We start from the raw sequence: 57,671 nt of genomic DNA, 5'->3' as shown, positions 1-57,671 counted from the left end.
ACTCATGGAGTTGACTATTGGCTTTTTTGCCTTTAGCCTGGTAGCCAGTTGCATTTATGTACTCAATGACTTAAAAGATATTGAAGCAGACCGTATGCACCCTAAAAAATGCAAACGCCCGCTAGCCTCCGGTGCCGTATCCAAGCCCACGGCCTATATCCTCCTGGCGGTTTGCTTCATTACAGGAGCCGGCTTAGCTGCTTACCTACATCCGAAGTTTTTATTTATCACCGGAGTATATTTTTGTTTGAATTTAAGTTACAGCCTGGGTCTCAAACATGTATCCATTCTAGATGTTATCATCGTAGCCATAGGATTTGTATTACGGGTAAAAGCCGGTGGGGCAATTGCTTCGGTACATATTTCGATTTGGCTAACCATTATGGTATTTCTTTTAGCCCTGTTTATGGCTGTAGCCAAAAGAAGAGACGATGTAAAATTAAAGATGGATACTGGAAAAGACGTACGAAAAGCCTCTGCCAACTACAATATGGATTTTCTCAATGTGGTATTGGCACTCATCTCTGCCATTACCATCGTAGCGTATTTAATGTACACGGTTTCTCCCCATTCCATCGAACACTACGGGACACATCGTTTGTACCACACATGTTTGTTTGTGATTGGTGGTATTTTCAGGTATTTACAGATTACCTATGTAGAGAATAATTCCGGCTCTCCTACTCATATTCTTTACAAAGACCGCTTTTTACAACTCACCATAGTAGGATGGGTATTGAGCTTTTACTTCATTATCTATTTTAATGAGTTTGAATATTTTATCGCGTCTCTATTCTAAGGCGCCTGTTTTGCATAGTACAGGACGGTAATTTCCACCTGCTACTGTACTATGCAAAGGTTTTTTTCAAAAACTGATTATTTAAAATCAACTACCCTGCTAGGTGATTGAATAAACATTGTAATTGTTAAATACACCTTCGACTAAGTCCAAAACCCGATTGTGTTACGATAACAGACTCCGGCTGTTCCTGCCATCAAAGTTGTTGACTTGTGCCTGTTTCGGTTCCTTTTGAGGCAGCTTCACATTTAAACATACATCAGGACTATAAGCACTCAAGCCACAAAAAACACACAACCATCTAAATTACAGCTAGTTATATCATTCAAGATCAAGCACAACTTTATTGCACTGATTTTAGTATAAAAACAACTCCATTTTTATCTTCATATGAAGTTTGTAAAAAAGCACAATCATTAACTTTTATTGAGTATATCGATCACTTTATAACAAACATTTCATCCTATCTTTATGCCTCAATAACGCACACAAAGTCATATTTTACTGATTATCAATAATTAAATAAAATACAAAAAGATATTACCAACTCAAACTACCATTATCTTACGCATTAACAACCTATGTACTATTTAAGACTAATTTAAATTAAAGTATAATTCCCTTTATGACACTCCTCAACAACAAACATAGAATATTACTTGTAGACGATGACGAATCCATTTGCTATGTATTACAATCTTTTTTAGGCAAGCATTTCCAAGTAGACGTTGCTCACGATGGCCTACATGCGATGCATATCCTTTCAGAGAAAAAACTACCGGATTTAATCATTTCGGATATTGTAATGCCCAATATGAACGGTGTGGGCTTCATTGAAATGCTCAGTAAAAGCGGTATTTATCGGGACATCCCCGTAATCATACTCTCCGGCTATGAGGGAGAGATACCTGACACTTGGCAAAATGCAAATGTAGCCAAGCATTTCAAAAAACCCTTTGATCCGCAGGATGTCTTAAAAGCATCTAAAGAGGTCTTAAACAATGCCTGTACGACAAAGTAACCAAACCCAAAAATCATCACACAATTCATCTAGCATTAAACTCATTTGATAATATGGAAGCTCTGTTACACCCTATTAACGATACCTTTACTTATGAGAACAGGGAGCCACAGCAGTCTATCCTTTGCATAGGCCCTGGTCTGGAAATGATCAGCACAAGCTGGGCAAGTCTGGGATATTCCACTTTCCGAGTCAGTACCCTTGCCATGGCTCAATCGGAAATCCAAGAAAGGCTACAAACCGGAAAAACCCTGCCTTGCGCCATTATAGGTAATGCTGCTTTGAGCCAAACAGAGCTGGAAGATTTTGCGGATTTCCTGGGAACTCAAGAAGTTTTGAGCTCCATCCCTTTTATCTTATTTACGCATGAGGAAAGCCTAATCACCAAAAACAAAGCTGCTGCAATTGACGGTGTGGATGATATTTACTTTCCGAACATGAAACTGAAAGACATGCAAGAGCGCATTCAGTTTTTACAGTCTTTTAAACAAAAAAGGGAATATTTTAAACAGAAATACACCCGGAAGCTTCCAAAAGTAGAATTAACTACTCAGCAAAAAACCGGTAGATTTTTCAAAAGGGCCTTGGATATTTTAGTTGCGTCTGCTGGCTTGATTGCATTAAGCCCACTTTTCATAATAATAGCTTTACTCATCAAATTGGAGTCCAAAGGACCGGTTTTTTATATTTCCAAAAGAGCCGGTAGCGGTTACAAGGTATTTGATTTTTATAAATTCAGAACGATGCGTCAGGATGCGGATAAACTTGTGCAACAAATGAAGCACCTGAACCAATACAGTGAGGAAAGCCAAGAGGAAGACGGGCCGATGTTTTTCAAAATCAGTAACGACCCCCGAGTAACTCGTGTAGGAGCTTTTTTGAGAGACAGCAGTCTGGATGAAATCCCTCAACTATTAAACATTCTAAAAGGAGATATGTCCTTAGTAGGCAACCGCCCCCTACCCTTGTACGAAGCCAAAGAGCTAACCAAAGATGAATGGGCCAAACGCTTTGCCGCCCCAGCCGGATTGACAGGCTTATGGCAGGTAACCAAGCGCGGAAAAAAGGAAATGTCGGCCTTGGAACGCGTTCAACTGGACATTCAATATGCCAAGTACAATTCGTTTGTAGGAGATATGAAAATCATTGCAAAAACCTTCCCTGCATTGGTACAAAAAGAAAGCGTATAGATAAAAAATTCACTACACTTTGATAAACAAACGATCCTGACACAAACTTTATAATACCCCCTCCCAGGCATGCATCACACTGCCCGGAGGGAAATCTTTTGTTCAAAAAAACACTAACAAACACTCTATTTTCTACACCAAAGCTTACCGGTTTGATCAAGCAATGTTTAAGTATTTAAGCATAGTATAATCAAACCGGCATAGGCTCTGGTCCCATTTATAATCAACCCTTGAATATGTTTATAATAGAAAATATTCTCTTGATTTACTTTGGCCTGGCAGTACTTTACGTTTTTATAATTTCCTTCACAGGAAGGGTAAAACCGGTGGCGCCTTTACAAGTAAAAGAGACACCGTATCATAAAATTGCCGTATTGGTTCCGGCTTACAAAGAGGACGCAATCATCGCTCCCGTAGTAGAAAAGCTTCTTCAATTACGCTATCCGAAAGAGTTTTTTGACATTGTAGTCATTGCCGATAGTTTAAAGAAATCCACCCTCTCCCGCTTACACCAATTGCCTTGCCGGGTCATTGAGGTGCATTTTGAAAAAAGCACCAAAACCAAATCCTTGGTAAAGGCGTTGCAAGTGCTCAACAATGAATATGAAGTAGCCTTGATCAGTGATGCGGACAATATCATGGCACCCGATTACTTGCAAAAAATCAACCGGGCTTTTAACAATGGATACACAGCTGTACAAGGACAACGGGTGGCCAAAAATATGGATACGCCTTTTGCCGTGTTGGATGCATTAAGCGAAGTCATCAACAACCATGTATTCCGTAAAGGATTCAATGCCATGGGCTTTTCTTCTTCCTTGATCGGCTCGGGAATGGCATTCAAAGCAGATGTCCTATTGGACTGCTTAAAGCAAATCAATGCGGTTGGTGGATTTGACCGGGTACTTCAGTTGTATTTGATTGAAAGAAAGCAATGGATTTACTATTTGGAAGATGCCATTGTCTTTGATGAAAAAGTTGATAATTCCGAAGCCTTTAGCAAGCAACGCAGAAGGTGGATTGCCAGTCAATTTATCTATCTGAAAAGGTATTTTGCCAAAGGTATCAAGCAGTTGTTGAAAGGGAATATCGATTATTTCAATGCCGGTGTGTTATACAACATTTTTTTACCGAGAACCTTGACTTTAGGCTTTCTGTTTTTATTTGCCGTGACGGCCTTAAGTTTCCCTCAACTATTTTCCCTCCCTCAGGCTTGGATCGGCTTGTTTGCAGCCAATGTACTTGCTTTATTGATTGCCGTCCCGTTAAGTTTTTACAACCAACGGTTTTTTAAAGCGATTCTCAGTTTACCCAAAGTGTTTTGGATCATGTTCACCCTGCTTTTCAAGTTAAAAGGAGCGGACAAACAATTTATTCATACTGTAAAAACTAAAGTAGAAGTTGACAATACCCTCTATTCTTCTCATGGAAAGTAATCGCTCACTTCTCCAAAAACATTTTCGATTCAGATTTAAAACACAATCAAACAGGATATTTTCATAATGCCAGCAACTCATCCCATCCCACTAGTTTCTATTATTACGGTTAACTATAACCAACCGGAAGTCACTTGTGAGTTTTTAGCCTCTTTGGATAAGTCCCGCTTCCGGAATTTTGAAGTCATCGTGGTAGACAACGGCTCCCGTTTAGATCCTACTGCTATGATTCACCAGCGCTTTCCGGAAGTTACCGTGATCCGAAGTGATGACAACCTGGGATTTGCCGGTGGAAATAACTTAGGGTTGGAAAAGGCCCGGGGAGAATATATTTTTATGGTCAATAATGATACGGAAATTACGGAATCACTTTTGGACCGGTTGCTGGAGGCTTTTCAGTCAGAGAAAAAGGTAGGCATGGTCTCCCCGAAAATCAAATATTTCCACCATCCTGACACCATTCAATACGCAGGCTTCACCTCTATGAATGCCTGCACCGGACAAGCTTTCCCTATAGGAAAAATGGAGAAAGACCATGGTCAATACAACCAAAAACGCCCTACATACAGTGCGCATGGAGCAGCAATGATGCTTTCCAGAAAAGTCATTGACGAAGTAGGGAAAATGCCGGAAGTGTATTTTTTATACTATGAAGAGTGGGATTGGTCTACTCAAATACGCAAAGCAGGATACAAGATTCTTTTTGAAGGAAATGCGGAAATATTCCACAAAGAATCCCTGTCAGTGGGGAAAATGAGTACGTTAAAAACCTATTACCACATCCGCAACCGTATATTGTACATGCGAAGGAACGTTCAAGCTTGGCAACTTGCGGTTTTTACCTTCTTTTTGTTATTTGCAATTGCTCCAAAAGCACTCGTACAATACATATGTAAGTTTCAACCGGATCATGTAAGTGCTTTTTTACGAGGGATTTACTGGAACATACGCACTCCACTTACACCCAGCCATGAGTAATATTGTACATTTACTTACTAAGTAATAAGGAAATTATACTATTCAAAGATTTTACCCGATTAAAGCAACCATCCAAACTACCCGGTAGAGTAGACTTGAAAAAATTTATTTTTTATTAAAAGAGGGGGAATCAAAAGGATTAAGCGAAAGCCAAATGTTAGAAATAATTGAGTTTCAAGTATTTTTTTCTATCAAAGCCCCAATTTACAAAAGAAAATCATACGTAAAACTAAAAAGACCTATTTTCATTAGGCAATTATGACTAGCATGCGGTATAACTTTTGAGTTTGCTATAGGCACTTATACCTATAGTCGCTTAAATTTTCATGAGCTTTTTACAACTATGAAATCCACTTACAATTATCTCTACTTCACTATTTTTTTTCTGTTTTCTTCCTTTCTCAGTGCTGTAGCACAAATGAATATCCAGCGCACAGCTACCACCAATATTCCTTACCTGGAACATTTGCCGGAAGACTATCAAACCCCGGCAGCGCAAGGTAAAAAATATCCTATCTTGTTCTTTTTGCATGGGACCGGAGAGCGAGGGGATGGTACAGACGCCATGGTAGATAAAGTGGCAGCGAACGGAACACCCAAACATATCCAAAACGGTCATACTATGACCTTCACCGTCAATGGGGAAACTCACTCTTTTATAGTAATCAGCCCTCAGCTACTTTACGGGCATGGCAATTGGCCCTCCGGTTATATTGATGAAGTGGTACAATTTACACTGTCAAAATACAGAGTGGATGAATCGCGTATCTACCTCACCGGCTTGAGTCTGGGCGGAGCCGGTGTATGGCGCTATGGCGCAGAACATGCCGATGTATTTGCCGCCATTGTCCCGGTTTGTGGAGCTCAATCACCCATTACCTCTTATGCCCGGAATATTGCCAACAACGAACTTCCGGTTTGGACCTTTCACGGTGAAGCCGACAATACCATCCCGGCCTCACACAGTATCAACTGGGTGAATTTAATCAATTCGCAAAACCCCGCTCCCGATCCGAATGCAAAGATCACCCTATACCCGGGTGTCGGGCATAATTCTTGGGTCCGGGCGCAAGATCCTTTTCATACTTACCACTCACCCAACATGTATGAATGGATGTTGACCTATACCAAAGGCGGCAGTGACCCTCCTGCAAATCAACCTCCTGTTGCCCAAGCGGGCACAGACCAAACCATCACTTTACCTACCAATTCGATTTCTTTGAACGGTTCGGCGTCTTCCGATCCGGATGGTTCTCTTACGGCTTTTGCCTGGACAAAACTTTCGGGACCCGCTTCCATCACTTTTGAAAATCAAAATACGGCAACCCCCACATTAAAAAACCTGGAACAGGGAGTATACCTTATACAACTTATCATCACGGACAACCAGGGCGCAACAGCTTCGGATGAAGTGCAAATCATTGTCAATGGCGCCAGCAATCAGGCTCCCATTGCCAAGGCGGGAGATGATTTCGAAATAGAACTCCCCAAAGCCGCCATTAAACTGGATGGCTCGGCTTCTTTCGACCCGGACGGAAGCCTTCAGAGTTACCAATGGCAATATATTTCCGGTCCGGAAGAGCCTGTCATAGATACTCCCGGTCAGGCTTCTACATTTGTCTCCGGGTTCAAAGAAGGAATTTATGTGTTTCGTCTAACGGTACAAGATGATCAAGGGAAGACCGCTGAAGATGAGATCCGGATGACGGTGAAACCCGAACCTGCCAACCCGGATGATTGTAACTGTACTTATACCATACCGGAAGGTACGCATAACATAGATGGAGATGCCTTGAACCTTCAACCGGGTGCAGTGATTTGTTTAAAGGGTGGAGTCAATTACGGATATCTCCGGTTTTTAAACTTAAAAGGTACCGAAGCCAATCCCATACTCATCAAAAACTGCAATGGCCAAGCATTGGTAACGAATAACAAGACGTCAGCTTACAATCTTAAATTTTTGTATTGCAAGCATTTTCGTCTGACAGGTACGGGCAATTCGTCAGTGGAGTACGGAATTAAACTTGCCGGATCCAAGTCGCAAGGGATTACACTGGATTTGTTCACTACCAACTTTGAAGTGGATCATATTGAAATTCATGACATAGGCTTTGCCGGAATTATGGCGAAAACAGACCCTAACTGTAACCGCAATTCGGGTAGGGACGACTTTACCATGTATGATATCAATATCCATCATAATTATATTCACGACACGGAAGGGGAAGGGATGTATATTGGTAATTCTTTTTATGCCAACGGTATGCCTTCGGCTTGTGGCCGGCTTTACCCCCACTCGATTATCGGGGCGAAAATCCATCATAATATCGTAAAAAACACAGGATGGGATGGAATTCAAGTGGGATCGGTCATTGAAGGAGGGGAAATTTATAACAATGTGGTGGAAAATTACGGGTACAAAAACAACGCTACCCATGGCAATGGAATCCAGTTGGGAGAAGGTACCGGAGGACTTTGTTACAATAATTTGATCAAAAACGGACTGAATTCGGGAATTCATGTCTTAGGCTATGGAAACAATGTGGTTTTCAACAATATCATTCTGGACTCGAAAACCTTTGGTATTTTTTGTGACTCCCGTCAACCGGCTACTCCAGGTGACGGATTTAAATTTTTCAATAATACCATCATCAATACCGGAAGCGATGGTATGCGGATTTATGCAGTGGATGATAACCTTACTAACCTGGTTAAAAACAATATCATCATTAATCCGGGTACTTATGACGAATATGAAAATGACCCGTCTTGGAAAAAAGGAGTGGATGCCTATGTCAGAAGGCTGAAACTTGATCAGCCGAACTTGATTGTGTCCGATAATTATTTCAGCCGCACTCCCGGTGAGCTAAAATTTGTCAATGTAGCAGACGAAAACTTCCATCTTCTACCGGAATCGCCCGCTGTAAACAAAGGGGTAGACGTATCTGACTATGGAGTTCTCTTTGATAAAGATGAGGTTAGCCGGCCTGTGAATGGCAAATATGATATCGGAGCTTATGAATATATAGCCTCAAATGCCAATCAACTGCCACGCGCAAAAGCCGGGAAGGACCAAAGCTTAAAACTTCCGGCCAACGAGACCCAACTGGATGGTTCGGCCTCTTACGATCCGGATGGTAGTATTCAAACGTATCTATGGGAAACGGTTTCGGGACCCGGAGGTGAAATTTTGCAAAATACTAACCAAGCTCGGGCAACTGTCAGTAACCTGGTGGAAGGGGTCTATGTTTTTAAGCTCACCGTTACGGATGATCAAGGAGATCAGGCTTCAGACGAAGTAACAGTCACCGTACATAAAAACCTGGCCCCCATTGCCAGAGCCGGGGCGGACAAGTCCATCTCCCTGCCGACAAACTCGGTCTCGCTGGACGGCTCGGCTTCTTCCGATCCCGATGGCTCCATTACCGCTTTTGCCTGGAGCAAAATTGCAGGACCCGCTTCCTTTACCATCCAAAACGGAAATACATCAAAACCTACCATCACCAGTTTGACCGAAGGAATCTATACCTTTCAATTAACGGTTACAGATGACGATGGAGTCACAGCGACTGATCAAGTTAAAATTACAGTCAACCCCGAACCTGTAAACCAAGCGCCTATTGCCAGAGCCGGGGCGGACAAGTCCATCTCCCTGCCGACAAACTCAGTCTCGCTGGACGGTTCTGCTTCTTCCGATCCCGATGGTTCCATTACCGCTTTTGCCTGGAACAAAATTGCAGGACCCGCTTCCTTTACCATCCAAAACGGAAATACATCAAAACCTACCATCACCAGTTTGGTCGAAGGAATCTATACTTTTCAATTGACCGTCACCGACAACAAAGGAGCAAAAGCAACGGATCAAGTCAAGGTGACGGTTAATGCAGCGCCCAACCAAGCGCCTATCGCCAAAGCCGGAAATGACAAGTCCATCACCCTGCCGACAAACTCGGTCTCGCTGGACGGTTCTGCTTCTTCCGATCCCGATGGTTCCATTACCGCTTTTGCCTGGAACAAAATTGCAGGACCTGCTTCCTTTACCATCCAAAACGGAAATACATCAAAACCTACCATCGCCAGTTTGACCGAAGGAATCTATACCTTTCAGTTGACAGTCACTGATAACAAAGGGGCAAAAGCAACCGATCAAGTCAAGGTGACGGTTAATGCAGCGCCCAACCAAGCGCCTGTCGCCAAAGCCGGGGCGGACAAGTCCATCACCCTGCCGACAAACTCGGTTTCGCTGGATGGCTCGGCTTCTTCCGATCCCGATGGCTCCATTACCGCTTTTGCCTGGAGCAAAATTGCAGGACCCGCTTCCTTTACCATCCAAAACGGAAATACATCAAAACCTACCATCACCAGTTTGACCGAAGGAGTCTATACTTTTCAATTGACAGTCACCGATAACAAAGGAGCAAAAGCGACTGATCAAATTAAAATAACAGTCAACCCCGAACCTGTAAACCAAGCGCCTATCGCCAAAGCCGGAAATGACAAGTCCATCACCCTGCCGACAAACTCGGTCTCGCTGGACGGCTCGGCTTCTTCCGATCCCGATGGCTCCATTGCTGCTTTCGCCTGGAACAAAATTACAGGACCCGCTTCCTTTACCATCCAAAACGGAAATACATCAAAACCTACCATCACCAGTTTGACCGAAGGAATCTATACTTTTCAGTTGACAGTCACCGATAACAAAGGGGCAAAAGCAACCGATCAAGTCAAGGTGACGGTTAATGCAGCGCCCAACCAAGCGCCTATCGCCAAAGCCGGAAATGACAAGTCCATCACCCTGCCGACAAACTCAGTCTCGCTGGACGGCTCGGCTTCTTCCGATCCCGATGGCTCCATTACTGCTTTCGCCTGGAGCAAAATTACAGGACCCGCTTCCTTTACCATCCAAAACGGAAATACATCAAAACCTACCATCACCAGTTTGACCGAAGGAATCTATACCTTTCAATTAACGGTTACAGATAACAAAGGGGCAAAAGCAACCGATCAAGTCAAGGTGACGGTTAATGCAGCGCCCAACCAAGCGCCTATCGCCAAAGCCGGAAATGACAAGTCCATCACCCTGCCGACAAACTCGGTTTCGCTGGATGGCTCGGCTTCTTCCGATCCCGATGGCTCCATTACCGCTTTCGCCTGGAACAAAATTACAGGACCTGCTTCCTTTACCATCCAAAACGGAAATACATCAAAACCTACCATCATTAATTTGGTCGAAGGAGTCTATACTTTTCAATTGACCGTCACCGATAACAAAGGGGCAACTGCCAGAGATGATATAAGAGTCATCGTTTTACCCGAAGAAAACCAAGCGCCTATTGCTTTAGCCGGAGAGGATATTGTATTGATATTGCCGGATAACAGTACAAATTTGGACGGTTCGGCTTCCACTGACTTGGATGGGCAAATTGTAAGCTATCAATGGGAAAAGATCGGAGGTCCTCAGCAAGGTAACCTGACGAATAAATACCAAGCGATTGCCACGCTTTCGAATTTGGTTGAAGGACAATACCGTTACCGGCTTACCGTCACGGACAATGACGGAGCCAAAGACCAGGCAGAAATCAATGTGGAGGTAAAACCCGCAACAAATCAAAAACCTATTGCCATTGCCGGAGAGGATGTGATTACAAAAATGCCTCAAAACTCAATGATACTGGATGGTTCGGCCTCTTACGATCCGGATGGACAAATCACATCCTTTTTCTGGGAACAACTACATGGCCCCATTGCCAGTAAAAAAGGGGAACATACTGCTAAGTTGATTTTGGAAAATTTAACTCCGGGAGTGTATACTTTCAAATTAACCGTCACGGATAATCGAGGGGATACCGGGAGCGATCAAGTGGAAGTCAGAGTGATCCAAGAAGAAAATCAACTTCCCATAGCCCTTGCCGGAAATGACACGATTGTATTCAGTAGGTTCAATGAGGTAACCTTGGACGGCTCCCGCTCCTATGATCCGGACGGCACAATTAAATTTTATTATTGGAAATTGATCGAACACACGAGTAAATTCAAAAATTTCCAATCCAAAAACGCCAAAGTAACGTTGAAGAACTTACCATTAGGAAGCTATGTTTTTGAACTTACCGTAAAAGATAACCGGGGAGCTTCGGCAAGAGATGAAATTCAGGTAGTTGTCACGGAACACGTTCAGCTTACCGTCAATATTCCCAAATTTTTTACACCTAACGGAGATGGAAAAAATGATACTTGGCAAATAAAAAACCTTCAAATATTAGGAAAAGTAAAAATTGAGATCTTTAATCGCGTAGGAAAATCTGTATATTCCACAGAAAATTATAAGAATGACTGGGATGCCAACTATCAGGGCAAGCGGCTTTCCAACGGTGATTATTACTATGTAATGACCGGGGAAGACGGGAAAGTCTACACCGGTGGTATTCGCATCATTCATTAAAGATAATACTAATTACACTTCACAGTGTTTAGTATGTGTATGTATTCAAGACTCCGGAAGGCCGCTTTGTGGCTTTCCGGTTTTTTTGGGTCACAAACAATATCTTAAAGAAAAATATAGGGTTATTCCATCCTAGCAATGGAAAATTGTCATATATCGTAATGCTTCCCGGGGTTGCCACTGCTGGTTCAGCATATCACAAAAACAATTGCCCCGGGCTACCGGCTTGGTAACTCAGGGCAAAAAATTAGTCATTAACCAACCCCCTATGGGAAAAGGCAAACTAGTAATTTAAAATACCAATATAAAAATTCGGATCTACTTCTACAGAAGAGCTTTCCAAAGGTAAGTCTTCGGATTTCCACTCATTCACCGGATTCAACCATGTAGGCTTCCCGTCAACCCAAATCTTTACAGGCATATTAAAATATTTCACACAATTGTTCCACTTAAAGTGAATTTTTCCATCTTTTACAATGTACTCGAAAGTCGGCACCATAGTCGTCCGGAGGTATTGATCAAAGATAGGTTTCAGGTCCAGGCCTAGTTCCCGGATCATATAATCTTCCACCTGTTTGGTCGTGACCGTTTGGTGATAAAACTCCTTGTTCAAGCCTCTTAATAATTGCCTCCATTTCTCATCATTCTTCACCAGTTGCCGGATTGTATGCAACATGTTCCCTCCTTTGTAATACATATCTCCCGAACCTCTCTGGTTTACATCATAAGGGCCGATGACAGGAATATCATTTTGGATATTAGACCTTGTACCGATCACATATTCCGCACCGGCTTCTTTCCCATAAAAATGTTCTACAAACAATCCTTCGGAATAATTAGTAAAACTTTCATGCACCCACATATCGGCTATATCCTTATACGTAATATTATTGGCAAACCATTCGTGTCCGGATTCATGCACAATGATAAAGTCAAATTTCAACCCCCAGCCCGAGCCACTCAAGTCCCGGCCTCTGTATCCGTTTTGGTAACCGTTCCCGTACGTCACCGAGCTTTGATGTTCCATTCCCAAATAAGGCGCTTCTACCAGTTTGTAACTGTCTTCGTAAAAAGGATACGGCCCAAACCAATGCTCAAACGCTTCGATGGTTCTTCGCGCATCTTTGAATTGAAGCTTGGCTTTTTCAAGATTATGCTCTAACACATAATAATCCATATCCAAGGTGCCTTTTTCCCCTTCGTATTTCTCGCCAAAATGCACATAATTACCGATATTGATATTTACGCCATAGTTGTTGATGGGATTACTTACAAACCAATGGTACGTCTTGGTTTTTTTCTTCCCTTTCTCCACTTTTACCAACCGACCGTTAGAGATGTTCATCAACTCTTTGGGCACATTCACGCTGATCATCATACTGTCCACCTCATCGTACATATGGTCTTTGCAAGGCCACCATACGGAAGCCCCGATCCCTTGGCAAGAAGAAGCGATAAAGGGATTGCCCATTTCGTCTTTCCGCCAGGTGATTCCCCCGTCCCAGGGAGGTCTTACAGCTTCTACAGGCACACCACGGTAATACACCACCACTTCTTTGACATCTCCTTTCTCTTGTGCTTCTTTCAAGTGAATAAAATGTGCATTGCCCTCATGGTCGATGGTCAGTTCTTCGCCATTCTGTGTGGCTTTATACAGTTCCAAAGGAGCTTGCAAATCAATCTGCATCCGTTTGGTTCCGTCAATCACTTTGTACCGGACTGTGTTTTTTCCTTCAATGGATTTACTTTCAGGATGCACTGTAATATCAAGGTGATAATACACCAAATCCCACCAAGCCCTTTCGGGGGTAATCGAACCTCTCAAGGTGTCTTGCCGGGAAAATTCTTGTGCTTGTATGTTGGTAATAAAGCTAATGAATACAAGTGTGGTGACGAAGGTAAATACTCTCTCTAAGTTTCTTTTCATCATAAGTATGTTTGTCTAAAATATTGGTTTCGGGCACTAAAGATACAGAAAAATTCGGATGAAAGAGGGTTTAACCAAAGACATGCCAAGATTAAATGTTTTATTGGATCATTGACTCTTCATTCCTGCTACATAATTCTTATTTTTACCCGATTGGACTACAAGATAATGACCTATGAAAAAACCTATCATTTACAACTACTTACTTTTACTGGGTATCTTTTTCTTTCAGGCTTGTGCCCCTTCGGAAGAAAAAGCCCCCCGGCCCAATATCCTCTTCATCATGTCGGATGATCATACCGCTCAGGCATGGGGCATTTACGGAGGGATTCTCAAAGAGCATGTAAAAACGCCTAATATTGAGCGACTGGCAAATACCGGAACCGTATTGAACAATGCCTTTTGTACCAATTCGATCTGTGTCCCCAGCCGGGCCTCCATCCTGACCGGGCAATACAGCCACCGCAATGGAGTTTATACGCTTTCTGACCCCTTACAACCGGACAGTATGAACGTGGCCAAGCTCATGAAAAGTAATGGCTATCAAACGGCGATTGTCGGGAAATGGCACCTAAAAAAACAACCTGCCGGCTTTGATTATTTCAATGTATTGCCGGGGCAAGGAAGGTACCATAACCCGCTTTTGAAAACGGCTGACAATTGGGAAGACGGCAGCAAAGGAGGCCAAGAACACCAGGGTTTTTCTGCCGATGTCATCGCAGACAAATCCATCGAGTGGCTCAACCAACGGGCAAAAGACAAACCCTTTTTCCTGATGACGCACTTCAAAGCAACTCATGAGCCTTTTGACTATCCGGAGCGTTACAAAGACTTGTACAAAGACGAAGAAATTCCTGAACCGGAGTCATTGCTTGACTTTGGCCCGGAAACAACCGGGAGAACCTTTGTCGGTCAAAAATTGGAAAACATGGTAGCGCGCTGGCAACAAGCCTATGAACATCCGGATACCTATTGGACTAGCTACCCCGGTTTGCCCTTCGAAACGGCAGGCCTGGACAGCGTTCAGCTCAGAAAAAAAGCATATCAAAAATTTGTCAAAGATTTTATGCGCTGTGGGGCCGCTATCGATGACAATATTGGAAAATTGCTGGATTATCTGGCAAAAGAAGGCTTGGCTGAAAATACGGTCGTGGTCTATACGGCTGACCAAGGATATTTTTTAGGAGAGCATGGTTTTTTTGATAAACGATTGATTTATGAAGAATCCTTGCGAATGCCATTTGTCGTTTGTTACCCCAAAGAAATCCCTGGAGGCACCCGGATAGACGACCTTGTGCTCAACATCGATTTTCCGGCTTTATTCCTCGACTACGCAGGGATCAAAAAGCCGGAATCTATTCAAGGCAGAAGCTTTCGTCAAAACTTAAAAGGCCAAACTCCTCAAGACTGGCGAAAGTCGGTTTACTACCGTTACTGGCAACATTACCCCGCACGCCCGGCACATTTTGGTTTGCGCAACGACCGCTATAAACTGGCCTTCTTCTATGGACAAGCTTTGGATATGTCAGGTTCCGGAAAGGAAACCACAGAACCTGCCTGGGAATTTTACGACTTGGAAAAGGATCCCAAAGAATTGCATAATGCCTATCAGGACTCCGAGTATCAAGATGTAATCAAAGAAATGAAAGAAGAACTTTTGGCACAACGTCAAGAATTCGGCGATACGGACGCACAATATCCGGTAATGCAGGAAATCATGGAAAAATACTGGTAAAACCATCTTACAAAATAAGAAGAGCTATCCCATCAAAGGCTTTTGACTTTTGATGGGATTTTTTTACCAACAATTTTTCATCGGCTTTCTCTCATCTATCATTTCTTTCAATCGCTCATACGGGCATAAAAAGCACTACTTAAAAGTTATTTTTATACGAAAAAGGGCTGCAAGCTTTGCCATAGATAAGGAGCTGTCACTACGGTAAGCAACCCGTTCAGACACATGGCCAACCCACTGTAAGCCCCCGCCAATTCGCCAAACTCCACAGCACGGGCCGTACCGATCCCATGAGAGGCCGTACCCAAAGCCAATCCAATCGTTGCCGGACGATTGATTTTGAAAAAAGTTAAAAACAAAGGCCCAAATGCATTTCCGATAATGCCTACAAAGATCACCACCCCGGCCGTTAAGGAAGGAATTCCCCCTACCATTGCGGTCACTTCCAAAGCAATAGGAGTTGTGATGGATTTTGGTAAAATGGATAAAGTAAGTTCTTCTGGTAATTTACAAAACAAAGCCAAAGCCATAATACTCAACATACTTCCCAAACTTCCCACCACTACAGACAATAAAAAGCCAAGAGCTTGCTTCTTCACCAATTCAAATTTTTCGTGTAACAACACTCCTAATGCCACCACCGAAGGCCCCAATGGCCAAGTTAACCATTGGCCACCTTGATTGTATTCTTCAAACGGAATTTTCATGAAACGCAAGAGCAACATCACCGCAACAATACTGACAATTACAGGACTGAAAAGCAACCACTTGGTACGGTGGTATACATATTTTCCTCCCATATAAAATCCTATGGTGCATGCAATACTTACCTCGGGACGACTAAAGATTTCTTGAATGCTCATCGATCCAGTAGTTTATCAAAGACAAAAGCACTCATCCATAAAGTAAAAAAGGTACTTATGACCACACTTAGCAACATTGCCCAGCCGTATTGGGCGAGCATGGATTCATATTGGATCAACCCGACACCATAGGGCACAAAAAACAACGCCAGGTAAGCCAGTAGTTTTCCCGCAGCAAACTTGACCTGTTCCAAACGGAGAATACCCGTTTGTAAAGTGATAAAGATCAACAACATTCCCAACACATTGCCCGGGAGGGGCACCTTCAGGTACTTCACCAAACCTTCCCCTAACAGATAAAAAAATATAAGTATCAAAAAACCGCGAATGGCATATACTATCTTTCGTAAATTTTGCTTGTGGGTAACTTTTTTCACTGTGCTTGACCTATTTGATGTAAAAGACGCCAAGGTACAATTCATACCTATGAAATGCAATGGAATATAAGCGTTTTAAGCAGTGGTCAAGTTCTTGATATTAGCTAAAAACACCGGCTAGCTTATACATTTTCCAGGGTTTTCCAGCATTGATACATCGCCCTCGGCACATGAAAACAACCTTTCCACTTTCCTCCCTTTAATGACAACAAGGGTTTTCCTTGACGATTCAGATAGCCAAACCACTCTCCGTATTGCGGATCGGCAAAATGTGTCCAGCTGTATTGATGAATTTTTTCCAACCAATAAACCACTTCCGGGTTTTGTGTGAGCTGATAAGCTTTCGAAAGCGCCACCAGAGCCTCCAGGTGTACCCACCATAGTTTTTGGTCCCATTCCAATTGCAAAGGAGGTTTGCCCTGAGCATCCAAAAAGTAAAAAATCCCTCCGAATTCCTGGTCCCAGCCGTATTCGATGAGCTGTAAAGTCGTGGCTACGGCTTGCTCGATGAGCGTTTGATTTCCTTGGCGTTTGGCGATATCCATGATAAACCACATCGCCTCAATACCGTGCCCGGGGTTGATCAGACGCCCTTCGAAGGTATCCGGGTGAGAGCCGTCCGCAGCAATATTTTCATAGACCAATCCATCATTCGGGTCCAGAAACTCATTCATAACCAAATGCACACATTCCGACAAGGTTTCTTCCACCAATTCCGGTTTCAGTGCACTTTCCAGTTCTAATACCAGATTGGAAAGGATCATAGGCAACGCAAAATTTTGCAATGGCCGGTTGCCCGTACTCTTTTCGTACTTTCCTTTGGGATTATTTTTTCTTTTCAGAATAGTATTGAAAATAGTCACACCCAGGTCCAAGTATTCGCTTTTTCCTGTGGCCAAGGCATACTGGTTAAATGCCATAGCGGCAAAACAATCCGAGAAAATATTATAGGCTTGAATCAGCGGGGTTCCTTTTCGGTCCAGGGAAAAATAGAAATTCCTGTCCCGGTCCCTGCCGTACTTTTTTAGAAACTCCGCGCCAAATGTTGCCGTCTCCAGCCATTCTTCTCTCTTTTCCACTTTGTTATACAGCATGGAAAAGGTCCAAACCTGGCGTCCTTGTAACCAGACAAATTTATCGGTATCGAATACCTTTCCCCTTTGATCCAGACAAGTAAAATACCCTCCGTACTTCCGGTCGATGGAATGATTTTCCCAAAAAGGGATGACGTTTTGCAAGAGTGCATTTTTGTACTGTAGTGGATAGTTTTTAAAATTTTTCATACGATCTCATTTTAAATAAGCATATAGGTGTCCACTACACCTCATTGGATAACACTGACAGCCAGCCAATGAGGTGTTCGGATGAAGATAAATTCTAACTAACGGTTAAGTGCTAATGAACTATTGGGGAGTATCGAGCAATTCTTTTAGTTGAAACTTCTGGAAAATCAAATCTGCCTGGCTGCCTTCATAAAGAATGCCAATGGTTTCTTCGTCAATGCTGGTCATACAAGAATACCCCCGGCCATATCCTTCATCCAGCAGTAAATGATGCTGAGTGGGCCAAGTAGCTCCTTCATCCCGGCTCAACTGAACCGTCATATGATGCCGGCCTTTGGTAGTATGCGGGTTGGAAAACAAAAGCACCTCTTTTCCTTGATAAGTATGCCGGATCAGGCTGGCCATACAAACCGGTTCCGGGAGAGCCTTCCGGGATGTAGGATGCTCCTCCCAGGTCTTCCCCAAATCCCGGGTAATGGCAACCGAACGCGCCCCGATTTCTTCGCGACCTCGGTCGTCCCGCATATTCAGCATCAGGCTACCGTCTTCCAACTGCACGACTTGTGCTTCTGTGGTATGGGATTTTGCCCCGGTACCCATATGCCAGGTTTTCCCATGATCGGTACTGTATATCAAACTGGAATGTGGCACTTGCTCATGGTCCTTGAACTGGGCCGGAAATACCAGCGTACCGTCTTTTAAAGTGATGCCTTTGCCCGGGCCTTGCAGCAATAAATACCAATCCGGATGTTTGATTTGCCGGGTGATATTGATTGGCTCCGACCAGGTTTTTCCATCGTCTTCACTTTTCACTAATACAAACTGGCTGGTCTCTTCCGGCGACAAACCCGGCTTTGAAGCCCACCAATTGCGTTTTCCGGGATGTCCGTGCGCCCAGACACCTGCCACCCAAATGGTGCCGGTGTTCCGGTCCACCAAAACGGAAGGATCGCCAATCCCATTCTCAGTCTGAGGCTTCCCTCCGTACTCCCCCATATCCATGATTATCTGCATGGGCTCCCAGGTTTCCCCACCGTCCGTACTTCGTTGCATTCCCACATCTATATCTTCTTGCAAATCAACCGAGCTGTTTCTACGAATGTCGTAAACAGCAATCAACGTACCTTTATTGGTAGTCGCCAAGCCCGGAATACGGTACGTGTCCACGCCATCTTCTCCATGTTGGCGGAGAGCAATGCCTGTTCTGAGTGATCTTTCTTTGGATATTTGTTTGGGAACGATGGCTTTCCCACTGATGAGTACGCTTTCACAAAGAGCGGAGAGTCTATCGGTTAAACTGATCTGCCCGTCCAACTCATAACTTACCCAAAAGTAATTGACTCCATGTTGCAAGGTTTGCTGACCGTAGGCTTCCCATTTTTGACTTTTCAAATCCACTTCCGCAAATACGTTTTGACCGGAAAAATCAGGGGAAGCACCTGTATAGTATACCCTTACCGCCTTTACTCCTGCCGGACGCTTGGTTTCCGGCCGGCTTAACAGGAACTGCTCTACTTGCAGAGGTTCGGATATTCCAGAAACATATACGGCCATCTGTAAAACCGGATTGTCTTTTTTACTTTTCAATACAGGAAATTCCGGACGGTAAACCGCCACAGAATCCAACTGCATCGCAGCTCCGGATAAAAAGGTAAAATCGTCCAACACCACACCGGCCTCCTCAGGCGCCTGACATGTGATCCGAAGTTTTTCGGCTGGTTCGTCAAACTGCAACACAAAAGGAGCCAACCTCCCTGTCAACGCTTTTTGTGCTCCAAGGTTTACCGTTGACCAACTTCCTTGAGATTCTCTTTCAATTGTAAAGGCAAACGGTTCCTTTCCCGACCAGCGCTCGGCCCGAAAGGCAACCCCGATTACCGGAGTGGAAAGTTGGCTTAAATCCCATTCGACCACCGTTTCCGGCCCGGCCAGTTTCAAGGCTTTTTCGCCACTGGCCACCGGCTGAGTAAGCACCTCTGCCCGGCCTTTGGTCACCTCCAAGAAGGTATTGCCCATTAGCCCTTTTGCAAAATCCCCAACGGGTAAATCCTCAAATCCGATCATCCGGATTACTGAACTTCCTTGTTTCGTAGTTGATGTACAGGAGGTCAAAATTATCAGTCCCATACAGAGAAAAAATAAACACGTTCTCATTTTACTTCTATCTATAGTTTTATGTTTTCTTCTAAAAATTACCCGGTAATTCCACACAAAACGGTGAAGCCGGTAATCCCGCTTCATTGATCAAATTGCACTCGGGAAAGGGTGCCCAGGCATATTTCACTTTAGTGACAGAAAGCTCTTCGGGAACTGAAAGGATGAGACGGTTGCCTTCCAGTTGTACCTGTGTCACCGGCCTGATGACTTCCTGTGTTCCATTCTTTTCATATCCCTGCAGCACCAGACCTTTCAGCGCTTCCCCTCCTGAAGTTGTCAAGTGGCGGGCATGTTCAAAAGTGATGTATAACTTTTGATCTTTTATCCGGTAAGCGGATACCGTAGGGCCGGAATACTCCAATTCGAATCCATATATTTTCGCTAACGCAATCCGGCTCAGTCGTTCTCCCACAGGTTGTTTTTTCCGGGGATGCACATCTGTAGGATGCCCTAACTCAATGGTAACAGCCATTCCCGTATTTGGCAGGCGAAGTGTTTCTTTTTGCAATGCTCTGAATTCCGGCCAACGGTTCCGGTCGCTAATACCGGGAAGTTGTACATAAAGAAAAGGGAAATCTCCCTGTTGCCAGTCCTTTCTCCAATTCCGGATTAAAGCTTCAAAGAGTGCTTGATGTTCCTCCGGGTGATTGGCATTCGACTCTCCCTGGTACCAGATTACTCCCCGGATGGCATAGGGCAACAAAGGGGCAATGCCTTGTGTGTATAAATATGCCGGTGAGAACGGATGCTGCTCAGCCGTTGCTTGTCCGTTTTCCAAGGCCATTCCCAAATTCTTCTTCACCCGCTCTACAACAAACGGATGAAGTTCTTGTACTGAAAACCAATCTCTCCCCTCAGTATGAGGAGCATATTTACAAAGTTGCGGATGGGCCTGCAAAGCTTCCTTGCTGATCCAGGCCTGAGTCGGAGAACCTCCGATGGCATTTTGAATCAAACCGATGGGTACTTTCAGGCTGTCCAACAACTGCGTTCCAAAGTGGTACGCGACCGCAGAGAATGACGGAGCGCTTTCAGCGGTACAATGTTGCCAGGTAGCTGCTTGATAAAATTTCCCGTTTAGCACACGTTCAAGTTCTGTCTCTGTATAAGCCTTCGGACGAATATGTACGTCTTTTTCCATTTTGAACAGACGGAGTTGTGAGCGGTCCAATGAAGTTTTCAGCGATTCGAACCCTTCGGAATGCATCAAGGGCCAGGCCATATTGGATTGCCCGGAACACAGCCAAACCTCCCCGATCAAAACATCTTTAAACACAAGTTCCTTTTTTCCTGTGCTAATCCGAAGCACATAAGGTCCTCCGGCTTTCATAGGCGGCAACTCTGTTTTCCAGGCTCCATTTGCATCAGCCACTGCCTGTACCGAATGCTTACCTAATTTCACCCGGACTTTCTGGCCGCTTGCCAAGCCACTTCCCCAAACCGGCACCGGTAAATCCCGCTGCAAAACCATGTGATCGCCAAAAATTTCCGGAAGGCGCAATTGGGCCCGGGTCATTTCCGGGTTCCACAGGATGCACAAACTGAAAAGGAGGAACAGGTTTTTCATTTTTGAGAATTCAATTACATGTTTTCTTTTCACCGGTTTTCTTTTACAGGGCTTTGTACTCCACTCCTTCCAGCGCTTCCCATTGCCCGTCCACCCTTTCCACCAAAGCTGCGGTAAACATCCATTTCACTAAGCGGGTATGTTTTGTGGTAAAGGCCCCTACCGGCAGTTTTACCAAAATGGTATTCCATCCTTCTTTCAACTCAACCGCTAACGGAGGACGCATTTCGTAACTTTCGTCCAACAACGGAGCTTCCGCATGCCCTTCCCTCCCCGGCTTTGACCATTTAGGCGGGGCCAGTTCCTGCCCGTTCAGCCATATTTTGCTTTCTTTATAATCCCACTTGCCCTCCGAAGGTGTTGCATCCTTTTCCGAGCGGGAAGGGTTGTGAAAACTTACCCATAAGTGGCCCTCCCGGGCTTTTGATACGTTGACCTTCGTCAGGGCATAATAGGTGGATTTGGGAGAGGCGTCCTTCAAATGACCGAAAGCATAGGGGTGGAAGCAATGCCTTAACCATACCGTGCTCCCCCGCACATTCATGGCTGATTGCGAATACGATTTTTTTGTGAAATCTTCAGGAGCAAATGCCTGCTTCAAATTTCCATGATTAGCAAACGGCCCAATCAAAGCCCAGGAAACCTGTGTTTGACGGACATAGGGAAAGGGCATTGCCTGAAAGAATTTCTTTTTATGAAGTAACAAACGGTTTTCAAACGCTCGAAAAGCCTGAAACTGCTCACTTTCTTCAGGACCCATATTGACGGAGTACTCCGGATACCCACCACCTTGCCAGATCCGTTCGGCTAAGGCCAACAAAGAAGGGAAGAGGGCATTGGATTGTATCAATTGTTTTTGGGAAAGAGATCTCCGGTCCGGCCAGATACAGGCAATGGCACCCAAGCGATATGGATCTCCTTGTGAAACATCACAAATCTGCCGGTTAAATATTTTCACCACTCCCGAAAGCGGGTCGTTATGATTGAGGTACAGATGCCTGGAATCAATCGCGGGTATATTTTCCGGTGGCTGGGTCATTCCAGTCCACAACTGCCGGATTACGGTGTTTTTCAGGTTTCCTCCGGGCAACCAGCCAATCACCTGCTTTCCTTGTTCCTCCAAAAGCCGGATCATCTCCGGTAAAAAATCTTTGTTATAAATTTTCACCTCATCTCCCCCGATATGTATCGTGGAAACGTCTAACTCCTCGCATACCTCCAACAGCAATTCTTTCACTAAAACACTGCCTTTTTCGGATTGCATATCCGTGGAAAAGGCCCTTTCAAAAGCCTGACTATGGCCCGGCATATCTATTTCGGGAATAACATTGACTCCCAGCATTTCTGCATAGGCAATCAGCTCCCGGGCTTCCGCAAAAGTGTAATACATGCCCGGGTCCCGGAGCATATTTTCCGGTTGGTTAAGTTCCGGGTATTTTTTGGATTCCAAGCGCCAGGCGATATCTTCTGTCAAATGCCAATGAAAGGTATTAAGCTTATACGCCGACATAATTCGGATATGTTCTTTCAATACATTTAAGGGAATAAAATTTCTCCCCACATCATGCATCAGCCCCCGGACTTTGAAGGATGGCCAATCCTTGATCGTCATCGCCTGGAGAAAAGGGGTTTCCGTAAGTTCCAGCAACTGCTGTAAGGTACGGATCCCCCACCGGATACCCATCACGCGATTCGCCTTGATTCCTATCTTCTGAGGTGTAATGTCAAGCACATAGGCTTCTTCTTTTAGCATAGGGACTTCCACCGTTTCCAAAGAAAGTTCCAGCCTTATTTCCCCCTGTGTGGGAAAGGAACGAAAGCTGTTTTTTAGCTCGGGCACAAACTCTTCCAAGGAGGTATCCCTACAAATTATCTTGATATCCTGAGACAAAAGCAAGGTTCCGCTGTGGTGCTGTACTTCTTTGGGATAGGGTAACAAAGCCAGTCGTCCGATTTCTGCTTGCCGATAGTTTCGTGCAGTAAGTACCGTTCCAGACACTTCTGAAAGGGAACTAATCCATAAAATGCAAACCGCAAGAAAAGGGAGTTGTATAAAAGTTAATTTCGATATTTCTTTACTCATTTTCATATAAATCGTTCAGGTCTGCCGCAGCCAATTCGATCAGAAACGCTGCAATTTTTGAAGAAGTGGCTTCCAGATAAGCCTTGCCTTTTTCAGCGGTAGAGGCCTTCGGGTCTCCCACGCCTGTATCTTTGGTAGCCTTTGTCCAAAGCCGCTGTGCGCTTACCCATCCTTCCCGCAAGCCTTTCAATTTGTAAGGATACGAGCGGCCGTCTCCGGCTTCGGATAAGGGCAGTACCAATTCGGGAGTGAGGTGCATCATTACACTGGTTTCCAGTTCCCCGGCATGGTCGCCCGGTTCATCGAAATAAGGCCGGGCATCCACTGATTGCCACCAATTGATCGCACAAACGAATACCTCCGGATAATGGGCATACAATTCCCGGATCATCTGTTTGAAGTGGTTGCCGCCATGGGCATTGAGAATGACCAGCTTGTTTAATTGATGCCTGTTCAGTACATCTACCAAGTCTTTCAATAGTGCCAACTGAGTACTAGGGTTCATGTTCATACAAAACTTGACACCAAATTGCCCTGTGTTCACGCCAAAGGGGACCGTGGGAAGTACCAGGGGCTTGGCTCCTTTTTCCCAGGCAATTTTTGCAGCTTCCAAGGCTACTCCCTCTCCCAGAATATTGTCCGTAGCATAGGGCAAGTGATAATTGTGTGCTTCCGTGGCTCCCCAAGGCAAAATAGCCACCCGGTAATTTTCGTCTTTTACCTGTGTCCAGTTGGTTTCGGCTAATACATAAGGTCTCATAAATTTTTGCTGTTTTGATGGACAAATAAGCTAAGTCCTTGAAGTTCGTACTTTCAGTTATAGATTACAATTCTCATTTGTTTACCGGAATTTCATTTTCCACCTTTTCAGAGACCAGGCGGGTATAGGTCAGCTCTCTTTTTCGATGCGCCTTATCCGGGATCAACAAACTAAAGAGATAGCCCAAGAGAAATGCGGAAACCATTCCTGTAAAGGCATACAAAAGCAGATGCAAAGACGTATGTACTTTTACTATATATTGTACCAAACCACTGAGTATTAATCCGGTCAACGCCCCGGCTCCATTTGCTTTTTTGGTGAAAATTCCCAAGAGAAACAGGCCGCCCAAACCTCCGGCAAAAAGCCCCACCACTTCATTGAACTGGTCCCAAAGGGAAAGGATATTCAGGTTGGCCATCAACAAGGCCGTTCCGGTGCCTAACATCCCGATAACCACCGTTACCTTCCGGGCAAAAGACAATTCTTTCTGCTCGTCAACTGATGTAAGATAAGGTTTGTAAAAGTCTTGTGTGATGACCGTGGATACGGAGTTCATACTACTATCCAAACTGGACATGGCCGCTGCAAAAACCGCTGCAATGAGTAGCCCTGAAATGCCTTCCGGCAATTGAGAAACAATGTACCATGGGAAGATGGTATCCGTATTTTCCAGGGTGGGATTCAAGGTGTCCGGATGATTTTTAAAAAACAAAAACAAGGCAGTCCCTATGGAAAAAAAGATCAGGGCGGAAGGCAACACCATCCAGGCTCCCGTCTTGATGCCATTGGCAGCACTTTGCTCCGTTTTGGTGGTGAGGTACCGTTGAATCACTGTCTGATCGCTACCATACTGGATGATATTCGAAGCTAAGCCACCAATGATCACCACCCAAAGTGTAGGTTGTGTAAAGTCAAAATCCAGATTGACAGGGCTGAATTTTTCATCTGACATTACTTGGTGCAATAATGCGGAAGGCTGGCCTCCGATTTGAAACGGAATCCAAACCAGGCAAAACAAAGCTCCTCCCAACAGCACCATCACCTGCATCACGTCCGTCCAGATTACAGCTTCTATACCACCCAATACCGTATAAACAATACTCAATACACCCATGATTAAAATACACAAACTCACATCCACTCCCGTCACTACCGAAAGCGCCAGGGAAGGCAACAACAGTACAATTCCCAGCCGGCTGATTTGCATCAATACATACATAGCCGCCCCCACTTGCCGGGTAGCGGTATTAAAGCGCTGCTCCAGGTACTCATAAGCGGATGTCACATTCAGCCTTCTGAAAAAAGGAAGGAAGAAATGGATAATTAAAGGGGCAACCATCAGTACGGTTATCAATAGAAAAAACATCCCCCAGTCGGTGGCATATGCTTTGGCCGGAATAGCCATAAAAGTAATGGCGCTGAGTTGGGTACCGAAAATACTGATGCCCGCTGCCCACCAAGGGATACGCCCACTGGCCTTGAAGAAATCGGTAGTGCTTTTTTGGTTTTTGGAAAAGAGAAAACCGATCCCCACTAACAATAGTAAATAGACCACTACAACCGTATAATTGATCCAGCCAAAGGAATCCGTTTTGACCGGAACCCCTCTGATAATAGCCGGGGTTCTGATACCCGGGGCAATTTCACCGCTGGGAATCAAAATTTCATTCTCCCAAACCAGAGACGGTGTTGTCACCAGGCTCTCTTCCGGAAAGTCATTGAGGTATTCCCAGGTATCGGTAACCGTATGATAAGCATACATCTTTTTGCTAAAACCGGGATGATTGTTTAAAATCAAATCCCGCTCATGGATGAGTCTGTCCTTTGCATCGCCTTCCGCCTGGGAGATTAATATTCCATATTGCTCCAATTGATTATGCATTTTTTCTTCAGACCCTCCGGTAATCACCAGTGAACCTGCTCCAAAGGCGACTCCAGTGGCTGCGGAAAAGGGCACGGCTTGTCCGGCATCATCTGTCAAACTCGCCACTTGCGTCCATTTTACATTGGAAGGATCATAACAAAAAGCGTCCGCATATACTTTGCTAATGCCATTACTTTGCAACTGCCGGCCACCCAGGAGATAGAAACATGAATTTTCTCCGTTTGACTGTACCAAACCCAAGGCATGCGACCGGGCCTCCCCCGGCCAGGAAAGAAGCTCTTTCCATACCTTTTGACTTTGGGAAAGGTTTAACGATAAAAACCTGGATGATACGCTTTTGTCTGACTCTCCTCCGGCCAGGAAAATAGTCTCTCCGATGATTCCTCCGGAAGCATTGGCCAGTGGATAGGGTAAGGACGTCTGTGTTTGTACAGAAACCGTTTTAGCCACCGGGTCCCACTGAAGTAAAAATACATCGGACTGTGCTCCTTCCCGGTTATTGCCTCCAATACACCAAAGCCCTTGCTCCGTAGCAACAGAAACCCCATAAGCTAACGGTAAGGGTAATTTGAAATGCCTGGCAGTGTACCACTGATAGTTTTCACCGTCTTTTTCCAATACATAAATATCATCCCACCATTTCTTCTGTCCGCCTTCCCAGGGTTTTCCTCCGGGGAAATTAGCTCCTCCGGCTAGAATCAAAGCCCCCTTGTGCACTCCTGCAAACATCCCCGCCAACCCGAACTGCCGGGTTTCACCCGGAGCTGCCGGCAATTGCTCTACTTCTTCCCAAGTAAAAAATTCCTGTTGTTGAACCTTCTGTACTTTTGGCTTGCAACTCACGGAGGCAAGCAACAGACAAAAGACTATCAAGTAGTTATAAATCATTCTCTTTTCGTTTGAAAATTTGCCCTGAAAAGACACGCAAGGCAAATCAAATTTATATATGGATCTATCAGAGGTTAAACCTTAGAGCAATAGTCGAAAAAGCCGATATTTTCCAAGTCTCTCCGGAGGGCCTCCAACTGTCCGGCAGAAAGATTTTTTACCGGAGTTCTGAATTCCCCACAGTCTAATCCCACCAGTTTCATAAAGGCTTTACCGGTCCCGATCCCTCCGTATTTTCCCAAAAAGCGGATAAAAGCAATGGATTCATTTTGAAGATGTTGGGCCTTTTCCATATCTCCGGTTTCAAATGCCTCCATGAGTCGATGATATAAGGGCGCAGCATAGTTATACGTACTGCCAACTCCTCCTTTCGCCCCCATGGCCATGGCCGCTAACAAGCATTCGTCCCTTCCCCAAAGCAGGTCGTATTTTTGATCTTTAAACTGAAGGCAAAGGCTAAAATCCATTAAATCCTCCTGGGTGTATTTGATGCCGGCCAGGTTAGGGATTTTATCTTCGGCTTCCAGAAGGAATTCATACATAGAAAAATAACATCCCGAAAGCACCGGAATATGATAGAAGTAAAACGGCATTTGTGGAACGACCTCCGCTACATCGGCACAAAAACGTACCAATTGCGCCACATTGGCTGCTTGGAAATAATAAGGAGCTACCAATGAAATTCCGAAATGCCCGCATTCCTGCGCATGTAAGGCCAATTGGCGAGCTTCCGACACGGAAGTTCCCCCTACCAAAGCGATGACTTTTAAATCGGGAGAAGCCTGCTTTCCCCAAGCGGAAAACACTTGTTTTTTTTCATCAAAAGTAAGCGAAACACCTTCTCCGGTAGAACCACAGATAAACGCCCCTTTGACTCTGTTTTTCACTAATGAACCGGCCAATACCGGAACCATTTCCAAATTCAGCGCTCCACTTTTGTCCATCGGAGTAAAAGGAGCCGCGATCAAGCCTTGTAATTTTTCAATTTTCATTGGGTATATTTTTCATAAATGAATTCCGGACACCGGATGGAAGTTGAGGCCTTCCAGGGTTTGAAAACCCGGAAGGTCTTGCCTCAAGGATTAATACCCGGGATTTTGGGTGATTTTTGAATTCAAGCTCATTGTACTTTCCGAAATCGGAAACAATAATAAATGCTCTTGCCCGCTGCGGTTTTGCAAGGAAGGCACCCGTTCGAAAGCCTTTCCGAAGCGTACCAGGTCCCACCAACGTTTACCCTCAAAAGCAAATTCCAACAAGCGCTCTTTCAAGATGGCCACATCGTTTTCAGCCTGTGTACCACCGGTAAAAACATGCGCATCAAAATCGTCTCCGTAAGCCCGTTGGCGCACTTCATTGATTTCCGCAGAAGGGTCTTGGTTTAGTCCGTTTTTCGCCTCGGCCATCATTAGCAGAACATCTGCATATCTATACAAAATCACATCGTCCATAAATTTGCGGGCCCCGGCATCCTCAAATCCTCTGAACTTTAAAACCGCAGAAGCATAATAGCTGGCGTTGTTCCCTTCATCATAAGTATATACCTCTACAAAGGTAACATCTTTCCGCTGATCCTCTTCAACAAACTGATTTCTAAGCTCTTCCGAAGGTGCCCAACGGTTCAATCCTCCTCCTGTTCCCAACATGGCTTTTACTTCTTCGGTTGTATTTACCGGAATTTGATCGCCCCGGATATACATACTGTTGTTGTAATTGCTTCCCGACTCCAAATCTTCAAAGTGAACGGCCATCAATACTTCCTGATTTCCTTTGTTGTCATAGCGAAAAACCCGGTCAAAATCCTCAAGCAATGCCACATCCGCATTTTGTACTTCTTTTAAGGCATTGAGAGCTGCCGTCAAGTCAGCACTTCCTCCATTCATCCGCTTGGCCGTCCACAAATACACCTCTCCTTTCAAGGCATTTACGGCCGGTTTAGACCATATACTTCTCCCGGAGGGAAAAGCATTACCAGGAAATAAAGTCAAGGCTTGGTCGATATCACTTTTGATTTGGGCAAAAACTTCTTCCACGGAAGTCCGGGCACGAAAAGTCGATTCTCCTCCATAACCTTCGGTCGGTTCCAGACTCAAAGGAACATCTCCCCAAGTCCGGCTCATGATAAAATATACATAGGCCCGCATGGCATAGGCTTGAGCCAAAATTTCATTTTTATCCTCTTCATTCACAAAGTTGATGGCCGGAACATATTTGAGAATCAAATTGGCATCGTGAATCACCGTATACAAGCGCAGCCAGTTGGGCCCGGCATAGTTGACATCCAAGGTATTTTCAAAATAACGCTCCCGGCCTTCCGAAGCCTGCAAACCATAACTCAATTCTTCACTGCGGGCCCCTCCCCAAAAATACAGGTTATTGGCAGCCTGGTCGCGGAAGCGCCCGTACATTCCGTAAAGTCCTCCTTTGGCATCGTCTTCCGTTTTCCAGAAAGAATTTACCGTCATGCTACTTACAGGAGACAGTTCCAAGTCTTGTGTGCAGGCCACTACAGCAAGTAACGGCCACAAGCCGATAATGAATCTATGTAGTATTTTCATAATTTACTTTCGGTTAAAATTTTAAAAAGAGACGTTCAAACCCATCGTAAATGTACGGGGATAGGGATATCGCCCACTATCGGTACCGCCATCTTCCGGAAGCAACCCCTTATAACTGGTAAAGTAGTGCAAGTTGCTACCGGTAGCATATACCCGCAGGTTTTGCATTCCGATTCTTTTAATCCACGGAAAGTTGGGTACTTGATAGCTTAGGGTCACCTCGCGCAGGGCCAGGTAGTCTCCTTTTTCATAGTAAAAAGAGCTTCCTCTAAAGGAATTGTTTTGAGCCAGCTGGTCCGCCCAATAATACCGGGGGATATCGGTAACGTCCCCTTGGTTCTGCCAGGAATTCAACACTTCGTTCGTAATGCCAATATCGCCTTGGTACTGACCGTTAAAAGTGGCTCGGCTTAAGTTATAAATGGTATGACCGACCGCAAAGTCCATCCGGATCATCAAGCTCAGGCCTTTATATGCAAAGGAATTGCTAATCCCTCCGGTCCATTTGGGATAAATATTTCCCATATACACCCGGTCGCGCGTATCGATGGTATCATTGGCATCCACATCCAGCCAGTTGACATCCCCTCCGAATTTGGACTTATCCGAGCCGGCTACCAACATATCTACCGGAGCTTCAGCCGCTTCCTGATCGGTCGCGTATACGCCCAAATGTTTGTAAGCGTACATTTCGCCCAAGGTTCCTCCTTCTTGCAATCCACCTTTCCATACATATTCTCCACTTCCCCGATCGTACACATAAATTCCTCCGATACGGTTATTTTCGTTGTCATTTTCAGGCAGTTTCAAAATTTTGTTTTTGTTCCGGGAGGCATTCACACTCACATCCCACTGAAAACCACTGTTTGCCTGAATCATATTGGCTGAAATCTCCAACTCCACACCCTTGTTTTCCAAAGTACCCAGGTTAGTGAGAATACTGCTGAAGCCCGTTGAATACGGCAGGCTGAGGTCGGTCAGCAAATTATTGGTTTTCCTCCGGTAGTAATCAAAGATGACGGACACCCGGTCATTGAACAAGCCCATGTCAAACCCCAGGTCAAACGTACGGGATTCCTCCCATTGCAAATCCTGATTGGCCATACGGTTGTTCTGGATCGCGGCATTTCCGTTATATCTTGTTCCGGCGGTGTAAGCCCCTTGTGCATGAAAGTCGTTCAACCCACTCAGGTTTCCGTTTACCCCGTAGCTCGCCCGGATTTTCAAGCGGCTTACTTGCTTGGGGATTGCTTCCCAGAAATTTTCCCTATGCAAATTCCATCCCACGGAAATCCCCGGAAATACTCCCCATTTGTTGTTGTCTCCCAGGTTGGAAGCCCCGTCATACCGGAGATTAGCCGAGAGTAAATACTTCTGATCGAAATCATACAAAACGCGTCCGAAAAATCCTATGGTGCGGAATTGAGACGTACTGCTGGAGACACTGGTCGGTTCGGCAGCGGCATTCAAAGTCGGCACATTGTCCGTAGCGGCTCCTCTACCTGCGGCACTCAAACTATAATTTTTTCTATCCTGATAAGTAGCCCCGGCTTTCAATTGCACATTGTGCAGGTTGTTTAGCGAGGTGTTATAAGTGAAGATACCGTCAAATTGCTTTTGCCAATAGGTAGAATGACTGGCAGAAGCATTTCGCGAATCGATAAATTGTGTCGGGGTATTGTAGTATGCCTCTTGAAAATTGTTGTTGATGGCTTGAACGGCATACAAGGAAGCCGAAGGTTCAAAGCTCAAGCCTTTGGCAATTTCCCAATTCCCTCCCACACTCATCGTCAAGCGATTGGTATTGTGAAATGCCTTAGCCTTTTCCAGATGATAAGCCGGATTACCAATACCCCGGTTTTGCCCGGGAGCAAATGTCCCGTCTTCATATTGGTATTTAGCTGTGGGAGGCAAAGCTAACGAGCGTTGGAAAAGCTGGTTCTCACTAAATACTTGCGTATTGGAGGAATTGGTAAAATTGATTTTTCCATACACCGAAAGTTGATTATTGATTTTCAAATCCCCGTTCAAGCGGGCGGTAAATCGCTTATATCCGGTGTGAATGGCAATCCCTTCACTGTTCAGATAGCCTACACCCAGGTCAAAGGTTGCTTTTTGTCCACCGCCCGAAGCTGACAAGTAATGGTTTTGTGTCACACCGGTTCTGAAAAGTACATCCTGCCAGTCCGTATCTTTAAAGATAATCGTTTTGGTAGGGTCCAAGGGATCGGGCATACTTTCCCAACCTTCCTTGAGCTTGTGCTCATTTTCCGGGGTAAGGTATTGTGTCGTAAAAGAAGTACTATTACTCAGGTCGTTGCCAATCCCCGAACCGGTTGCCAAATCCAAGCGGCTCAACCTTTCGGGATGTTTCTCACCTGTAGCAGCAAGCCCTAAGCGGTTAAAATAGATAAAATCTCGGGCCGAAGCCAAGTCATAGCGCTTTTGAAGTTCGGAAAAAGCCAGGTTGTATTTGTACGAAATCCGGGTTTTGCCGGCCTCTCCGGTTTTAGTATTGATGATCACTACTCCGTTGGATGCCCGCGAACCATAGATAGCCGTGGCTGCGGCATCTTTCAATACCTGCATGCTCTCGATATCGTCCGGGTTGACATCGTCCATTTGACTGCGAAATACCCCGTCAATGATGTACAAAGGCGTAGAACCGTTAGGATTATTGATAGAGGTTCCTCCTCTTAGGATGATTCTGGGAGAAGCCCCCGGCTGGCCGGAAGTATTCTGCACCCTCACCCCGGAAATAGAACCTTGCAAAGCCGAAGCGGCATTGGTATAAGGTACGTTTTCCAATACTTTTTGATCCACTTTGGAGACAGAGGTGGTCAAGGTTTCCCGGGATTGGGTTCCGTAACCGATCACCACCACTTCGTCCAGCTTAGTGACGTCAACACTCATGGTAATATTGATCATCGATTGATCTCCCACCGATACTTCTTGACTTTGATACCCAATGGCGCTAAATACCAAAACTCCCTCTGACGGAGCTTCCAATTTATATTTACCTTCAAAATCTGTTGTGGTTCCTTCGGTAGTCCCTTTGACGAGGATCGTCACACCGGGTAAGGGTTCGCCTGACTCTCCATCGGTCACGGCTCCGGATATTACGTGCCTTTCTTGTGCCAGAAGGGCCGTGGAAGCCAACAGGCAATACATCAGAAAGCATAGAAATCTGATACGTTGGTAATTTTCTTTTTTCATAATTACTCTTTTAAGGATAAAGAATACAGTCCGTACAAGAGGCTGTTGTGTAGTTTGTGAAAATGCGTGGTCAGGCGCCTCGACTCACAACTCAAATGTAGAAGGAGGGTTCATTTCTTCGGGGGGTCAATCGTATGGAATAAGGGGTACAATCGTCCGGAAGGGGCAAAACCATCCGGAAACCGGGGGGCAATCGTCCGGAATTGATTTTCTCTCTCCCTTTCCAAAGTTTTAATGGCCTCGGAAAAGTTGATACTTTACCATGTGATTAGGCTTTCTTTTCTTCAAAATACCACTGGTATAAATCACCGCTGACAAACCCATGAAAAAGAAGCGGTGGCAGACTCTTGCAACTTGGAGGATTGATGAGGGAAAAATTGAAAACTTCTTGGAGAGGGCGGATACATACTTCCTGTAAAAAATTAAATTTAATTGATTAGATAAAACACCATATTGTTTATGATGGGTGAAGGCTAATTCCACGATTTTCAGTTTATATTCAAGTTCGTTATAGTTAGAATGAAAGAAGAAGAATTCATACGGGGTATTATCTGCCAAGTACTCGTCAAAGAAAAATCAAGAGACTTGATCTACTCCGTACTGAATGAATTTATACCTGATTATGAGCCGTTAAACTTGGATTTTATCGGAAAGCCCAATGACGAAGCATATGAATTTGAGTCGGAAGATGAAATCATAAGTTATTACACCCATACAAAAGGAGTAAGACAAACTTTCTACTGGAATAAGTATGAAAACAACCCCAACAGAATTATGGTAGGGGCAAATATTCTAGAGGACGATCAAATCGTATTTAGTCTGACAGTTGACGGAACAAAAGAAAAAAAGGCTGAATACTTAAAAAGATTAAAAACATTGTTGAATTCAGAAACCGGTGTAATCTCCTATATAAACCCCGTGGGCTATGATAACGGACAAGATTTCGAAACAAAGTACGGCTCTATAAAATATAAATTTGAGTAAACAGACACCCAAAAACGTGTAAGATGCATTTTACTCTATGTTACCACACATCCCAAAAAGACACTGATGATGAGCCTCAAACTTCTTTTTTTCATAAACTTCCTACCCTTTACTTTATTTGCTCAAACGGAATTAACCGAAAAACAACTACGGGAGGACTATACTATATTCAAGAATGTATTAACAGGCAGTCACCCGGGGCTGTACAAATACACGACAAAGGCCGAGTGGGACAGTATTTTTTCGGATTTTGAGGCGGAAATAACACATATTAATAATGCGCAGGACTTCTTTAAAAAAATCAGTGCCCTTGCGCTTAACGTCAGGGATGGCCATCTCAGGATACTTCATCCTACAATGGATACCATTCCGACAATGTTCCCCCTGTTGGTAAAGATCATCGATGGAAAGCTTTTTACGGATACCGGTGATTTCGGTATCCCATTGGGTTCGGAGATTATAGCCATTGATCGATTAAAAAGTCAGGAACTCATTCAAAGGATGCTCAAATATGCCCCATCCGATGGCTATAATACCACAAAAAAACACAGGCAAATAGAGTTCGAATTCGGCATTCTGCTTTATTATGAACTAGGAGCCAAGAGCGGTTATACGGTTACGTACCATACACCAGATCACCGTATCCACACTTCGAAAGTCAAAAGTCAGTCTTTTCAAAGTATCGGAATCCGCAATCCGTACAGAAGCTCCTACTTTTCCTCGTATCACCGTAAGGTTGATAAAGTTGAACATGCCAAACATCACATACAGCAAAAATTGCCCTTTGTCTATTTTATTGATTCCATCAATACCGCTGTGCTGACGGTGAATTCATTCGGCATCGATCCTCAAGAATTCAAATCCGAGATTATTGACATTTTTAAGGAAATAAAACGTCAAAAAGCAACATCGTTGATCATTGATGTAAGACAAAACATTGGAGGATACAGGGCGAATGCCATCACGCTCTTCTCCTACCTTTCGGACCGGCCGTTTAAACAAAGAATTTCAGAGACTGCGATTACATCAGGCTTAATTGAAGCCGATTACAAAATACATACGATGTCGGGTTACACGGAATTTTTCAACGATTTCTTCGCCAATGCAGAAAACAGAAACGGGCGTTGGATTTTAACTACTGACAAGGCTGAAGAAACGATGAAGCCCTACAAACGGCCCTTCAAGGGAAATACCTATGTGTTAATTGGCGGAAATACGTTTTCGGCAGGTTCCGCATTTGCTTTAAGCGCAAAGAACAACCCCCAAATTAAGCTCATTGGAGAAGAAACAGGAGGTGGTTATTATTTTCATACGGGTCAGTTTCCCGTCTTTTATAAATTACCTCATTCCAAAATAGTTGTGAACATGTCTTTGGTTAATATCAATCATTACGTCAAGGACAATTCCGTGCCGGAAGGAAGTGGTATTTTACCGGATTATGAAGTAACGCTCACGCAAAAGGATTTGATTAACGGGACGGATGGCCCCTTGGACTATATTATCAAAAAATTGAAATACAGTAAACAATGAATAGCAGAAACCGAACTGGTAGGTAATAAAACAAATAGCACCTGAGGTTCTGTTTCCCACCCAATAGCCTCAATCTTCTTCGGCCCGTTTACCGTTTGCATATTCGGATGGAGCAACCCCAAATTGTTGTTTGAACTTTTTGCTAAAATACTTCGGTTGGTTAAAGCCTACCTGATAACAAACTTCCGAAATTTTCACCGGGCTTTGTGAAAGAATTTGCGCTGCCCGTTTCAAGCGTATACTTTGGATAAATTCATTGGGCGTTTGCCCGGTAATAGCCTTGATTTTCTCAAACAACAGGGTACGACTTAGTCCCAACTCTTTGCCCAAAAATGTTACATCCAGCTTCGCAGCATCCATATGCTCCTCCACGACTTGCAGGGCCTTGGACAGGAGTGCTTCATCCAACGAAGTCACGGTGATTTCTTTGGGTTCGATCCGCACCTGTCTTTGAAACTGCTCCCTTAACTTTTGACGGGACCTCAGCATATTTTTAATCTTCAAGGTCAATAGTTGCAAATGAAAAGGCTTGGTAATATAATCATCCGCACCGGACTCCATCCCTTCCAATTTAAAATCCATCGATCCCCGGGCTGTCAGTAAAATGACGGGAATATGGCTGGTTTCCACTCCGGACTTCAGTTGTTTGCAAAATTCTATTCCGTTCATTCCGGGCATCATCACATCACTAATGACCAAATCAGGTTTCAGTTCTTTGGCCATCTGCAAACCTGTATCCCCCTCTAAAGCGGTTGCCACCCGATAGGTTTCTCTTAAATTGCTTTCCAACATGGCCAATACCTCCGGGTTATCGTCCACCAACAATAAAGTAAACGGCTTATGTGCTTCTGTTTTTTTATCAGACATCTCCTTTTGAAACACTTCAGGCACTGCCGCCAACTCGCTTTGCAAATTGTGGACCGACCTTTGGGCAGGCAATAATTCAGGGTGTACCAACTCCTCCGCTTGAAAATGTGCATTACCCAAAGGTAAGCAAATCCGGAACAAAGTTTTTTCCTTGGGCCGGCTGCTCACTTCAATCCGCCCATGATGCATTTCCACCAGGTTTTTAGCAAGTGCCAAACCGATACCCGTACCCGAAAAGTATTTGCCCTCTATCCGTTCACTTTGAAAAAAGCGATCGAATATATGTTCCATATCCTCTTCCGGAATGCCCTTACCATTGTCTTCCACTTCAATGTAAATTTCCTGAGTGTTTTCCGGCTGGCAAACCCTCAAGGTAATCCGGCCGTTGTCCTTTGTAAACTTAAAAGCGTTGGAAATCAGGTTATATAGTACTTTTTCCATTTGCTCTGCATCAAACCAAAGCTTCAGTGAAGTTACTTCGCTCTTCAAGGTATACACAATGTTACGCTGTGTTGCCATCAGGTCAAAAGCCTGTTTGGCTTGTTCAACAAACCCAAGGATATCCGACTCTGTCACGTACAATTGCAAATGATTGGTTTCTTGCTTTCGAAAATCCAATAGTTGATTAATTAATCGAAGAAGACGTTCGGCATTCCGGAAGATGGAGGCCAACTGTTGCTTGATCCCTGTACTCAATTCCTTGTTTTGTAATAAGGCTTCCAGAGGCACTAAGATCAGTGTCAACGGTGTACGTAACTCATGGCTGATGTTGGTAAAAAAGGTAAGTTTCATTTGATTCAGTTCATCGGCTTTTTCCTTTTCCAACTTAGCTATTTTCAAATCCTGCCGTAGCCTGATCCGTGTAGCAATAATCTGTTGTGCCATAAAAGAGATTCCGGCAAATAGCACGAAATAGCCCAAGTACGCCCAGTAGCTGCGCCACCAAGGAGGCAATATGGTAAGCGACATATTTTTGACAGTACTAATAGGATTCCCCCGGTGGTCAATAGCTGCCAACCGGAACGTGTATTCCCCCGGAGATAGATTGGAATACGGGGCAAAACGCCTCTTGGCATCGGTAACTACCCAATCCTTGTCTTCTCCCACCAATTGATAAGCGTATTTTACTTTCTCCGGTGAAGAAAATGCCAAAGCCGCAAATTCAAATAAAAAAACATTGTTTTCATGACTCAAGGTCAAATGATCACTTGCCCAAATACTTTTATCTAAAATCACCGTTCCGTTGTAAGCCTTGCCCGGAACAACAGACTGATTGAGTACTCTCAGGTTGGTAAGCACCACATCAATAGAGTCATTTCCTGTTTCGAAATCACGGGGAGCAAATACGTTAAATCCATTGGTTCCCCCAAAATAGAGTTGCCCCGAAGAGTCTTGAAATGCCGAACCTAAATTAAATTCATCCGATTGTAAGCCGTCATTCACCGTATAGTTTTGAAAAACTTCCGTTGCAGGATTAAACCGGCTAAGTCCTTTCACTGTACTGATCCACAAATTTCCTTTTGCATCTTCGCGGATGGCTTTGATGACATCGCTGGGCAAGCCCTGTTGTTCGCGATAAACTTGAAAAGCCTGAGATTGAGGATCGAAACGGTTCAACCCGCCTCCGAAGGTCCCCACCCAAAGATGGCCTTGGTGATCTTCATAAATTGCCGTTACCACATCGTTACTCAAGCTTTGGGGATTACCAGGCTCATTCCGGTAGCTGATAAACCGTTCGTTTTTTTCATCAAAACGGCTTAAGCCGCCTCCAAAAGTTCCTATCCACAAGGTATGATCTGTACTTTCATACAATACCCTTACATCATCAAAGCTAAGGCTATTGGTATCCGATGCGGAGTACCTGTAATGTTTCACCTCTCCTGTGGCCTTGTTTAAGCGGTTCACTCCACCCCCATTCGCCAATCCTAGCCAAAGATTTCCCCGGTAGTCTTCCAAAATCGCCCATATTTCATCATTGGAAACCTTTTCCGAAAAGGTAGAAATAGTTTGAAAAGATTCAAACCTTCCGGTTTTCCGGTCAAAACGGTTCAAGCCTCCCCCATCCGTACCGATCCACAAATTTCTTGAACGGTCTTCATAAATACACTGTACACTGTTATGACTCAGGCTATAAGGGTTGTTTTCCTGATGTTGATAATGGATAAACCGTTGAGTTTTGTCATCATAGCGGTTCAGCCCTCCGGTAAAGGTACCCACCCACAAGGTCCCTGCCCGGTCTACAAACAGCGATTTCACCATACTTCCTTTCAAGCTTTCCGCCTGTCCTACCCGTGGAAAATGATGTTGAAACTGCTGTACTTTCGGGTCCAATTTATTCAATCCTTCTCCGGAATACATTCCTACCCAGAGAATTCCCGAGCGGTCTTCAAAAAGGGAATATACAGACTTGCCTTTCAAGCCATAAGAATCGTAGGGTGTCTCCCGGACGGTTATAAATTGTCGGGTATTGCGGTCGAACAGGTTCAACCCGCCTCCTAAAGTCCCTACCCACAAATTTCCCTCTTTATCTTCCAAAATTCCAGTGACATTTTGATGGCTTAGTCCTCCCGGAGACCCAGTAGCGGCGAAGTGGGTAAACATTTGTAGTTGAGGCAAATAGCGAAACAATCCATAATGCTCCGTTCCGATCCAATAGGCACCCTGAGTATCTTCAAAAACCGTTTTGACCGAATGTATTTCCTTTCCGTTGACCTTAGGAAGGTTAAATTGATGAAATGTTCCGGTAGCCGGATGATAGCGGTTCAAACCTCCGTCATAGGTAGCTACCCAGATTTGCCCCTGCCGGTCTTCATACACCGACCATACTTTATTATCAGACAGCGATGTGGAATCCTCCGCTTGGTGATAGAACTGTTGAATGGATTGGATGTCTCCTTCCTTTTCATCGATCTCGACTTTGTTCAGTCCTTTGCCCAAGGTGCCCACCCAAATATCCCCTTTCCGGTCTACACAAAGGGAAAAAACTTTATTATGACTAATCGTTTGCTTCTCCGAAGAGTATTTATAAGCCGTAAAACGGTCGGTCACAGGGTCGTACCTATTTAACCCACCTCCACTGGTACCGATCCACAAACGACCTTTGGCATCCTCTTCGATCGCCCGGATCACATTGCTACTGATGCTGAAGGGGTCTTCCGGGTTGTGCCTGAACACACGAAACGAATATCCGTCATAACGGCACAAACCATCGTCTGTCCCAAACCAGAGAAAACCCCATCGGTCTTGGTGAATGGCTAAAATGGAGTTCTGTGGCAAGCCATCCTTGCTGGACAAATGACTAAATTTAAAAGTAACCTTGGGGTTAAATTGTGCCATTAAATTTGTTGAAATCAACAGGCATAGTACCAGCAAACACTTCCATCTCATAGCTTGAATTCTTAACTAACGGACTTTCTTCAATCTTCACATCCGGCCCAAACCCTGACCATTATGGGACCTGGTTTTGATGGGTTAAAGATAATTGGCTTTTTCTCATAATAAGAAACAAAACGATAGTTTTCATCTCTTCCAGAGAGTTCTCACTTACCCCATTACAAAAAAATCAAATTGAAATATGTGAAAAATTACCCACTTTGAATTTACCACCGGAATCAATTTTATAAAATATTTTTTCAAAATGTTGTAACTTTCATTTATCAATCGTAATATTGCGATATAATAATTAGAATTATGGGCGTAACAAAAAGCGATTTATTTACCGATCAACAAAATGAGTTGGCCAGCTTGGCAAAAGCACTGGCTCACCCAGCGAGGATTGCGATCTTACAAGTCTTGTTAAAAGCCCAACAATGTATCAATGGTGATTTGGTCCAGGAATTGGGGCTGGCTCAAGCTACTATTTCTCAACATTTAAGAGAATTGAAAAATACAGGACTGATTCAAGGAACCATCGAAGGCACTTCGGTTTGCTATTGCATCGAACCCAAAAAGTGGAAAGCCGTTAAAACCCTGTTTGATGATTTGTTTGACGGTTACCAAGCGGCTAACTCTTGTTGTTAAGCTCTTCTCAATAAGAATCAATTCTAGCGAAACGGCACTGAGAAAAGTGTCTTAAAAATTGATTCCTTAGCAAAGTATATTCAAAGGAAAATTTTTTATTTATATACATCGTAATATTGCAATAAAATAATAAAATCATGAACACAACATCCTTTCCCAGAATGCATGTATCACTGTATGTAAGTGATCTGGAAAAAACCGTAAATTTTTACAATCTCTTTTTTGGTAAAAAAGCGGATAAAGTAAAACCCGGCTATGCAAAGTACATCCTGGAGGCTCCTTCTTTGATCATCTCTTTTGTAGAAAATGCGCAAAGGGTAAAATCAAGTTTTGGGCACTTGGGTTTGCAAGTAGCAACAAAAGAAGAAATGGAAAACAGACTGGCAAAAGCCAAAGAGCAAAAAATTGTCAGTTTGGAAGAAATGGGTACGGCTTGTTGCTACGCCATCCAGGATAAGTTTTGGGTAAATGATCCGGACGGACATCAATGGGAAGTTTATTACTTCCATGAAGACGCCGAATTCAACGATCCTAAATATACTCAGGAAACAGCCGAAGCCTGTTGTACGTCTGCACAGGAACCTTCCAAGGCCAAAATTAACCTTGCACAATTAAGTAACCAGGAGGAAGGAGCTGCCTGTGTACCGGGCTCGGGCTGTTGCTAATTTATTATCTATTAAAGAATTCGTTTCACTGGATAAGCTCCCGGCCAAAAGCAAGCCCCCTCCATTTGGAATGAACTTAACGATACAAGCACCCCTCCTTTTGATAAGGAGGGGAATTCTTCTTTAATTTTAATTAAAGGGCTCTGTAATTTTCAGAGCGACAAATTCTATATCATTCTACACAGTATTTTATTCAATTGATTAAAAACCGCATGGTATCATTATTTCCTAAATTGGAACAATATCTCCGGAATGCAGAAAACCGTTTCGATGCAATTTCTCAGGAGCGCAAGAAACTGTTAGAGCAGTTTGCTACCTATATTGCCGGCAAAAAAGAACAAAATTTGCCTGTTCATTTAAATTTTATCTGTACACACAACAGCCGGAGAAGTCACTTCGGACAAGTATGGGCAGCTGTAGCAGCGGGTTTTTATCAAATAGACGAAGTCTATACCTATTCCGGAGGCACGGAAGCCACAGCCTTCCATCCCAATGCAATTGCGGCCTTGAAAAGGGCCGGCTTTCATATTGAACACCAAGAAGAAAGCAATCCAAAATATCAAGTGTACTTCGGTGAAACAAAACCCATCGTTTGCTTTTCCAAAGTCTATGACAATGTACACAATCCTTCTTCTGACTTTGCTGCCGTTATGACCTGTACGGAAGCTGACCAAGGTTGCCCGGTGATTGTTGGGGCAGAAGCGCGTTTTCCGGTTTCCTATCAGGATCCTAAACTTGCTGACGGAAGCCCTCAAGAAGCGGCTACCTATGATACCCGTTGCCTGCAAATCGCTACTGAAATGGCATATGTATTTTCTCAAACAAAAGCACTAATCCGATGAAACAAAACCCTGTTGTCGCGAGAAAAAAATTAGGTTTTCTCGATCGTTTTTTGACTGTTTGGATTTTTCTGGCCATGGCCATAGGGGTTGCCATCGGGTATTTTTTCCCTACAACGGGTCAGGTGGTCAATGGTTTTTCCAGTGGGTCTACCAATATTCCTATTGCCATCGGGCTGATTCTGATGATGTACCCTCCACTCGCCAAAGTCAATTACAGCTTGTTGCCCCAGGTCTTTCGAAATGTAAAGGTATTGAGTATTTCGCTTTTACTTAATTGGGTTATCGGCCCCGTACTTATGTTTGTCTTAGCGTTGCTCTTTTTACATGATCGTCCCGAATATATGACCGGTTTGATTTTAATCGGCCTGGCCCGGTGTATTGCCATGGTGATTGTCTGGAACGAACTGGCGGAGGGCAGTAGAGAATATGCCGCCGGACTGGTCGCATTAAACAGTATCTTTCAGGTATTTTTCTATAGTTTCTATGCTTGGTTGTTTATCACCAAACTACCCGCTTTATTAGGCTATGAAAGTGCCATTGTCGATATTTCCATTGGCACGATAGCCGAAAGTGTATTCATCTATTTGGGAATTCCTTTTGCCGCCGGTTTTCTCAGCCGTTTGTTTCTGGTGAAATGGAAAGGTGAACAATGGTATCAAAATACCTTTATCCCTTTTATCTCTCCTATCACTTTGATTTCTTTGCTTTTCACCATTGTCGTGATGTTCAGCTTGAAAGGGGAATTGATTGTGAGCATTCCTATGGATGTGTTGGAAATCGCAGTGCCTTTGGTCATTTATTTTGTATTGATGTTTATCATTAGCTTGTTTGTCGGAAAAGCGATGGGGACAGATTACGCCAAAAATGCCTCCATTGCTTTTACAGCGACAGGGAATAATTTTGAGCTGGCCATTGCCGTAGCTATTGCCGTATTCGGGTTAAACTCCGGACAGGCCTTTACCGGAGTGGTCGGTCCGTTGGTGGAGGTGCCGGCACTGATTGCCTTGGTGAATGTGGCTTTTTGGTTTCGAAAAAAATACTATCGAAAAGCAATGGTGAAATTATAAATTCCGGAACTTTCTCCCCAAAATCAAACCTTCCAGGTTTTGAAAACCTGGAAGGTTTTAATGCCAAGGAGAAGGATATTGAAGTGAATTAACCATTTTCTTTTTCCTGAAAAATGTTTCAAAAACGCCTCCTCTGTGTTACTTTTATCAACAATAGCTTTGGCTTTGCTCTTCAAAAAGTGCCTTGATGAGCCGAATTTGATCCCATCTTCGGTCAAAAACTATACGTGGAAACCACTTCATTTTCTAAGGATCAAAAAACAAGAAAAGATATGTCTAAATTCAATGAATTAATCAACGGTTCGAAGCCAGTATTGGTAGACTTTTTTGCAACTTGGTGCGGCCCATGTAAAATGATGGCTCCCATGCTGGACGAATTGAAACAAGAGATTGGTGACAAAGCCCAGATTATCAAGGTAGATGTAGATAAAAACCCGAAAGTCGCTGTAAAATACAAGGTGCGGGGAGTGCCAACTCTGATATTATTCAAAAACGGGCAAATCAAATGGCAGCAATCGGGAGTGGTGCCCGGGCACCAGCTCAAAAAAATCATTGAGGCCAACAGTTAAATGCCTCTGTTTATGGGGACAGACCTTCCAGGTTTTGAAAACCTGGAAGGTCTTCACAATCAATCCTTAAACCTCTTCAAATCAGCCTTTTTAAAAGTCCATTCAGGCGTATATAATATTTCACCAAAATCCGAAGGGTACCAAGGGCTGATATCCGGGTCCTGTGGGTTTTTAAGAACCTGGATTTCCTGGGCCGGCATATAACTTTGGGCCAAAAGAAACACTTTTTCCCCCGTTTGGGGATGAATGGCCCTATCCACCACCATCACGGCATGTCCCGGGAAGCCGCCTTGTATAAACACATCTCCGGCTTTCAACTCCTCTATACCTGTCGCATGCAGCTCTTTGGAAAGGGAATAGGTCCCGGCATAGCTGAAAATGGTTTCCATATACTTCCAAAAATCCCGATAGGTATTGGAGGGAGCATATTTCGAGGTCCAGCTGACTTTATTGCCCTTGACTACAATTCGATTACCCTGCATCCATTTTGAATAGTCCACCCGGAAACCATTGGTGAAATTGAAATGTATTTTATCATATTGCTTATTTTGCCATAAATATTCAGCCCTGAGCCTCATAACGGCATCAGCACATTGATGCAAATCTTTACTTCCGATTTCCAATGCTACAACGGCCTCGTATACATCGCGATTGGGTTTGGTTTTTCCATTGAAATATAACACTTCCGATCCGTGAGGTTTCACGGGCAACTGCCGTAGATACCGGGCAAAAGAAGAGTCCTTTACTTCAGCTCTTTGGTAACCTTCGGGCGGGTTGATACGGGTTTCCAGCAGTTGCCCTTCCGGATTGAGTATTGTTACAAGATCAATTATTTCCGGTTTGCTTTCCATGGTCGCTTTATCAAGCGATGAAGATTTATTTTGCGTTTGTTGTCCACATGCCTCCAAAAAGAAAACAAACACCAGTTGTACGATTATCAAATTCCGCATATCTCTTATGAGTCAATAATTCTTTTGGATAAAGATAAGGGGTTCACCGTAGACTTTTCGCTCTGTTCTGCATTACCCCTCCATTTATATTTTTTTCAAAACCGGAGACGCAATGACATAAGGCTGACAGTGACAACGGTTTACTTTGATCCATGTTTAACTAATTTTTAACATACCATGGAAAAAACAGACTTAAAAAAACTATTTAAAAACTATTACAATGCTTCGACCCAACCAGAATTGGTTAGCTTTGGCAAAGCAGAGTTCCTCTCCATTACGGGAAAAGGCGATCCCTCTTCTTCCAGTTTCAAGAATTCCATACAAGCCTTATACTCCGTAGCTTACGGGATCAAATTTCATTATAAATCACAGGGAAAGGACTTTGTGGTGGCCAAACTGGAAGGGCTTTGGTGGTTTGATAACAAACGCTTCGGGCAACCGTCAATGCGTGAAGCTCCCTTAAAAGTCCCGCGAGACGAATGGCAATGGCGATTGTTGATCAGAATCCCTGAATATGTAGAGGAAAGCCAAATTCAACTTTGTAAAGAAAAAGTTATGCAAAAGAAAGGTTTGCCCTTGACCGATGCCGTGGAATACTTTGAAATGGGAAAGGGACAGTTTGTACAGGTATTACATCAAGGGCCTTTTGACAAAGAGCCGGAAAGCTTGGCCAAATTGGAAGCATTTATGACCCAAAAACGGCTGAAAAAGGCAGGGCTCCATCATGAAATTTACCTCTCAGATTTCACCAAAACAGCCCCGGAGAAACTCAAAACGATCTTACGGGAACCTGTGTATAGCATGTAAGGGTAAGGCCTTCCGGATTTTGAAATCCCGGAAGGCCTCTACCTGATTAAGAATTCTTTTCCAATTTTTGCTTGCGCAACAAGGCTTCTAAAAAGTAGTAGTCGGCATATACCAAAGGAACATCAATCTCGACTCCGTGCGGAATACTTCCCACACTGTGTTTTAACATAAAATTGTTGTTCTCTCCCGGTTGCGCCAAGTATTCGGAAGTAGAAAGCTCTTTGATGATGGCATCTGCTTGAGCTTTATATTTTTCACCGTTTTCCACAAAGGTTGAAAGCTCATAGAAGGCCGAGGCAATCACCGCAGCTGCGGAAGCATCCCTGGGGACGGTAGGAAAGTCGGCCGGATTGTATTTCCATTCCGGTCGGAACTCCTTGTTAAACACATCGAAATCCCAATACGGAATATGATCTTCCGGCAAACGGCTCAATATATAGTCGGCAATGTTTTGAGCAAACGTTAAAAATTGCGGGTCTTTTGTTTCACGATACACCATCGTATACCCGTACAAACCCCAAGCCTGTCCTCTGGCCCAGGCAGAAGCATCGGTAAAGCCCTGACAGGTGGCCTGATCCAGTACCTCTCCGTTCAAGGTATCATAATCCACTACATGATACGAACTGAAATCCGGGCGGTAATGGTTTTTCATAGTCGTTAGGGCGTGCCGGATGGCAATCTCCTTGTATTGGGGATCTCCTGAAGCCTTGGATGCATAAAACAACAACTCCAGGTTCATCATATTATCAATAATCACAGGATAAAACCATTCCGTTTTATCGTCCCAGGCTTTCCGGTAATCCCATGATTTGATACACCCGGTGTTCGGATGAAAACGCGTAGACAGTGACTTGGCTGTCTGAATCAAAATATCTTGATAAGTGCTGTCCGCTCCCAATCGTCGACCATTACCATAACTACAATACATCATAAATCCCACATCGTGATGGCGAGTGTAGTGTTGAATCGGTTCCAGAGCCCGGGTCCATTTTTCAGCAGCCTGTTTCCACTTTTCGTCATGTGTGTATTCGTACAAATACCACAAGCTCCCGGCAAAAAAACCACTGGTCCAATTGTGAATACCTACGGTCACCAGCGAGCTATCTTCTTTAGTGGTCCGGGGGATTTTTGTAGCATCCTCACAAACGTCCAGCATATTGGAAAAATGCTTTTCGGCTAACTGGAAATTATCAGCAATCAAACCATTGTAAATAGGGGGAGTGATCACTTCCGTGGATTGCTCTTTTTCCTTTCCAGGGTTACTACATGCATTAAATAGTAGGAGCAAACAAGCAAACAAGTATCTTTTTTTCATCATTCAACCAGGTTAAGTGGATTTAAAAGCCTCTTGGAAATGTTCCAAGAGGCCAAGTGGCCGGATAACCGACTTCGGATCACAATGCAACGCTATTGCTAATTTCACAATCGTCATCCGAGCTCAATCTTCCGGTAATTAAGGCGCTATGCCAGCCAATCTGGCAAGAGCCTTAATGGCTATTAGTATTCTTTGTTTTGTTCTAATTCCGGATTCAAATCCAATTCACTTTGAGGAATAGGCCACAAATAATCCCGCTCAGGATTAAAACTACGTGACTCTACCACCTTTCCGTTGGCATCGTGTATATCACCGTTATTCACTTCCTCTACCGTTTTCCAACGCAAAATATCAAAGTAATACAAACCTTCAATGGCGAGTTCGACTCTTCGTTCATGCCTGATCTTGCTTCTCATTTCTTCCTGTGTTAAGCCGGTGGGAACTTCAGGCATACCCACACGGGTCCGTATGGCATTGATCGCCTCATACACTTCTGCATCCGGACCGGAGAGTTCATTTTTCGCCTCCGCATACATCAATAAAACATCCGCATACCGGATTACGATAAAATTACCCGGAGAATCCCAGGCTTGGGCTTCGTCAGTGGAATCTACATATTTACGCATCAAAAAGCCGGAGCGCGATTGATGCTGCACTTCATTTTCGTCCGGATCCAAAGAAAATAACGCCCCTTTGAAATAACTTCCGGGCGTGATCACGGTAGAAGCTAATCGAGGGTCCCGGTTTTCGTATGGATTGTCCGCATCGAACAAAGGAGATTGATCAATGGGCAAGCCATCTATACATTCGTAAGCATCCACCAATTCTTTCACCGGAACCAAAGAACTCCACCCGCTGGCTGCGGCATTCCGGTTTCCTAACAATTTATCAAAACGGTTCCCTTCTCCCAAAGCACCGGCAATGTACTGTACATCGAAAACTACTTCCTCGTTATTTTCATTTTGCGGAGAAAATACATCTTCATAAATTCCCACCAAACCGTATTGATTCATATTGATAATTTGTTGAGTTAAGTCTACGGTTTGTTGATACTCCCCTTCGTAGAGATGTACTCTGGCCTTTAAGGCCAGTGCCGCTCCTTTAGTCACGCGACCGATATTGGATCCTTCGTAAGCATCCGGCAAGTTATTGGCCGCAAAATCCAAATCCGCGTGAATTTGAGCTAACACATCCGCTTTGGGAGTTCTCGGCACAATGGCTTCTTCCAGGCTTTGGGTTTTCAAGATCAAAGGTACGTCACCGTATAACATCACCAGGTTGTGATAGTAAAGTGCTCTTAAGAAGCGAGCCTCCCCTTGTGTCCGGTTTAACAAGGCCTCGTCTTCAATGGCATTTCCCACATTTTCCAAAAATAAATTGGCCCGGTAAACCCCTGCATAGCAATACGTCCACCGGCCTGCTACCGCACCCGGTGCCGTAGCGGTATGGGTACCGTTTCCAATGGCTTGAAAACCCTGGTAAGCGCCTTGTGAATAGGCATTGGGGGTCAATCCATCATTGTACATATAATTATTATACATGTAATAATCCCCCGTTTGCATGGCATCATATACCGCATTCAAACCCGAAAGTGCATCTTGTTCGGATCCCCAAAACGTATCGCCCGACACCTGATCTTTGGGATAGCGGTTTAAGAAATCGCTGTCACAAGCCTGGAGTAAAAACAAGCTTAAAAGGATATATATAAAGTTCTTATTCATCATTTTCATAGTTTAAAAATTAACATTCAAACCCAATGACATGATGCGTACATTCGGGTGTACAATTTGTGTTTTCTTCGGATCGCGTTCAGGATCAAAACCTTCAAAGGAAGTCCAGGTGAGTAAGTTTTGGCCATTGGCATACACTCTCACTTTTTCCACGCCCAATTTGTCCGTTACTTTGGCCGGTAAGGTATAACCGATTTGCAAGTTTTTCAAACGGATAAAGGAAGCATCTTCTATCCAAAAGCTTGAGTTTTGAATATTTCCGGTGAAACGGGAAGAATGGGTTAAGCGAGGCAGTTCCGTACTCTTGTTGTCAGGAGTCCAGCGGTCCAACCAACGGGTAGGAAACATTCCGGCTTCCGAAGAAGCAAATGGAGCAATGAAATTTCCTGTTAAGAATACATCCTGGTTGGCCACTCCTTGAAATAAGGCAGAGAGATCAAAACCTTTATAAGAAGCAGACAAGTTCAAACCGAAATAATATTCGGGAATGATATTCCCAATCACCGTCCGGTCGTCTCCGTCAATTTTGCCGTCATCATTCAAATCCGCATATTTTAAATCCCCTGCGGAAGTTCCAGGCCATTGGGTTGCATGTTGGGTCACTTCATCGTCTGACTGGAAGATGCCTTCCACTTTGTAACCATATAATGAATTGATGGCATGCCCTTCCCGGATCAAAAACACTCCATTTGGCGGTGCATTTCCTCCTTTGTATTTAATCACTTCATTGTCCACTTTGGTGACATTGAAACTTGCCGAATAATTCAATTCATTGATGGTATTTTGATGGCCTAGTGTTAACTCCCAACCTTTGTTCTGTACTTTGGCGATATTTTGAACCGGAGAGGTTAAATTTCCCATGGTTTTGGGAATCGGTACCGCCACCAAAATACCCTCTGTAGTACGGTCAAAGTAGTCTGCTGTCAAGCTGAATTTTCCTTCTAACAACTCGATGTCCAAACCGATATCCGTAGTCGTAGACGTTTCCCAGGTAATATCGCGATTCGCCAAAGCCGTAGGTGCGATTCCCGAAACCAAATTCCCATTGAAACTGTAATTCAGACCGGTCGTATACGAAGAGGCAAAACCATACAAGCGGTTAATATTCTGGTTTCCTAATTTACCCCAAGAAGCTCTTAGTTTTAAATTGTCGATAAAGTCAACGTCTTGCAAAAAGGCTTCTTCCGAAATCCGCCAGCCTAATGAAAGGGAAGGGAATGCTCCCCATTGATTGCCCTGTGCAAAACGGGAAGATCCGTCATAACGGATATTAGCTTCAAACAGGTAGCGGTCCCTCAATTCGTAATTCACCCGGCCAAAATACGAACGTAAAGCCCAATCTTCAGCAGTACCTGCCAGAGTAGGATCTTCCAACCCGGCATTGAGTTCCCGTACATTATTGTTGGGAAATTCTTTGATCGAAGCGCTGTATTCGTCTTTCCGGTACTCTTCTTGGTTAAAACCGGCCAACACTTTTATAAAATGGTCACGACCGATTTGTTTTTCATAGGTCAGTGTCGTAAACAAGGTGATGTTATAATCCCGGCGGTTTTTGTTGGTAAGAGAGGCACGGGTTGCATATGGGCGGTGTACCTGTTTTTCACCATCCGGCAAGAATTTATACAAATCCCCCTTGGGATTAAAATCCGACAACACCATATTGTAATACTTGATCGCTGCATTGGTCTGGAAAGTAAGTCCATCGACAATCTCATATTCTAAAAAACCTCTTGCCAAAAAACGCTGCCACTCCTCTTGCTTATCGCGTTGTTGAATCACTGACCAAGGATTGTTCAACTGCTGGTTTTCATCAAGAGCTTGTGCCCCTCCGAAAAAACCATCAGGTGATTCCGGTACGATGCCCGGAGCGGTTCCGCCTAACCAGTTCATAATGGTCGCTACATCTCCGGGCTCTTTCCGGATATTCCAGCTGCCGGATATATTCGCTCCGATTTTTAATTTCTTGGTTACATCCGCATCCCAGTTTAAACGCATATTGTACCGTTTGTAACTGGTATTCGGGATGATACCCTCTTGATCCAACACCCCTGTGGAAAACAGGAAGCGCATTTTTTCGGTCCCGCCATTCAACGAGATATGGTGTTCTTGCATGGGAGCGGCTTGGAAAATCAGCGAAGTCCAATCAGTATTGGGATATACCAAAGGATCCTTACCACTTTTCCAGGCATCGATGGTTTCTTGACTATATTTAGGCTGTCCGCCTACATTGGTCAAGCCTTCATTGGCCAACTCCATATACGTGGCATAATCGTTTACCGATTCGATGATATTCGTTGCTTTTTGCCAGGCATAATAACCATTGTAGCTCAGTTTTAACTTTCCTTCCTTTCCTTTTTTCGTGGTAATGATGATGACACCATTGGCCGCCCTCGAACCATAAATTGCAGCAGAAGCCGCATCTTTTAATACCGTCATACTTTCGATATCATTGGGGTTGATATCGTTCATACTCGCTTCAATACCATCTACCAACACCAAAGGGTTCGAATTTCCTAAGGTCCCTATTCCACGGATACGAATCGTAGCATTGTCTCTTCCCGGCTGGCCGGAACTTTGATTGACATGTACTCCAGGTGCCAATCCGGATAATGCTGTACTGGCACTGGCGATCGGGCGGTTTTGAATCGTTTCAAAATTAACCGAAGATACCGCCCCGGTCAGATTTTCTTTCTGTTGGGTACCATATCCTACTACCACGACTTCGTCCAACTGTTCTTGGTCAAAATCCATCAATACATCGATTTGAGAACGACTTCCTACTACCACTTCCTGGGTTTTGTAACCGATATAACTAAAAACCAATACGGCATCTTCCGCTACTGCAATGCTGTAGTTCCCCTCCATGTCCGTGGTGGTACCTTGAGTGGTTCCCTTCACTAAAATCGTCACTCCCGGTAAAATTTCCCCGGACGAATCGCTTACTTTTCCCTTCACCACCACTTCTTGTAGTACGGAAACTCTTTCCTCTGCAACTTTTCTCTTTGCAGGAGCCTTGGAAACCGTGATGTTTTCATTGACTTGTTTAAAACGGCAATCGCATCGTTCAGACAATTCAACCAACAAGCCGTACACATTTCCTTCATAGTTCAAATCTGCAATCGATTGCTGGAGATTCACTTTACGAGCATCGTACGTAAACTCATAGTTCGTCATCGCTTCAACGGTGTTGAAGACCTGCTGCAAACTCACATTACGCTTTGTTATATGTATGTATGCATCCTTCACGCTGGTAACCTGTGCATTCCCAGGAGCAGCCGAAATGATGCTCAACGTAAGTGACTGAATGATCAGGGCATAAAAGGTATACTTTGAGAGCATTTTAATTAGGAGTAGTAACTTCCATTTCATATCTTTAAGGTGTTTTTAGTGAAACTTTAAGTTTTGGCAAATGCCTCCCACCCCTATTTTTGGTCAGTAGATGAGTATGTGCCCTTATTTCATCTATTCAAAAATACGGTGAGGAGGAAATGAAACTTATCCGGCAGTCAGCGCAAATGATTGCCGGTTTTTTTTCTATTTAACTGGAGTTAATAAAGCGGTTCATCCGTTTGAGGGTTTAGAGATACATAGTTAATTGTAATCAACTGTAATATAGCTTAATAAAGGTTTACTTTTTTGTTTTTAATGCTAAACTGAAACTTCCGGGCAAAGCCGATGTTTTCCAAGACATTCTCCAGTGAAGCATGGTGAAATTTGCCTGAGTAATTCCAATCTCTTTGCAAAACTTTATCACAAAAAATGCTCACATCGTACCAGCGTTCCAAAGTACTTTGTACTTCCTGAAAGCTGGCGTTTTCAAATATGATCCAACCATCCTTCCATCCTACTTCTTTTTCAGAGTCAAACCTCAATTTGGTAAGCTTTGACCGACCGGAATACGCGAGTTTCTCACCCGGCACCAGCATGGCAGAAGCCTGCATTCTTTCTGCCTTTACCTGGACTTTACCGGTCACCAATGCCACTTCCACTTTTTTAAAGTCTTCATAGGCATTTACATTAAAAGAAGTCCCTAAGGCAGTGGTAGTAATTTCACCGGATACCACTGAAAAAGGTCTTTGGCGATCTTCCGTTACTTCAAAAAAAGCCTCTCCTTGTAAATACACCACCCGGGAGGTTTCCGAGAAGTGTTTGGGAAAGGACAAGCAACTTTCTGCATTCAATACTACCCTTGACCCGTCACTCAATGTAATCCGCATTTTGCTTCCTCTCGGTGCAACTTTCTCCATCATAGGTACTTTTGCCTCTTTTCCTTCATTCTGTTGCTGAATCACTCCCATCAAACTCCATCCGGCAATCATCAAAAACACTATCACCGCTACCAATCCCATCCGGTTTTTACCTTTACGTGGCCGGTTGATAGGCACCACCTCCCCAGATATTTCTTGATGAATCTCCTGGTCAATCATTTGCAATTCCTTAGACATCAGTTGCTCCATATATGCCTTGCCTTCGGGGCTATGCATCCATTTCAGCACCTGTTTGGTTTCTTCAGGTGTGCAACGGTTGGTTAAATACCGGTTTACCAATGTCTTATAATTACGTTCCTTCATGATTGCGATTCCCTTACACTACTATACACAGGGCAAGCCACAAAAAGTAGTATTGGGTGAGTGATTTTTTTTTTAAAAAAAGAAAAAATATTTGAGATTCAACAATTTGGAAAAGGGAAGTACCAAGTGGAGGAGATGTCAAACAAAATTAATTCTTTGATCTGAAAGTCAGTTGGCCCGAAGCCTTTCAGTAATAAAAAGCGCTCCATTACAATCGATTGTAATAATCGTGCATTATTGCAAATACCCTTTCAGAGAGGCTCTTACTGCTTTCAAAGCTTGAAAGAATTGTGTCTTCACGGTGTGAATGGAGGTGTTTTTTTGTTGGGCAATTTGTTGATTTGACAAGTCTTCAAAAAGCCGGAGCTGGAAGACTTCTTTCTTTTTTTCGGGTAAGGCTTCCATCCGTTTAGTCACCAGTTCGTTCAACTCACTGAAGTACACCTTATCTTCAGTACAAGTACCGGAACAGGATTCCTCTTGTAGTTTTTCGGCATGCCGGATAATTTGGAGAGACTTGGTTTGTAAAGTATTTAATACCTGATTTTTTACGGCACGGTACAGATAATCCTTTAAGGATTGACTGGTATCCAAGTGGGGTAAATTCTTCCAGAATTTCATAAACACTTCTTGCAGTACATCTTCCGCCAGATTTTCATCTCTCAAAAACTTCGTTGCAAAGCCTTTAAGAGGTTGGTAATAAACTTGATAATACGAATCAAATAACTCCTCGACAGAAGCCACATGTGATTTGGTCGGAACGAAGTGTTTACTTCCCATCTTTCTCAGTTATTTTCATATTTACTAAAAGCGTGAAACTAAGGTAGGAAAACAAATCCAAAAAAACAATCGATTGCAGAAATGTTGTTTTAGCTTCAAGCCTTATTCGTTAAAAATTAAGGATTTACATCGAAAAGAAAATTGCATTCAAGCCTTGAAATTGATTAATCCCCAAATATATGGCAGCCATTACCCGTCTTTCGAATTTTATTGACAGTGACTTATGAAAATAAAAGCCCGGAACGAATCGCTCCGGGCTCTATAAAAGGGTAACAGATAGTTAGTTGTGTTCATATACAGGCGTAACAGGTGCATGTTGAATCGTTACGCGAGAGGTAAATAAACTTATTACCAACCGATGGATTGTTCCAAATTCGGATTTAGTAACATCTGGGTTTCCGAGATCGGTAAATAATAATATTTCGGTTCGATAAACTTTTTACTCAGGTCTAAGTTCCGGGTAAAACGAATATGGCCATGGTCCCCAAACTCTAAATAAAAACTGGTCAGTTTCCCACTATCATCCTTCAAGAAATACAGGGATAAATCATCTTTGTTGGGCAACCCGTCAATCGGACCGGTTTTATCCGAAGACTCCAAAATGGCAATGTCATCCACACCATCTCCGGTAACGTCCATCGCTCCCAGGCCTTCCACATACATACCTTCCGGCTCTTTTTCCAACAACTTACCTAATTTCCAACGCATCAAATCCCCCAGGCGGAACCCTTCGCATGCCAGCTCTACCCTTCGCTCTCTTCTGATTTCCAGAATTGCACCTTTTTGCGGGCCGGTCACATTGAAATACCGTTGTTCCAATACCGGATCCATTTCGCTTTGCACAGTAGCCAAGTCCATAGCCGGCATTTCTACCCGCTGTCTTAGCAAATTCACCGATTTGTCTAAGTCCTCCTGAGTCAAAGTACCTAACTCTGCTTTAGCTTCTGCATATATCAACAGGGTTTCGGCATAGCGAAACACCGGCAGGTCCGTATACGTCAAGTCCCAACCGATATGGTCTTCTCCAGGTGGAAAGAATTTGATTTGAATATAGCCTCCCAGAAAAGGTTTCATCCGGTAAGGGTTACTGCTTCCGGGTATCGTAAACCCCGGTTGCATCACGGTATTCATCAATCGCGGATCGCGGTCATTAAAGATTTCGTGCAAAGTCGCCTCTTCATTGTCAGGAACGGAAGTAAATGGTTTTCCGTCACTTTTCTTCAAATAGGTATCTACCAGACTGCGGCTAAGGGCGTACTCGTAATCAAATACGGTTTGAGAATTATGCCGTTTGTCCAAGTCTTTGTCATAATCCACAAAGAGAATTGTCTCACGACTACCGGAAAGGTTTACCGACCGGAATAAAGAGCCGTAATCGGGATCCAGGGAATACCCACCTTCTTCCATAATGGTTTGTGCCGCAGTCGCTGCTTTTTGTAAGAACGAAGTAGCATCATCCAACCCTAATTCCGTATGGTATTTCCGGTAGGTTCCCTCCTGCAAGGCCACACGAGCTAATAAACTGAGTGCTGCCCATTTGGATACCTGAGTATTGTGCTGGTCGCTTCGGATATGCTCCACGGCAAAATCCAGATCAGCCAAGATAGAATCCACCACGACTTCGCGAGGGTCTTGCGCCTTATACAAAAGGTCTTCGTCATCAGTCTGTATTGTGCGTGGATACCAAGGCACATTGCCATAAGTTTTAACTTTTTCATAATAAAACCAAGCACGGAAAAAACGTGCTATGCCCATATAATGATTAATTTCTCCGGCCTCACCGCTTACTTTACGGGCATTTTCCAACATAAAATTGATATTCCGCAAATCCCCCCAGTTCCAGTCACCTACGGTAGTCGGGTCAATCTCTCCACGCATCACCCGTTCTATGGTAGTCGTACCGGAATTGTAATGGGAAATATTGTCCGACCCCAAATCATTATACTTAAGGCTCAATTGACCATAAAAGCCATTAGAATACGTTTCCAGATCTGCTGGTGTACTAAAAAAATTCTCAGGGGTAACCGCAGTAGTTGGGTAGCGCTCCATAAACTCATTGTTACAGGCCCCCAATATTCCAGCGAAAACCGAAAGAACTATGATATATATTAAAGTTTTCATAATGCTTCAACATTTTTATTCGAAGGATGAATGTATATTTCTTCCACGCTGCTCTTCTCAGCCCAATGAATAGCCGACAACTGAAGAAAAGCGGGGAAACAGATGAATTAAAAGATCACGTTCAGGCCAAAGGAATAGGTTCTTTGGAAAGGGTATACGGTTCCCCCTAAGCCTTCCGGATCCAGGTATTCATTCAGTTTGGTAAATTCCAATAAGTTTTCGCCACTCACATACAAGCGCACTTTGTCCAAACCGATTTTCGAAATGAGGCTCTTAGGCAAGGAATAGCCTAGGGTAAGGTTTTTCAGCCTTAAGTACGCTGCATTCTGCAAATATTTGCTTTGGGGAATTCCCAGCTCTTTTCCAATTTCCGCAGAATATGATTTAGGTCTTGGGAAATAAGCATTTGGGCTTTCCGGAGTCCAGTGGTCCAGGTTATGTGCCAGTAAGTTTGACCAAGGCTGGGCATAAATCCCCCAGAAGTAATGGTGACCGGGCCCCGGATAGAAATCTTTTTTGCCAATCCCTTGGAAGAAAGCCCGTAGGTCAAACCCATTCCATTCCGCATTCAAATCAATGCTATAGCCTAAGCGGTCCTGACTGTTGCCGATGATCCGGTAATCGCCTGGGTTTTCCAAGGTCCAATTTCCCCAATCCACGATGCCGTCACCGTTGGTATCTTCAAATTTCAGGTCACCGGGTTCAATCGGACGGCTTCCGGGATAAGAGGCTACTTTAGACTGGTCTGCATGTGCCTCAATTTCTTGTTCTGACTGAAAAAAGCCCAAAGTCTTCAACCCCCAGATATCGCCCCATTCCATACCTTCATAATGATCATCCAGGTAGTTTGTCGGATTATCAAACTTGGTAATATATGTCCGGCTATCGTAAAGGATAAACTTCACCCCATAGTGGAAAGGCTTACCGGCCACGTTCATTTGGTCCTTCCAATTTAAGGTCAGCTCCCAACCGTTCGTTTCCAAATCCGCAGCATTTTCCTTCGGTACAGAAGTCCCTAATACCGCGGGGAGGGTTTTTCCTTTGGTCAGCATGTCCACCGTATTTCTCCGGTACAGATCAAAAGTGGCGTTCAACTTGTCATTGAGTAGCCCTAGGTCAACACCAAAGTTGTAAGTTGTTGCTTTCTCCCAAGTCAGGCTGGCACTCACCAGGTTGGGTGCATACACGGCAGGCACCCAAGCACCGTTGAGAAGGGTGGATTGAGCACTCAAACCCATGGTAGAGATATAAGGGTATACCTGAGAATAGTTGTCCTCCCCTAAGTTTTGATTCCCCAAAGTACCGGCCGAACCGCGAAATTTCATATAACTAACCACCTTCTTTAAAGGTTTGAAAAAGCTTTCTTCTGACACTACCCAGGCTAAGGAAGCCGATGGAAAAAAATCAAAACGGTCTTCAGTGGGGAAGCGGGAAGTTCCGTCATAGCGCCCATTGGTTTCGAAAATATAGCGGTCGTTCAGAATATAGTTGAAGCGGTAGAATACGCCTCTGATGGCCCAGTTCAGGTTATACGCTCCGTTCGTCCGCTCGCCAATCCCTAATTGAATACTAGTGTTAAGTAAAATTTAAAATAACGTAATAATTCAGTACCTTTAGAAAAAAGATGAAAAGGTACAGGGTCAAATTACTGCAAGAAGAAGTATCCGAGCTTAGAGCGATAATTGATAAAG

Annotated in this window: 36 protein-coding genes (1 of these 36 running past the window's edge); 15 read left to right on the top strand and 21 right to left on the bottom strand. The window is 44.0% G+C overall.

Annotation, left to right across the window (positions count from 1 at the left end; all coding sequences use genetic code 11):
- The 6 genes from AAG747_RS22560 to AAG747_RS22535 form a co-directional block, all read left to right on the top strand.
- On the top strand, nucleotides 1-799 hold the 3' portion of the coding sequence (locus AAG747_RS22560) for a decaprenyl-phosphate phosphoribosyltransferase (protein ID WP_346823504.1). It extends 98 nt beyond the left edge of the window; the window shows 799 of its 897 coding nt (coding positions 99-897); its start codon lies beyond the left edge, outside the window; it ends in the stop codon at nucleotides 797-799.
- 625 nt (nucleotides 800-1,424) lie between these two features.
- Entirely contained in the window at nucleotides 1,425-1,820 is a 396-nt protein-coding gene (locus AAG747_RS22555; RefSeq protein WP_346823503.1) for a response regulator, read from the top strand.
- Nucleotides 1,821-1,873: 53 nt separating this feature from the next.
- A complete protein-coding gene (locus AAG747_RS22550; RefSeq protein ID WP_346823502.1) occupies nucleotides 1,874-3,010 on the top strand; it encodes a sugar transferase in 1,137 nt (378 codons plus the stop codon).
- A gap of 236 nt (nucleotides 3,011-3,246) precedes the next feature.
- On the top strand, nucleotides 3,247-4,446 hold the full coding sequence (locus tag AAG747_RS22545) for a glycosyltransferase family 2 protein (RefSeq protein ID WP_346823501.1): 1,200 nt from the start codon (nucleotides 3,247-3,249) through the stop codon (nucleotides 4,444-4,446).
- Between the two features lie 66 nt (nucleotides 4,447-4,512).
- Complete coding sequence (locus tag AAG747_RS22540) at nucleotides 4,513-5,424, top strand: glycosyltransferase family 2 protein (RefSeq protein WP_346823500.1); 912 nt, start codon at nucleotides 4,513-4,515, stop codon at nucleotides 5,422-5,424.
- A 343-nt stretch (nucleotides 5,425-5,767) separates the two neighbouring features.
- The gene (locus tag AAG747_RS22535; protein WP_346823499.1) at nucleotides 5,768-11,863 is read left to right on the top strand and encodes a PKD domain-containing protein; all 6,096 of its coding nucleotides are present in this window, start codon (nucleotides 5,768-5,770) and stop codon (nucleotides 11,861-11,863) included.
- Between the two features lie 283 nt (nucleotides 11,864-12,146).
- Here the strand turns inward: AAG747_RS22535 and AAG747_RS22530 are convergent, their stop codons facing one another.
- Complete coding sequence (locus tag AAG747_RS22530) at nucleotides 12,147-13,793, bottom strand: M1 family metallopeptidase (RefSeq protein ID WP_346823498.1); 1,647 nt, start codon at nucleotides 13,791-13,793, stop codon at nucleotides 12,147-12,149.
- 172 nt (nucleotides 13,794-13,965) lie between these two features.
- Between AAG747_RS22530 and AAG747_RS22525 the strand changes: the two genes are divergently transcribed.
- The gene (locus tag AAG747_RS22525; protein WP_346823497.1) at nucleotides 13,966-15,525 is read left to right on the top strand and encodes a sulfatase family protein; all 1,560 of its coding nucleotides are present in this window, start codon (nucleotides 13,966-13,968) and stop codon (nucleotides 15,523-15,525) included.
- Between the two features lie 152 nt (nucleotides 15,526-15,677).
- Here the strand turns inward: AAG747_RS22525 and AAG747_RS22520 are convergent, their stop codons facing one another.
- The 11 genes from AAG747_RS22520 to AAG747_RS22470 all read right to left on the bottom strand — a co-directional run bounded on the left by AAG747_RS22520 (nucleotide 15,678) and on the right by AAG747_RS22470 (nucleotide 33,162).
- Nucleotides 15,678-16,388: an LrgB family protein gene (locus AAG747_RS22520; protein WP_346823496.1), complete on the bottom strand. Its 711-nt coding sequence runs from the start codon at nucleotides 16,386-16,388 to the stop codon at nucleotides 15,678-15,680.
- A complete protein-coding gene (locus AAG747_RS22515; RefSeq protein WP_346823495.1) occupies nucleotides 16,385-16,765 on the bottom strand; it encodes a CidA/LrgA family protein in 381 nt (126 codons plus the stop codon). The genes AAG747_RS22520 and AAG747_RS22515 overlap by 4 nt, the downstream gene beginning before the upstream one ends.
- Nucleotides 16,766-16,887: 122 nt before the next feature.
- Nucleotides 16,888-18,048: a n-acyl-d-glucosamine 2-epimerase gene (locus tag AAG747_RS22510; protein WP_346823494.1), complete on the bottom strand. Its 1,161-nt coding sequence runs from the start codon at nucleotides 18,046-18,048 to the stop codon at nucleotides 16,888-16,890.
- Nucleotides 18,049-18,168: 120 nt separating this feature from the next.
- A complete protein-coding gene (locus AAG747_RS22505) occupies nucleotides 18,169-20,175 on the bottom strand; it encodes an exo-alpha-sialidase (RefSeq protein WP_346823493.1) in 2,007 nt (668 codons plus the stop codon).
- A gap of 58 nt (nucleotides 20,176-20,233) precedes the next feature.
- Nucleotides 20,234-21,772: a sialate O-acetylesterase gene (locus AAG747_RS22500; RefSeq protein ID WP_346823492.1), complete on the bottom strand. Its 1,539-nt coding sequence runs from the start codon at nucleotides 21,770-21,772 to the stop codon at nucleotides 20,234-20,236.
- A 43-nt stretch (nucleotides 21,773-21,815) separates the two neighbouring features.
- Nucleotides 21,816-23,861 (bottom strand): family 20 glycosylhydrolase, encoded by a 2,046-nt coding sequence (locus tag AAG747_RS22495; protein ID WP_346823491.1) that lies wholly within the window; start codon nucleotides 23,859-23,861, stop codon nucleotides 21,816-21,818.
- Nucleotides 23,848-24,615, bottom strand: a complete 768-nt coding sequence (locus AAG747_RS22490; protein ID WP_346823490.1) for a creatininase family protein — start codon at nucleotides 24,613-24,615, stop codon at nucleotides 23,848-23,850. The genes AAG747_RS22495 and AAG747_RS22490 overlap by 14 nt, the downstream gene beginning before the upstream one ends.
- A 73-nt stretch (nucleotides 24,616-24,688) precedes the next feature.
- Entirely contained in the window at nucleotides 24,689-27,388 is a 2,700-nt protein-coding gene (locus tag AAG747_RS22485; RefSeq protein WP_346823489.1) for a sodium:solute symporter family protein, read from the bottom strand.
- 74 nt (nucleotides 27,389-27,462) lie between these two features.
- A complete protein-coding gene (locus tag AAG747_RS22480) occupies nucleotides 27,463-28,380 on the bottom strand; it encodes a dihydrodipicolinate synthase family protein (protein ID WP_346823488.1) in 918 nt (305 codons plus the stop codon).
- A 90-nt stretch (nucleotides 28,381-28,470) separates the two neighbouring features.
- Nucleotides 28,471-29,946, bottom strand: coding sequence for a RagB/SusD family nutrient uptake outer membrane protein (locus AAG747_RS22475; RefSeq protein ID WP_346823487.1), 1,476 nt, complete (start codon nucleotides 29,944-29,946; stop codon nucleotides 28,471-28,473).
- Nucleotides 29,947-29,967: 21 nt separating this feature from the next.
- On the bottom strand, nucleotides 29,968-33,162 hold the full coding sequence (locus tag AAG747_RS22470) for a SusC/RagA family TonB-linked outer membrane protein (RefSeq protein ID WP_346823486.1): 3,195 nt from the start codon (nucleotides 33,160-33,162) through the stop codon (nucleotides 29,968-29,970).
- A gap of 519 nt (nucleotides 33,163-33,681) precedes the next feature.
- Here AAG747_RS22470 and AAG747_RS22465 point away from each other — a divergent pair.
- Together AAG747_RS22465 and AAG747_RS22460 are read left to right on the top strand one after the other, a co-directional pair.
- Nucleotides 33,682-34,146 carry a hypothetical protein gene (locus tag AAG747_RS22465; RefSeq protein ID WP_346823485.1) on the top strand — a complete coding sequence of 155 codons (465 nt, stop codon included), beginning with the start codon at nucleotides 33,682-33,684 and terminating at the stop codon, nucleotides 34,144-34,146.
- A 66-nt stretch (nucleotides 34,147-34,212) separates the two neighbouring features.
- Nucleotides 34,213-35,676 carry a S41 family peptidase gene (locus AAG747_RS22460; RefSeq protein WP_346823484.1) on the top strand — a complete coding sequence of 488 codons (1,464 nt, stop codon included), beginning with the start codon at nucleotides 34,213-34,215 and terminating at the stop codon, nucleotides 35,674-35,676.
- Between the two features lie 69 nt (nucleotides 35,677-35,745).
- On the opposite strand, the gene AAG747_RS22455 is transcribed toward AAG747_RS22460, so the two are convergent.
- Entirely contained in the window at nucleotides 35,746-39,879 is a 4,134-nt protein-coding gene (locus tag AAG747_RS22455; RefSeq protein ID WP_346823483.1) for a hybrid sensor histidine kinase/response regulator transcription factor, read from the bottom strand.
- 354 nt (nucleotides 39,880-40,233) lie between these two features.
- Between AAG747_RS22455 and AAG747_RS22450 the strand changes: the two genes are divergently transcribed.
- The 5 genes from AAG747_RS22450 (at nucleotide 40,234) to trxA (ending at nucleotide 43,706) form a co-directional block, all read left to right on the top strand.
- Nucleotides 40,234-40,563 (top strand): ArsR/SmtB family transcription factor, encoded by a 330-nt coding sequence (locus AAG747_RS22450; protein WP_346823482.1) that lies wholly within the window; start codon nucleotides 40,234-40,236, stop codon nucleotides 40,561-40,563.
- A 137-nt stretch (nucleotides 40,564-40,700) separates the two neighbouring features.
- The gene (locus AAG747_RS22445) at nucleotides 40,701-41,228 is read left to right on the top strand and encodes an ArsI/CadI family heavy metal resistance metalloenzyme (RefSeq protein ID WP_346823481.1); all 528 of its coding nucleotides are present in this window, start codon (nucleotides 40,701-40,703) and stop codon (nucleotides 41,226-41,228) included.
- A 212-nt stretch (nucleotides 41,229-41,440) separates the two neighbouring features.
- Nucleotides 41,441-42,070 (top strand): low molecular weight phosphatase family protein, encoded by a 630-nt coding sequence (locus AAG747_RS22440; RefSeq protein ID WP_346823480.1) that lies wholly within the window; start codon nucleotides 41,441-41,443, stop codon nucleotides 42,068-42,070.
- Nucleotides 42,067-43,137, top strand: a complete 1,071-nt coding sequence (arsB, locus tag AAG747_RS22435; RefSeq protein WP_346823479.1) for an ACR3 family arsenite efflux transporter — start codon at nucleotides 42,067-42,069, stop codon at nucleotides 43,135-43,137. The genes AAG747_RS22440 and arsB overlap by 4 nt, the downstream gene beginning before the upstream one ends.
- 272 nt (nucleotides 43,138-43,409) lie before the next feature.
- Complete coding sequence (gene trxA / locus AAG747_RS22430; protein ID WP_346823478.1) at nucleotides 43,410-43,706, top strand: thioredoxin; 297 nt, start codon at nucleotides 43,410-43,412, stop codon at nucleotides 43,704-43,706.
- Between the two features lie 59 nt (nucleotides 43,707-43,765).
- On the opposite strand, the gene AAG747_RS22425 is transcribed toward trxA, so the two are convergent.
- On the bottom strand, nucleotides 43,766-44,656 hold the full coding sequence (locus AAG747_RS22425; protein WP_346823477.1) for a DUF4846 domain-containing protein: 891 nt from the start codon (nucleotides 44,654-44,656) through the stop codon (nucleotides 43,766-43,768).
- A 177-nt stretch (nucleotides 44,657-44,833) separates the two neighbouring features.
- Between AAG747_RS22425 and AAG747_RS22420 the strand changes: the two genes are divergently transcribed.
- On the top strand, nucleotides 44,834-45,463 hold the full coding sequence (locus tag AAG747_RS22420; RefSeq protein ID WP_346823476.1) for a GyrI-like domain-containing protein: 630 nt from the start codon (nucleotides 44,834-44,836) through the stop codon (nucleotides 45,461-45,463).
- A 46-nt stretch (nucleotides 45,464-45,509) separates the two neighbouring features.
- On the opposite strand, the gene AAG747_RS22415 is transcribed toward AAG747_RS22420, so the two are convergent.
- From AAG747_RS22415 to AAG747_RS22385, 7 genes are all read right to left on the bottom strand, one after another.
- Nucleotides 45,510-46,781: a glycoside hydrolase family protein gene (locus AAG747_RS22415; protein WP_346823475.1), complete on the bottom strand. Its 1,272-nt coding sequence runs from the start codon at nucleotides 46,779-46,781 to the stop codon at nucleotides 45,510-45,512.
- 179 nt (nucleotides 46,782-46,960) lie between these two features.
- The gene (locus AAG747_RS22410; protein WP_346823474.1) at nucleotides 46,961-48,502 is read right to left on the bottom strand and encodes a RagB/SusD family nutrient uptake outer membrane protein; all 1,542 of its coding nucleotides are present in this window, start codon (nucleotides 48,500-48,502) and stop codon (nucleotides 46,961-46,963) included.
- Between the two features lie 9 nt (nucleotides 48,503-48,511).
- A complete protein-coding gene (locus tag AAG747_RS22405; protein WP_346823473.1) occupies nucleotides 48,512-51,877 on the bottom strand; it encodes a SusC/RagA family TonB-linked outer membrane protein in 3,366 nt (1,121 codons plus the stop codon).
- Between the two features lie 248 nt (nucleotides 51,878-52,125).
- Nucleotides 52,126-53,079, bottom strand: a complete 954-nt coding sequence (locus tag AAG747_RS22400; RefSeq protein WP_346823472.1) for a FecR family protein — start codon at nucleotides 53,077-53,079, stop codon at nucleotides 52,126-52,128.
- A 234-nt stretch (nucleotides 53,080-53,313) separates the two neighbouring features.
- Complete coding sequence (locus AAG747_RS22395; protein WP_346823471.1) at nucleotides 53,314-53,859, bottom strand: RNA polymerase sigma-70 factor; 546 nt, start codon at nucleotides 53,857-53,859, stop codon at nucleotides 53,314-53,316.
- 348 nt (nucleotides 53,860-54,207) lie between these two features.
- Nucleotides 54,208-55,980 (bottom strand): RagB/SusD family nutrient uptake outer membrane protein, encoded by a 1,773-nt coding sequence (locus AAG747_RS22390; protein WP_346823470.1) that lies wholly within the window; start codon nucleotides 55,978-55,980, stop codon nucleotides 54,208-54,210.
- A 107-nt stretch (nucleotides 55,981-56,087) separates the two neighbouring features.
- Nucleotides 56,088-57,536 (bottom strand): SusC/RagA family TonB-linked outer membrane protein, encoded by a 1,449-nt coding sequence (locus AAG747_RS22385; RefSeq protein ID WP_346823586.1) that lies wholly within the window; start codon nucleotides 57,534-57,536, stop codon nucleotides 56,088-56,090.
- Nucleotides 57,537-57,671: the final 135 nt, after the last annotated feature.

This window comes from Rapidithrix thailandica, from assembly GCF_039710355.1.
In the GTDB taxonomy this organism is placed as follows: Bacteria; Bacteroidota; Bacteroidia; order Cytophagales; family Flammeovirgaceae; genus Rapidithrix; species Rapidithrix thailandica.
This window is presented reverse-complemented; position numbering and strand designations above follow the sequence as displayed.

Coding starts and splice junctions, on each gene's coding strand:
- AAG747_RS22555 (WP_346823503.1), top strand. CDS start 1,425: ATGACACTCCTCAACAACAAACATAGAATATTACTTGTAGACGATGAC.
- AAG747_RS22550 (WP_346823502.1), top strand. CDS start 1,874: ATGGAAGCTCTGTTACACCCTATTAACGATACCTTTACTTATGAGAAC.
- AAG747_RS22545 (WP_346823501.1), top strand. CDS start 3,247: ATGTTTATAATAGAAAATATTCTCTTGATTTACTTTGGCCTGGCAGTA.
- AAG747_RS22540 (WP_346823500.1), top strand. CDS start 4,513: ATGCCAGCAACTCATCCCATCCCACTAGTTTCTATTATTACGGTTAAC.
- AAG747_RS22535 (WP_346823499.1), top strand. CDS start 5,768: ATGAAATCCACTTACAATTATCTCTACTTCACTATTTTTTTTCTGTTT.
- AAG747_RS22530 (WP_346823498.1), bottom strand. CDS start 13,793: ATGATGAAAAGAAACTTAGAGAGAGTATTTACCTTCGTCACCACACTT.
- AAG747_RS22525 (WP_346823497.1), top strand. CDS start 13,966: ATGAAAAAACCTATCATTTACAACTACTTACTTTTACTGGGTATCTTT.
- AAG747_RS22520 (WP_346823496.1), bottom strand. CDS start 16,388: ATGAGCATTCAAGAAATCTTTAGTCGTCCCGAGGTAAGTATTGCATGC.
- AAG747_RS22510 (WP_346823494.1), bottom strand. CDS start 18,048: ATGAAAAATTTTAAAAACTATCCACTACAGTACAAAAATGCACTCTTG.
- AAG747_RS22505 (WP_346823493.1), bottom strand. CDS start 20,175: ATGGGACTGATAATTTTGACCTCCTGTACATCAACTACGAAACAAGGA.
- AAG747_RS22500 (WP_346823492.1), bottom strand. CDS start 21,772: ATGAAAAACCTGTTCCTCCTTTTCAGTTTGTGCATCCTGTGGAACCCG.
- AAG747_RS22495 (WP_346823491.1), bottom strand. CDS start 23,861: ATGAAAATGAGTAAAGAAATATCGAAATTAACTTTTATACAACTCCCT.
- AAG747_RS22490 (WP_346823490.1), bottom strand. CDS start 24,615: ATGAGACCTTATGTATTAGCCGAAACCAACTGGACACAGGTAAAAGAC.
- AAG747_RS22485 (WP_346823489.1), bottom strand. CDS start 27,388: ATGATTTATAACTACTTGATAGTCTTTTGTCTGTTGCTTGCCTCCGTG.
- AAG747_RS22480 (WP_346823488.1), bottom strand. CDS start 28,380: ATGAAAATTGAAAAATTACAAGGCTTGATCGCGGCTCCTTTTACTCCG.
- AAG747_RS22475 (WP_346823487.1), bottom strand. CDS start 29,946: ATGAAAATACTACATAGATTCATTATCGGCTTGTGGCCGTTACTTGCT.
- AAG747_RS22470 (WP_346823486.1), bottom strand. CDS start 33,162: ATGAAAAAAGAAAATTACCAACGTATCAGATTTCTATGCTTTCTGATG.
- AAG747_RS22465 (WP_346823485.1), top strand. CDS start 33,682: ATGAAAGAAGAAGAATTCATACGGGGTATTATCTGCCAAGTACTCGTC.
- AAG747_RS22460 (WP_346823484.1), top strand. CDS start 34,213: ATGATGAGCCTCAAACTTCTTTTTTTCATAAACTTCCTACCCTTTACT.
- AAG747_RS22455 (WP_346823483.1), bottom strand. CDS start 39,879: ATGGCACAATTTAACCCCAAGGTTACTTTTAAATTTAGTCATTTGTCC.
- AAG747_RS22450 (WP_346823482.1), top strand. CDS start 40,234: ATGGGCGTAACAAAAAGCGATTTATTTACCGATCAACAAAATGAGTTG.
- AAG747_RS22445 (WP_346823481.1), top strand. CDS start 40,701: ATGAACACAACATCCTTTCCCAGAATGCATGTATCACTGTATGTAAGT.
- AAG747_RS22440 (WP_346823480.1), top strand. CDS start 41,441: ATGGTATCATTATTTCCTAAATTGGAACAATATCTCCGGAATGCAGAA.
- arsB (WP_346823479.1), top strand. CDS start 42,067: ATGAAACAAAACCCTGTTGTCGCGAGAAAAAAATTAGGTTTTCTCGAT.
- trxA (WP_346823478.1), top strand. CDS start 43,410: ATGTCTAAATTCAATGAATTAATCAACGGTTCGAAGCCAGTATTGGTA.
- AAG747_RS22425 (WP_346823477.1), bottom strand. CDS start 44,656: ATGCGGAATTTGATAATCGTACAACTGGTGTTTGTTTTCTTTTTGGAG.
- AAG747_RS22420 (WP_346823476.1), top strand. CDS start 44,834: ATGGAAAAAACAGACTTAAAAAAACTATTTAAAAACTATTACAATGCT.
- AAG747_RS22415 (WP_346823475.1), bottom strand. CDS start 46,781: ATGATGAAAAAAAGATACTTGTTTGCTTGTTTGCTCCTACTATTTAAT.
- AAG747_RS22410 (WP_346823474.1), bottom strand. CDS start 48,502: ATGATGAATAAGAACTTTATATATATCCTTTTAAGCTTGTTTTTACTC.
- AAG747_RS22405 (WP_346823473.1), bottom strand. CDS start 51,877: ATGAAATGGAAGTTACTACTCCTAATTAAAATGCTCTCAAAGTATACC.
- AAG747_RS22400 (WP_346823472.1), bottom strand. CDS start 53,079: ATGAAGGAACGTAATTATAAGACATTGGTAAACCGGTATTTAACCAAC.
- AAG747_RS22395 (WP_346823471.1), bottom strand. CDS start 53,859: ATGGGAAGTAAACACTTCGTTCCGACCAAATCACATGTGGCTTCTGTC.
- AAG747_RS22390 (WP_346823470.1), bottom strand. CDS start 55,980: ATGAAAACTTTAATATATATCATAGTTCTTTCGGTTTTCGCTGGAATA.